Below are 57,671 nucleotides of genomic sequence, written 5' to 3' on the forward strand. Positions count from 1 at the left end.
CCGCGGCGAACTCGACGAGGCCTTGCGCATCCGCCAAGAAGAAGAGTTGCCCGTCTACGAAAAACTCGGCGACGTGCGCTCGCGCGCCGTGACCCTCGGCCAAATCGCCGACATCCTCTATCAACGCGGCGAACTCGACGAGGCCTTGCGCATCCGCCAAGAAGAACAGTTGCCCGTCTACGAAAAAATCGGCGACGTGCGCTCGCGCGCCGTGACCCTCGGCAAGATCGCCGACATCCTCTTTGCCCGCGGCGAAATCGACGAGGCCTTGCGCATCCGCCAAGAAGAAGAGTTGCCCGTCTACGATAAACTCCGCGACGCGCAAGCGGCCTTAGTCTGCAAAGCAGAGATCGCAATTAATCTATTAGGACGCAACCGCCAGGGAGACGCGGCCGAAGCCGCCGCGTTGCTGGAAGCCGCGTATGCCGACGCCGCGCGCCTGCGCCTGCCGGAGACCGGGCAGATCCGCCAAATCCAGAAGCAACTCGGGTTGGACGTGCGGTAGACGTTACAAGTTCTGCAAGAAAGCCTTTCGCGACGGCGGTGTGATTTTGTATCCGCAGGTTTGGTGATGCCCGAGCCTTGAGCTAATTATTTCCCGCAGCCGTTGTCGTCGTCATTGTCATCATTATCATTATCGTCGTTGTCATCATCGTCATTGTCGTTGTCGTCATCGTCGTTGTCATCATCGTCGTTGTCATTATCGTCGTCATTGTCGTTGTCGTTATCATTGTCGTCGTTGTCATCATTATCGTTGTCGTCATCGTCGTCGTCGTCATTATCGTCGTTGTCGTCATTATCGTCGTCGTCGTCATCGCCGGGGGCCATGGAATTCACCAGCGGCGCGGTACTCACGCACTCGACTTTGTTTTCCAGCGCGTAGCACGCCAGCACTTCGCCCTCGCCCGCCCACAAGCCGAAGGGCGTGCGGTCCATTTCGGCGTCCACCGCGTCGCTGAGCACTTCGGATTCCCACGCGGCGCCGGTCCAGTGAAACAGCGTGGCCGCGCGTTGGCCTTCTTCCAGGTCCACCACCAAGGCCGCCCACGGATTGCCGGTTTCGTCCGGCTGCACGGCCTCGACCTTCGCGCCGCTTTGGAGGCTGGTCACGGTCCACGAGTCGGCCGCCTGCGTCGCGTGATAGGCATCCACGCCGTCATCGAACACCACATGCACTTCGCCGGTATCGGTGCAGCACACGCCATGGCCGCGCGACAACTCGTAGCCGGCGGCAACAACTTCGGTGGTCCACGGTTCGCCCTCGGTGCCCAGCATCACGTTTGTGCCGTCGCGATATACGATGCGCGCGCTGCCATCGGGGCATACGGCGACGCGGGGGTGACGCCCGGTCTCGGCCACAACTGCCGCCTCGCCAAAGGGGCCGCCGGCGGGTCGCCGCGCCAAGCGAATAATGCCCGGAGCGCGTGACAGCTCGAGGCCCAGGAGCATTTCATCGCCGGCGGAGATTAAATCCGCGCTGTTTATTTGCTGGTAATCCGGCGGTTCGGCTACGTGGGCCGTTTCATACACCAACCCGTCGTCTGTCCAAGTGAACAGCTCGTAGGTCAGTTCGTCACCCTCTTGGACGTCCAAGGCGTGCGCCCCCTCGGCCGAGAGTGCGAGAACCTGCGGCGCATAGATGCCGATCGACCCGCTGCCCCAGCGATGCGCCACGGGCCATAAGTCGTCGCGTTTGCCGAACAGGTGCAAGCGCTGGTAGTCGAAGCCGTGAATCATCATCGTTTGCAGGAACGGCCGGAGCCCTTCGGGCGTCTTTTCAGCGGCGACGAGCAATCTCGAGTCGCACCGCCAGAGGGTCGGCTCGACGATGATTTTTTCGTCCGCGCGATCCTCGTGGTCGTAATTGTAAACGACGTCCGGCCAGTCGAAATAATACCAACTGCCGTAGTTGAACATGACGTTGTGGGGCGTGCCGTCGGCTGCGGTTGCCGCATACCCCCAGAACTCCGCCGCCGGGTCGAAGGAGGAATCGCCGCCGATGCTGCGCAGGTTGTGGCCACCCTGGCTCAGGCCCGACCCCCAGGCGATCACGTCGCCCGGCGCGTCGGTTTGGAAGTAGAAGTAGCGATACCGGGAAAACGTGGCTTCGCCGGCCGGCAGCGCCGCGACGCTCAATAAGTGGAGTTCTTCGTACTCGTAGTAATCCGCCTTATCGCTCGAGAAGAGGTGTTCCACATTGCCTTCCGGATCGATGGTGAGTTGCCCGTAGGCTTCATCGCTGCGCCGATAGAACAGGTGCACGTAATCGCCGGAGACCACGACGCCCCAGGATTGCGGCGAGTAATAGGTGTAAAGGAAATCGGCCAGCACGATATCGTCCACCCACTCGCCGCCGGGCGCGCGGTGCACGTGTGATATCTCGAAACGCCGATCCGGATCTTCGTATATCCGAACCCGCATGCCGTGTATCGTGCCGTCATCGCTAAAGGCCAAACCTTGCGGCCCGACGTCAAACGGCGCATCGATGTACGACCACGTATCGCCCTCGCGCCACGCGACGCGGTTGCCTTCGGCATGTTTGTTACAAAGGACGGCCAACTCGCCGGTCGGGCGGTGGGTGACGCGGCCCAGAGACGTGCAGATGTCGGCCGGCACGAGTTGTTCGCTTTGCCAGCCGGTGTCCGTTTCGCGGTAGGCCACGATGCCGCCCGGCGTGTTGTCGGCAATGCCCAGCCCAAATTCGTCCCGGAAGAGGTAAAGCATGCTGAGATACTCGTCGAGAACCACCGGCTCCTGCGTGCAAGCATCCGGCGTGCACCGGGCGAGCCACAGATCGGGGCGGTAATACACGACGACGAACTCGCTTGTGACCTCATCGTACAAGATCGATTGATATCCGGCGGCCTGTGGTTTGACCAAAATGCGGGCGTCGGTCGTGTGCCACTGGGCGGCGGCCGGAGCGGCAAGCACGAAAACAACAAGAAGTGCTAACCAAAAACGTTTCACGGACAATACCTCCAACTCGATTCGCTCCCCGCCTGCTCGTTACGCCGCGACCGAAACATCTCTACCGTTTTCTATTTCCCGCACCCGTTGTCGTCATCATCGTCGTTGTCGTTATTGTCATCGTTGTCGTCGTTGTTGTCGTCATCATCGTTATCATCATCGTCGTCGTCATTGTCGTCGTCGTTGTCGTTATCATCGTCGTCGTCATTGTCATCGTCGTTGTCATCATCGTCGTCATCGTCATCATCGTCGTCATCGTCATCGTCATCATTATCGTCGTCGTCATCGTCGTCGCCGAAAGGTTCTTCAGCAACGAAAGCCGTTGTGGCCCGGCATTCCACGCGTACGTAGGGCTCGCCGGGCACGTAACAAACGGCCGCTTCCTCGCCGCTTGTCCAAACCGGTACCGAGGGCATATGCAAGTCGCCCGCGAGTACTTCGACGCTCCACGTTGCGCCGTCGTACTGCAAAAGCACGGCCTCTTCGGTGTCGCTGTCGATCGCGCCCGCCAAGGGACGCCCCGCCGCGTCCGGCTTGGCCTGGTAGAGCGTCAGGGTTTCATCGACCAACGCCACATCCCACGCCTTCGCGTCGCTCGAAACCGCGTGCTGCAAGCCGTCGGGCGAATCGAAAAGCACATGCACCGTGCCGTCGGCCTGACACGTCACGGCCATGTTGCCGTCGGGCGTGTAGGAATCGGTAACCAGCTCGATCTCGAAGGGCTCGGCTTCTGTGGCCAGGTAGACCGCGCCGGCCGGGGTTTGATACGCCACGAGAGCCGTCCCGTCGGGGCACTCGGTGACGGCCGGCGTGTGGCCGGAATCGGTAATCTGGACGGCCGCGCCGAGGGGGCCGCCCACCGGACGGCGGCGGAAACACACCCCCTGCGGCGTGTCGTAGTAAGCCAGCGCATACGCCATCAACGCACCGTCGGGCCCGGCGTGCAGGTCCACACCGACAACCCGATGCTGTTCGTAGTCGTCGCGTTGATGGTACGGCTCTTCCACGCGATTCTGGCCGTCATAGGTGACGAGCCACCACGTTTGCGGCGGCGCCCAGTCGTGTGAATACGCGGTTGCGTACGCTTCGGCGCCATTGCCTGCGATGCCTTCGCGCCATTCGAGCGTTTCGTCGAGTAATTGCTGGCTGAACAGGGCCTCAAAATCTCTGCCGCCAAAGTGCAGCAATTCGTAGAACGTGTAGTAGTTCACATACGACCTGTTTCCCCGGTATGCGTACAGGTAGGGCACCAAGCCCTGCGCCGTCGGTCGCGCGGCGAATCCAACGAAGGAACCGTCGGCAATGAACTGCGGCGAAGCGATTGACGCACCGGCGCCGATGGGATTCGGGCTGTAGTAAACACTGGGAGCCGGGCTCTCAGAGTATTGATTAAATACGAGCGTGTGCACCGAGCCATCGTCGGCCAGGGCTGTCAGCGCCTGGTAATCGGGCGCCCACCAAGGGTCGTCATAGCCACTGGCGTAACACACTTCATAGAAGTCGCCCATGGAGGTATTGGCCTCGACCCATGTGTACCAGTATTCCGGCCACTTCCCTTTGTCGTAGACGTGATTGTAACCGACAACTGCGTACGCGAATTGACGTGAGGCGTTGGCCGAAAGATTGGTCCGATACGACCAAGAGTACGTCATCTGTTTCGGCGCGTCGCCCGCCTTGCGAACCTCTCCCGCCGGCGAAATGACGTAGGTCATCGACGCGTTTCCCATATAGCTGGTCATCAAATACACGTTGTCGTCGGGGTCGACGGCGATGTAACCCACGCCGGGGTAAGTCACGACGATTTCACCGTCGGCCACGTATTGGCTTTGCCAATCGCCTGCGGCGTCACGGTAGTGATGGGTGATTTCCCAGGTTTCGTCGTCGGCCGTCACGGTTCCGGCGTGAGGCAGCCCGGCGCTGTCGTACCCGACATAATAATCGTGGGCCGCAAAGGGCCACACTTCGGTCTGCCAGCCCTTCTCGCCGGGCCAGGCGTGCCAGTCGTCGTCGAATTCGTCGCGGCACAGTAAGCCGTAGCCGCCTAACGGATACCTCACAACAGCCTTCAGAGATGTACAAACGGGAGGCAAATCGAAGGCGCCTTCTTCCCACCCGTCATCACCCTCTCGCAGTACACCGATCGCGCCGGCGGCGTTGTCGTTGTACAAAATCGCCAAGCCCTGATCGTCGCGGACGACATAGGGCGACGACTTGTCCGCCACATCGAGTAGGACGGGCTCCTGCTCACACGCGCCGAGGTCACAACGCGCCAGGAACCAACCCGGACGACCATAGAGCGCCAGGAACTGTCCGGTGACGGTGTCGTGCATGACGGATCCGGGTCCGAGCCGGCCGGGACTTATTTGAAGGGGAACCGTTTCGACGCACCAATCGTAAGCAACGGCGCTCGAAGTGAATAAGGGAATCATGAGGGCAAGAAGACAACTAGCCGAAAAAAGGAAACGACAACGATTCATAGCGTTATTCCCCATCGGCCTACGACATTTGGAATCAAATCATGTTCTTTGTGTAATTGCAAATGGTATTCAACCTTTTTGTTATTTGGCCGCACGCCGATTGACTGCCTCCCGGTGCCGAATAAGATGAAATATCCTTTCCAAAAGGCGGTGCTCCATGAAGCAATTCGTGATTTGGGCTCTGTGTTTGGTGTTGATAACCGGATTGATCGCCTCGTGCGCCGGCGATGACGACGACAACGACGACGCCGGGGACGACGACACGCCCACCGGCGATGACGATGCCACCGCCACCGATCCGCTCGACGAAGTGAATCCCTTTATCGGCACCGGCGGCGGCTTCTGGGGTATGGGCGCGATGATGCCCGGATCGCTGGCGCCCAACGGTTTGGTGAAGCTGACGCCGGATACGGCCATGGGCGATTTCTATATCAGCTATTTCCACGCCGGCGGGTATTGGTATCCCGATAATTCGGTGCGCGGTATTTCCCACCTGCACCTGCCCGGCACGGGCATCGCCGATCTGGCCAACATCAACGTCATGCCCGTCACACAAATGAACGACGAGCGCGTGACGATGCAGGGTTACCGCTCACCCTTCAGCCACCAGTCGGAAGAAGCCCGGCCCGCGTACTACAAGGTGCACCTGGACCGTTTCGACGTTGATGTGGAACTCACCGCCACCGAAAACGTCGGCTACCATCGCTGGACCTTCCCCGAGGGAGGCGATCCACACGCGGTGGTCGATGTGAGTTACTCCGTCGCCCGATACACGACCTGGTGGAACCGCGTGTGGATCGATCACGAGCGCAATGAAGTGGTCGGCTTCGCCTACCAGGCCGGTGGTTTCAGTCGCATCTACATGGGGATGCCGATTTACTTCGTCGCCCGCTTTTCCGAGCCGATCGTCGACTACGGCACCTTCGTCAATAACGAACGCCTGCCCGGTAACGAATTCGCCGAGGGGTTGCGCGTCGGCGCATACGTCGGCTTCGCGCCCGGCACGCGGCATGTAGAGGCGAAGGTGGCCATCTCGGTCATCGGCCCGGCCCAGGCGCGGGCAAATCTCGAGGCGCAAGTGCCGCACTGGGATTTCGACGCCGTGGTCGCCCAAACCGAAAGCAAATGGCGCGACCGCCTCGCCGATATCGTCATGGAAGGCGGGACCGAAACCCAGCGGCGCATTTTCCAGACCGCGATGTACCACCTGTACGTGCTGCCCACGACCTTTACCGAAGCGGAGGGCCGCTACCTGGGTTTCGACCGCGAAGTGCATGAGGTCGACGACTTCACGTACTACAGCGACCTGTCGTTGTGGGACACCTTCCGCACGCTGCATCCGTTGATGGCGCTGGTGCGTCCGGATTTGAACCGCGATTTCGTCCTGTCGATGCAGCGCATGTACGAGCAGCGCGGCGCGTACCCCCGTTGGGCGCAGGGCGTCGGAGAAACGACGATCATGATCGGCACGCACGCCGATACGATGATCGCCGACGCTTATCTGAAGGGCACGCTGCGCGACGTGGACATTCACGAAATCTACGCGGGGCTGCGCGAGCATGCGGTCGGGCATGTGCCGATCGCCGAACGCGTGGGCATCGAGGATTGGTTGGCGCTGGGTTACGTGGCGCACGATAACTACGACCAGTCGGTATCACGCACGCAGGAGTTCTCGCTCAACGATTACTGTCTCGCGCGCCTGGCCGAGGCCATCGGCGAGGATGAAGACGCCGAGATGTTCTACGAGCGCTCCCGCAATTACCGGAATCTCTGGGACCCCGACACGCTTTTCTTCCGCCCGAAGATGTCCGACGGCACGTGGTTCGAGGCGTGGAGCGAAGATGAGTGGCGCGGCAATCTTATGGGCTACACCGAGGGCAACGCGCGGCATTGGCGCTGGATGGTCATGCATGATCCGGAAGACCTGATCGACTTGATGGGCGGGCCGGAGACTTTCGCGGCGACGCTGGACGACTTCATGGAACGCGGCATTCCGCCCACCAACGATATTCAGGTCGACCCGTACTACTGGCACGGCAACGAGCCCGACGAGCACGCCCCGTACTTCTTCGCCTTCGCCGAGCGGCCGGACCTGACCGCCAAATGGGTGCGCTGGATCATGGCGAACAAATACGCCGATTCGCCGCTGGGTTTGGACGGCAACGACGACGGCGGCTCGCTGTCGGCGTGGTACATTTTTTCCGCGCTGGGTTTCTTCCCCCTGCCCTGCACAAACCTGTACGTGATCGGCAGCCCGCTGTTTCCCGAGGGAGAAATGCGCATCGGCGAAAACACGCTGACGATACTGGCCCCCGACACGTCCGAGACGAATCAGTACGTCAAATCCGTCACGCTCAACGGCCGCACGCTCGCCGTGCCGTGGTTCGATCACGAAGAGATTGCCGCAGGCGGGACATTGGAATTCGAAATGACTTCCGACCCCTTGGCGGGCCGGTGGGAGTTCCCGGCGCGCTAACCGGCGCGGCGGCGCTCAGGAATCCGGTAGGTCGTCGCCCGCGACGCGGTGCACTTCGTCGATCACGAAACGATAGAGCCGATCAACGCCCCGCACCCACTCGGGCACGACGGTCCACTGCGGCCAGGTTTCCCGAATGCGATGCAAACCGGTATCGCGATCACCGGCATCGATTTCGCACAGCGCCAGAACGAATTGCGTCATCAAACTCCGCGCTTGTTCCTGCGGGTCGCTCAGTTTTTTCTCGATGGGATCGAGTACGGAAACGGCGGTGCGCGCCTCACGCAGCGCCGCATCGAAGCTGCCCCTGCCGCGCCGTGCCAAAGCCATGGCGGCGTGACTGCCCGCGAGAAAGAAGCGATGGCGGCGTTGGCTTTCGGCGTAGGCGAGCATTTGTTCCCGCACTTCGATTGCCGCCGCGAGGTGGACGGTTGCGTCGTCCCATTCGGCCAGAAAGAGATGTACGAGCCCGAGGTTGTGCAGCCCCACGCCGTAGTTGGCGCGCAGCCAGAGGTTGTCGGCGCTCTCGGGATTCGCCATCGCCGTCGTGTGTAACTCGATGGTGCGGCGAAACCAGCTACCCGCCTCTTGCATGCGCCCCAACAGAGTCAGCAAGCCGGCGCGGCTGTTATAGGCGCTGGCCAAACGTCGCGCGTGCGACTCCTGCTCCGGCTCGGCGGCCATGAGTTCTTCATTGATCGCCACGGCTTTCTCGGCTTCGACAAGCGCTTCCTCGAAACGTCCTGCCGACCATAAGAACCCAGCGAGCGTCTTCGCGTTTAGTGCTCGACGAGCTCGAGTACCGACCGAATCGCGATCCGAGCCGAAGCTTTGCTCCCAGGCGTCACTCGACCGACGCACCCACTCTAACGCTTCCTCGAGCCGCCCCAGGCCGCGAGCCACGAATGCCATCGATTCACAAGCGTTGGCAAAGTTGCGGTGCAGCAGCAGGTAGGTTGAATCGTCACCCCGCAACCGTTCGTACAGATCGATGTTCTCGCGGTAAAAGTCGGCGGCGGCGTCCAAATCGCCACGATCGAACGCCGTAATGCCGCTGTCGGAAAGCAGCACCGCCAAGTTGATGTGCGCCTGCTGATTGGCCTCATCCAACGCTACCAGTCGCCGCTGCAACGCGACCGCCGATTCCAGAAACGCCAGGGCCGCGGTGAATTCGCCGCGCCGCCGGTGCGCGAGCGCAATGTTTCGGTAGCCGATCGACAAATCCTGCAACAGTTCCTGGCGATTTGGATTCTGCGCCGTCAACCAAGCCAGCCCGGCGACCGCGCGTCTGCGATATTCTCCGGCGTGGCTCTCTTCACCCTGCGAGAGGAAAAAGTCAGCTTGGCGATTCAGGGCCGTAGCGTAGGACCATTGCGCGTCGACGCCGGTCGGCTGATGCACAAGGACTTCCTCCCGCAGCGCCATTCCCTTGCGAAAGCATTGTTCCGCTTCGGCCATGTCGCGCAGGTGCTGCGCTACGTTGCCGAGGTTGAAATAGTCGACAGCCAGCCAGGACCGAACCGCTTCATGGCGGGGGTTCTCGTCGAGGATCTGCTGATGCCAGTCCAGCGCCGTTTCAAGGTAGGTGCCGGCTTCTTCCCATTGGCCCTGTTGGCGAAGCAAACCACTAAGTCGGCTGGCCGCGGTGGCGGCATCGCGCCGGAAATCGCGGTTCGTGGAACTTGTCTCGCACAGGGTTTTTCGAATCGCAAGGCAATCGCGCAAGAGACGGACCGCCTCGCCGACCTGCGCTTGCTGCACGCGCACGCTCGCCAAATTGAACAAGATCGTGGAGAGAGTCCAATGTGGCCCCGTGTCGGTGGGATTTTTTTCCGCGCAATAGCGCGCCAGGCGAAGGCTTTCCTCAAAAAGATCGATGGCCTCACCAAGCGCCCCGCGGTCTTTGGCGAACACAGCCGTATCGTTGATGCATTGCGCGAGGGCCCCGGCGTAACCCAGGTCGCTCGTGTCGATATCGGCAAGACGGCGCCGAATTTCCAGTGTGCGTTCGATCGCGTCGCGCGCTTGGACACCGCGGCCCGCATTGCGATGCAACCACGCCATGCTTCGATATGTCATGGAAAGACGAAAGAGCACGCGCAGGTCCGCGTCATCCATTTCAACCAGCCGGGTTCGGGCGGCGATCGCGGCCTCGAAGCTGCGCTCCGCGGCCGTTGTTTCACCCGCCTGCCTCTCCAACACACCCAGGAAATGGTCGACCGTCGCCAACATATCGGCCAACTCGAAATCCCCGGGATTGGTATCGACGATGTCGGCGAGAATTCCCCGCGACAGCCGTGCCGTTTTCAGCGCCCGCTCGAATTCGCCCTGGGTGTTGAGCAACGACGCGAGATTCTGCCGCAAACGGGCCTCGAGCAACGCAAAGTCTCGGCCTTGACGGACATCGGCGGGCAGGCTCTCCATCAGTTCGGCGCCGCGCTCCAGACAATTCCGCGATTGCGCCAAGTCGCCGACGCGCCTGTCGTTTTGCGAGCAATCGTTCAAACTCGACGCCAACCACTCGACGACCTCGGCGTTATCCGGATCGACCAGCCACAACTGCTCGCGCATCTCCAACGCCTGCCGGCCCAAGTCGAGCGCCGCCGCCAAGTCGCCGGTTTCCCGTTTGCGGTTGGCGAGTCGATTGAGCAGGCTGGCGTGCAGACGCACAACGTCGCGTCCTTCGGCGGTCGCGCCACCAATCTGCTCGATAAAATGCAACGCCGTTTCCAGATAACGAATCGCGGCGTCGCGGCTACCGAGGCGGAGTGCGACGGCGGCGTTTTTCCCGGCGGCTTCAGCGGCGCGAAGGTTTTCGGCGTCGGTCAGCGGACGGTCGGCGACCAAGGCCTGCCAGGCAACGAGCCCAGCGCGCCGGCGCTCAGCGGTATTGCGCAGCGCCTCTGCCTTGCCGGACACCGCGTAGAATTCTTCGTCCTCGTCAAACAACTCGATGATGGTTTCCAAACACAGCGTTCTAATGGCCGGCGGCAACCCTTCAAGAAAGGCGTCGTAAATGAGTTGATGCGTGAAAAGGTAGGGCTGTTCCGGCCGACCCGCCGGCATGAGCCGCGCGGCCTCGGCGGCAATCAAGTGGTGCTTGCGTTCCGCATCTTGCAGTTGGCCTTGAATCGAGGGCAGATCGAGGTCGGAAAGGGCGGCGAAACGTTGCGCCACGCGCTCCAGAAAACGGTCGCGGAAGGTACGGCCTTCCACCGCCCCGCATTGCAGCAAGCGGTATTGGCGGTCGTTTTGTTCGCGCAATCGCTCGAGGCGCTCGGTGATGATGCCGCGGGCGTCGTGCGGGATCGCACCGGTCCGCCAGCTTTCGGTAAGCGTGTCGATTTCAACCTCGCGACGAAAGCGGCCGGTGGCGTCGACGAACTCCTGATCGACAAGAAAGCGGGCTAAGTAATCCGCGACGATGGGAATTCCCTCGGCGCGCTCGGCGATCCACTTCACGAGTTCGACGTCGGCGGTCGGCCCGAAAAGGCCTTGGACGATCTCGCCGATCGATTGGTCGTCCAGGCGCTCGACTTCGATTTTGTGGTGCGAATAACGTGAGCCTTCGCGACGGGCCAGTTGGCTCAGCAGCCGGCCGGCCGGTCGGTTCTCGGCCACGACGTCGATGTTGCGACATGTGGCCAGCACCATCACCGGGCGGTCGGCGGCAGCTTCCAAAAAATGAAGCAGCAGGTCGATGCTTTCCTGGTCGGTCCATTGCAGGTCGTCGATCGACAGCACCAGCGGCATACCGCCGCGTTCCACGTTGCTCAATTCGACCAAAAGCCCGGTGACCGTTCGCGCCAACCCGGCCATTTCCTCGGGCTGCGAGCTGCGGCCGCCGCGGCGCATGGCCGCGCCGATTTTCACCGTCGCCTTTCCCAACGCCAACAGGGCGCCCAAGCCGCTGGCGCTTACCAACACTTCCAGGCCCTCGCCCAGAATATCCATGAGAAGTTCGGCGCCTTCGCTGCGCAACCGCTGCCGCAAGCGCCGGCCGAAATCGTCGGGCACGAAATCCTTGATCGGGTGATGCCGCAGCCCCTGAACCATCTGCAGCCACGGGCTCAACTCCACGGCGTGCGCGCGGGACGAATCCTCCGGCGCCGTTGAACCGGTGGCCACCAGGTCGCAACGCGACGCGAGCCACAGATAGCGCGGCTTGCGCTCTTCTTTCTTCGCGATGGCGAAGAGTTTGCCCTCGGTCGAAACCTGCTCCAGGCGGCCGGGCGGAATATCGGGCCAATAATCGTCGGGATCCCAACTCGGGTTGGAGGCCAGTTCGCGGTAGAAGCGTTCCAGAACGGCCGTTTTGCCCACGCCCGGTTCGCCGAGCAGCACCACGATAGTCGGCCGTTGCTGCGTGACGGTTTCCTGCCATGCCGCCCATATGTTGGCTAGTTCCTCGCGCCGCTGTACGAACACGCTGAACGCCGCCGGCAAATGCTCGCGCACGAGCTCTCCGGCGCGTTGTCGTTCCCGCTCTTCAATTACCGCTGCGTCGAAGTTGGATCGACACAGCGTGCAGAAAAAGATTTCCGTTCCGGGAACCTTCACGAGTTCGGCGTCGCATTTGGGACAATTCGCCATCGGTCTTCCTCGATGAACCCCGCCGCTTCGAATTCAGTTACGACGTTTCTTCCGCCCTCGGGGCCGGCGGCAATCCTATTAGGAGTTCCAGGAAATCATACACCATCAAAGGGCGAAAAGCCCGGCCGTGCGTGGCCGGGCTGTGCGGATACGTGTTCTTCGTGTCTGGTTTAGGGAGCCACCCATTGCGTCGGGTCGGCCACGACGTCGCAGTCGATGAATTCCACCGTCGCCGGGTTCTTGAACGGCGAGTAGCAATACTCCAGAACGAAACCCAGTTCCTCGGGTCGCGGCACGACGCCGAAGGTGCCGCTGTTGCGGTTCGGTTTGTAGTCGTAGATGCCGTCGGGTACCGAAGCGTCCCACAAATCCCAATAGGGCCAGGTGCTGAAATGATCCGCGGCCGCGCCGTAGCGGTCCATGATCATGCGCGCCTCTTCGGACGTGAGCGGGAACCCCGCGGCAGCCGCCGCCAACAAAAACGCCGTCGCGTCGGCGTCCCATTCGGGCACGGTGGCGCGTCCCGGGTCCTCGTACATCATGTAATCGACGCGCGTGGCCATGCCTTCCATCAACTCATAAGCCACGTCGTTCTCTTCGACCATGAGCGCGTTGTAAATCGCCGCCGTATGGAAGTACCGGATGATCGCCCAGTTGAAGTAGTGCTGGACCGTGGCGACTTGTTCGTAAAGCCAGCCGATACCATCGCCGCAACCCACATCGAGGTCACTGCCGTAGCCCACCAGGGCCGAGGTCAACTTGCTGTTACATTCGGACTTGGGCGTGAAGATATCGTAGATCACGAAGCTGGCCAGGTCGGCCACGAAGCCCATCTCGGTAATCGGTATGTACTGGTTGCCGTAGGTATCCTTGGTGCGAATGTAGTAACCTGAATCCGTAACGTCTTTCCCGAACCCCTGCAGGTAACTCAGGGCCTCGGTGCAGGCGGCGACGAGGTCCTCGTCGTCACTTTCCTCCACGACGCGCATCATCATCGGCACGGCGCGGTAGATGTGCGGCACGTCGTCTTTGCTGCGCATGTTGCGCACCCAAATGTCGCCGAAAGTCGGGCTCACCGGGTTGTTGACGGTGTGCGAATTCCAACCGAACCACTGGTGGTGCACCAGATCGTAATCCACGGCGATGTTGCGGCCGTCCTCCGTGTAGGTGTGGTAGTGCGTGAAGATGCCGCGCGGCATGATGAAATGCTCGGGGTCGTTCTGGGTCCACTGCGTGCCCAGGAAAAAGGCCGTGAAACCCTTGGCGAACTGTTCGGCCACGTCGCAGAGCCGTTCGTCGCCGCTCATCAAGCAGCCGGCCGCGGCATTATTGAAGGTCTTGGGCGTGCGGATCATCACGTTGTCGGCCCCGCCCGTATGCTCGAAGGTCACCGTATCCCCGGCTTTCACCGCCCGGGTGTCCTGCCAGAAAATCTTGTAATCGTAATACCCGCTGGTCGCGTGCTGCCCGTGGCCCGTCCACATCAACCAATCGTAGTAATGGACCTGCGCCAAGAAGCCCATGTATTTCTGGGTGAAGTCGGTGATCTCCTGCGGCGTCGGCGGTGTGCCGACATCAGGCCGCGTGAAAGTCCACGGCAATTCGTCGGGATAATCCTTCGGCGCCTTCGCCACCGGGGCCGTCACCTTGGGCGCGGGGGCCTGGAACGCTTCCCCACGCTCGACCGGCAGCGTACGCACCAGCCGGAAACCAATGTAGGGCACGCGGAAATGCGGCGTCTGCCCGGTTCGAATCGCGGACCGGCATTTCCCGGCGCCGCTGTAACGGATCCCGCAACTGCGCGTCGCTTTGAAATGCCCGTCGGTGGGGCCGACCGGGTCGGTGGCGTCGCCGTCGTAGGCTCCGTACCAATCCCACATCCATTCCTTGACGTTGCCGCTCATGTCGAACAAGCCCCAATCGTTGGCTTGCTTCTGGGCTGCGGGGTGGGTTTTTTCCTCGGCGTTGCCGCAATACCAGCCGATGGCGGCGAGGCCCTCGTCGACCGGCGAGCACGCTTCGTTGACCACATCACCGTTATAGAACGCGGTGGTGGTGCCGGCGCGAGCGGCGTATTCCCATTCCGCTTCGGTCGGCAGACGGAAGCCCTCGCAGTCTTGCGGCGTCGTGACGCCGTTCAGGGCCGCGGTCGCCGCGCGAATGCCGCCGTGCTCGCTGCAATAGTCGATCGCGTCGCCGAGTGTACCGTCGGCGCAGTTGATATCAGTCAACGTGTAGCACGCGTCGTAACTTTCCTCGGCCGACAGGCGGTTGGCGAAGGCGAGCGTGTCGAACCAACTCACCTGCTCCACCGGCAGGCGTCTCGCCGTGCCGTAACGCGGGAAGTAGCTGGGGTTGAAATCCATAAAGTCGTTGAACTGCCCCTGGGTCACCTCGGTCGCCATCATCTCGATATCGCGAGTGAAGGTGACAGTGTGCAGAACCTCGTCGGCGCGATGGCCCGTTTCGGCGGCAGGGCTGCCCATGGTGAACGAGCCGCGTGGAATGTAGAGGAAACCGATCGTAGTCGGCGGCGGCGGCGAAGTATCGTCGTCATCGTCGTCGTCGTCACCAGCGGTGTCGTTGTCATCGTCATCGTCGTTGTCGTCGTCGTCATTGTCGTCGTCGTCGTCGTCAACCGGTGACGTATCGTTGTCGTCATCGTTGTCTTCGTCGTCGTCGTCGTCGCACGCGGCGATCGAAAATCCCACCAGCAAGACCAAGAGCAATACAAAGAGCCATTTCACGAGGGGCTTCATAAGCTTTTCCTTCCACCCTATAAGGGCACACTTCAACCCCTCCGGTTATCTGTATTCGCGGCCTTCCTGTCAAGCGAGCGGCCCGCGCGGGCATTTCACGAAACTGATTTCGGTTCTCGCCTTGGCGACTTCATGGCCGGGCGCCTTCTTGTCACGGCGTCAGCAGCACCTTGCCGAAATTCTTGCGGTCCTGGATGTACGCGTGCGCCGCGCCGGCCTGGTCAAAGGGGAAGGTTTTGTCGATCACCGGCGCCATCTCGCCCTTCGCCACCAACGCCATGATTTTCTCCATCGCCTGCGTGAGAATGTCGGTTTCATCCCACAGATGGCCCATGTTGAAGCCGCCGACGGCGCGATTGTCGTTCATCAGCGCCACGGGCGAGAAGCGCGGCAGTTCGATAAAGCCTTTTAAGACGGCCAGCAAGTTTCGGGTTTTGCCCGGCGCAAAGCTCGACACGCCGAACATCGCCAACCGCCCCAGCGGCGCCAGGCAGCGAAAGCTCTTCTTGAACGACTTACCGCCCACCGGGTCGATCACGACGTCCACGCCGCGCCCGTTCGTGTAATCCTTGACGGCGGTCTCGAAATCCAGGCTCCGGTAGTCGATGCAGTGCGCCGCCCCCATTTCCCGCAGGCGTTCGTGTTTGCCCGGGCTGGCGGTCCCAATCACGTTGGCGCCGAAAGCGCGGCTGATTTGCAGCGCCGCGAGCCCGACGCCGCCGCCCGCGTTTTGCACCAGCACGGTGTCGTTTTCCTTCACCCCCGCAAAACGCACGAGCATCAGCCACGCGGTCAGGAAATTGACGGGAATTCCCGCCGCGGTCTTGGTATCGATCTCCGGCGGCAAAGGGAATATCCGGTCGACCGACGCAACGACCACGTCGCTGTATCCGCCGAAGCGGGTGAACGACGCCACGCGATCCCCGACGGCGAAGCCTTCCACCGCGTCGCCGACCCTATCGATTTTGCCAGCGACCTCGTAGCCGACCACCGACGGCACCGGCGGTGCGTCCTGATACATGCCCATACGCGCCATGATGTCCGCGAAATTGATGCCGCTGGCCTCGACGCGAATCCGCACCTCGCCGGGTTTGGGCGTCGGGTCGATCGTTTCGCGCACTTCGAGCACTTCCGGGCCGCCGACGCGGGGTATCCAAATCTGCCTCATGGTGATTCCTTTCCTCGCCGAGGTGAGCTTGAAATATCGGCACATTATTACGTGTGTCAAATCATTTGGTCGCCCGGCGACCGCAAGCGCGAAGCGGCCGATTCAGCACCGATTTGGAGAGGGTTCAATCTCTTCAGACGGCGGGTCCGGCCAAACGCGCGGTTGTTTTCGGCAACGCAACGAGAGTATGATGGCTCGCATGAAAAAAACGATGAAAAACACCAGAAAAATCCGTCTCGTTCCTTGCACCGAAAACATGAAAAAAGCTGGTTGTTAACATGGAACTTACTAATTTAGCATCGTGGCCGATCCCCTTGCTTGGTGTCGTAGCGAGTTTCGTAGCCGGCGCCCTTTCAGGCGTGGGAGCGTTGCCGATTCTGTTCATGCGCGACATTTCTCAACGCACGCAAGACATCATGATGGGATTCGGCGCAGGCGTCATGTTGGCGGCCACATCCTTTTCGCTGATCATTCCGGCGGTGGACTCCGTGGGAGGCGGCTGGACCGGCGCGCTCATCGTGGCCGCGGGTATGATGCTTGGGGGCGGGTTTTTGTGGTTCAGCGACCGATTTTTCCCGCACGAGCACTTCATCAAGGGTCCTGAGGGTGCCGACGCGGGCAATCTGAAGCGGATATGGTTGTTCATCATTGCCATCACGCTGCACAATTTCCCGGAAGGGCTTGCCGTCGGCGTCGGCTTCGGCGGCGGTGACGTGCAAAACGGGCTGACGCTGGCTATCGGTATCGGTCTGCAAAATATGCCCGAAGGCCTCGTCGTGGCCCTCGCACTGATTTCACTGAATTACTCCAAAGCGAAAGCGCTCGGAATCGCCCTGGCAACCGGCCTTGTCGAGCCTATCGGCGGCCTGATCGGCGCGGGGATTGTGAGCTTTTCGCGACCGATCCTGCCATGGGGGCTGGCCTTCGCCGCGGGCGCCATGTTGTTTGTCATCAGCGACGAAATCATCCCGGAATCGCACCGTAAAGGTTTTGAGAAAGAGGCCACTTTCGGCGTCATGATCGGTTTTATCGTAATGATGCTGCTGGATGTTGGGTTGGGCTGATTCCTTCCAGGTGCGCGTGGAATACACGCTTTCCCCTGAGATGTAGACGCAACCCGTTCCCATGATTTGACGCGATGGTCATCGTCGCGATTCGTTTCTCCGTCGGCGCGCTGCACGGGGCGGGTATTGACGTCTTCCTGCTCCTCGCGTTTAGTGGCACACGGTGAGGGTTTTTACTCTCGCTCGCACAAGGAGCGATGCCATGTCTTTCCGATGCTTCCCACGATGGTTCCTACCCCTTTTGTTGCTCTGCGTATGTTTGTCGATTGTCGCCTGCGGTGATGATGACGATGACGACAACGACGACGCAGCGGGTGACGACGACTCCGGCGATGACGACGACAACGACACGGCCGGCGACGACGACAACGACACGGCCGGCGACGATGACGACGACACCGGCGGCGACGATGACGACGACACCCCTTCCCCCGAGGATTTGATCGCCGAAGGACGCTACTGGTTGCAGGCCGGCGAGCCGGAGCGGGCCCGGGTGTCATTCCTGGCCGCTCTGGAGTTCGATCCGGAAAACGCGGAGGCACACTACGGCGTCACGTTGTCCGGCGGGCTGCGTTACTGGGAGTTGATTTCGCTGATTTCCGGATTTCTCGTCGACCCCGAGAACGGCCATACCAATCCGGAGGGGCTCGCGGCGAAGGATATCGACATCAACCGCGAGTTGATCCGCCAGATCATCGCCTTCCTCCAGGACGGAGTTTTCGGGCCCGTGGCCGAGACGACCCGCGCAAGTTCCGATTGGCTGGCTGAGCACGGCGATCCGCCCTTCTACATTGAAGACGTGCCGGTGACCTGGGTGGTCGAAACCGTCGCCTGGCTGGGCGAAGAATTCGACGGCGCCGAACGCCTCGGGTGCACGGCCATCGCCAATATATTCGACGGCTTCGGCGGGTCGCTGCTGGCGTTGGAATTCGATTACAACATCAGCTACATCATGGAAGTCGACTTCAACGGCGACGTCATCGAGATCATCGCCGCCGTGGTTGATTTCCTCGACGAGATGCTGACCGCGCCGGGATACCCCAACAACTTCATGATCGACGAAGACATGATCGACCTCGTGCACGAATCGCGCCTTTATTTGGGCTCGGGGATGGTCGGCCTGAAAGCGACTTTGCGGTCTTTGCGCTCCGAAACCGATGACCAGGCCGACGACGTTATCGCGTACGACGACGCCAACGAAAACGGCGTCTTCGATGACGGCGAAGCGTACATGCTTCCCGGTTACGGCACGCTGAACGCCGAGGACATGGCGCTGGTCGCCGCGTTGGAAGATGCGCTGTTCGACCTGGGCCGCGCCTTCTTAGACCGCACCGACCTTGATCTCGAACCGGGCGTGGACAACCCTTTCCACGCCTCGTCCCTTAACGGTTTGCTCAGCGTGCTGGGCGTGCCGCCGCTGATTCCGGATTTCCTCACCGTCAATGTGGCGGACTTCTACGAAAACCTCGAGCCGGATTCGATTCGCAATTTCCTCGAAACCCTCGTCGGCTTGCTGCAGATGATTCTGCCCGATGCGGGCTAACCCAGGGAGCGGAACCATGAACGCCCTCTTGCGCCACAAAATCTGGATCGTCATGTTGCTCGCGCTTTTCCTCTTCGCGTGCGATACGGGCGACAACCCCGAACACAACGATCCATACACCGCGTCCGAAGCAACGTTGGACGACGATGATGACGACGCCGTCGCGCCGACACCGACGCCCTCGGCCGAGGCGTACGAACGCGCCGGCCCGCGGGGAGACGGCACGATCATTCTGCCCAACGGGCGCTTGCTCTCGCCGGTTGGCGAACGGGTCACCGTCAAGCGCTTTCCGATGTCGATCGTCGCCCACCCGACGGCCGATCGCCTTTACGTCGCCACAACTCGCACGCCCGCCTTGTTTGTTATCGACACCGCGACCTTCACCGTCCTCTCGGAAGTCGCCCTGCCGCACCACTTCGGCGGCATGGTCATTAGCGACGCCGGGACGACGCTGTGGGTGTGCGACGGGCGCGGCGAACTCGTGCGCGAGTTCACGATCGCCGGCGATAGCTTGGTCGAAACGAGGCAGTTCGACGCCTACGGCTACCCCACCGACGTGCGCCTGTCGGCCGATGAGCAAACCATGTATGTCTCGCTGGCTTACGGAAAGCGCATCAAGGTTATCGACGTGGCGTCGGGTCTGGAAATCGGCTCGATGAACACCGGCTATTATCCTTACGCGGTCGCGATCGCCGAGTCGATCAATCGCGCGGTGTCATCCAATTGGGGCACGTCGACCGTGTCGGTCTTTCGCCTCGACGACGGCGAACTGCTGGCCGATGTGGAAGTCGGCAAAAACCCTGAAGGCATGGTGCTCGCGCCCGACGGCCGCAGCGTGTTCGTCGCCTGCGCCGACTCCGATGAAATCCACCGCGTCGATCTGGTCGACCTAGTCGTCACGCAAGAGATTCCGTTGGATCCCAGCGGCGACCTCGGGTACGGCGCGATGCCCACGGAAGTGGCGCTGAGCCCGGACGGCGAAATGCTGCTCGTCGTTTCCACCGGCTACAACAGCATCGATGTGTTTGACGTCGCCGACGGCGAAATGCTCGGCCGTATCCCCACCGAATGGTACCCGACCATGGTGCTGCCGATGGACGATATGCTCTACGTGCTGTCGGGCAAGGGCATCGGCTCGGGTCCGGGAAACGTGTCGGATCCGCCGCCCGATCCACTACCGCCGGAGGGGGGCCGTTTGCTCGGGTCGGTAGAGGCGATCGACATGCCGGGCGAGGAGACGCTGGCCGAGTACACCGAGATGGTGGTGGCGAATAACTCGCGCACCAGCCTGTTTTATGAATCGGGCGTTGAGTTCGACTCGCCGATTCCCAGCCGGCGCAATGAGCCTTCCGAACAGATCAAACACGTCGTGTTCATCCTCAAAGAGAACAAGACTTTCGACCAAGTGTTATCCGATTTGCCGGGCGTCGAGGGCGACGACAGCCTGCTGCTGTTCGGCGAGAATATCACGCCGAACCTGCACGCCTTGGCCACGGAGTTTACGGTTTTCGACAATTACTATTCCGAGTCGCACGAATCCGACATGGGCCACTCTTGGGCCACGCAGGTTGTCGCGAACGATTACGTCGAGAAGAACTGGGTAGCGGGCAATTGGTTTACGGTGACCGGCGTGGAACCGGCCACGATTCCCGAATCGGGCACCGTGTTCAACAAGATGCTGGACGCGGAACTGGACTTCCGCGTGTACGGCGAGATGGTCGGCATCCTGACCGAGGAAATCGATCGCCTCGCGGCGTACGTGGATTTTAACTACGGCTTCTACAACCAAGCGGTCAGTGACCGGCGCAAAGCGCGTGAAGTCATCCGCGAATGGGACATGGGCGTGTTCCCGCCGTTCATTTACATCCTCGTGCCCAACGATCACACGTACGGCACCAGCACCGGCGAACCGACGATGGATTACATGGTCGCCGACAACGACGCGGGTGTGGGGTTGCTCGTCGATTGGATCGTCAAAAGCGAACACTGGCCGGAAACCGCTATCTTTATCACGCAGGACGATCCGCAATCCGGCGTCGACCACATTGACGCGCACCGCACGCCCTTCGTGATCGTGAGTCCCTACGCCAAGCGCGGGCACATCTCCAGCGTGCACTACTCCATGGCCAGCATGTGGCTGACCTTCGAATTGATACTCGGCCTGCCGCCGATGACCAATTACGATCGTTTCACCGCGCCGATGTTCGACGCCTTCCAAAGCGAGCCGGTTCTCGATACGACCTTCGCCGCGATTCCATCCAATGTGCCTTACGCAGAAAATCCGGCCGACCTGCCCTTCGCCGACTACTGTGCGCGGCAGAATTGGGACGTTCCCGATCAAGTCGAACGCATCGGCGAAGTCGTGTGGGCCTATATGAAACCCGGCGTGCCCTTCCCGCACTACCTCAGCGTCGCGCCTTCGGAACGCGAGGGGGAAGATGAAGAAAAGGAACGCGCCCATTACCGGCACATGGTGCAAGCGTACCGCGAGTACGCGATTCGTCACGGCTTGCTTGATCCGGCGCTCAGTCTGCTGGGAAAACAGGGGCATCAACGTTGAGGTAGGCGCAATGAAAATCAACGCCGCCGAAAAGCTGATGATCAACAACCCGGCGCGCGCGCTGATGCTGCGGTTGCTGATCGGCAAGATGGTCTCCTGGACACCCGGTCGAAACTTCGTCGACGTCGGCGAAATCGGCTGCGGACCGGGCAACGGACTCACCGCCATCGATAAAGTCCTGCGGCCCAAGCGACTGTTCGCCTTCGATTTGGACGAGCGGATGGTCGAGATTGCGCAAAAGCGCGCGCGCAGCATCCGCGCTACGCTCGACTTGCGAGTCGCCGCCGCCGAAAACATTCCGTGGCCCGATGAGTCGCTGGACGCCGTTTTCGAAATGACGATTTTTCACCACGTTCCGGACTGGCGCGCGGCCGTCGCCGAGGTCGTGCGCGTACTTAGGCCCGGCGGCGTGTTCTTCTTTGAAGAACTGACCCGCGAATACCATTTCGACGTGCCGGTGTTGTCGTTCATCCAGCAGAAATTCACCGTCCATCCGTGGGACACGATTCCGGACCGCGCGACCTTCCTGGCCGAAATTGAGAACGGCGGGCTGCAGCTTGTCCACCAGAGCAAATTCCTCTTCGATGGTTGGGTGCTGGGCGCCGCGCGAAAACCGGAATAGACAACCCGATTGACCGCCGCCGCTTCGGAGTCGAAAATCGGCCGGCTTGCTTAGGAAAGGAAATGAACATGCAACGATTCACGATCGCCCTGTTGATCTGCCTGGTTTTTGCCGGTGGCGCACTCGCCCAGGATTTCGACCCCTACCTGCACCAGAAGGCGCAGGACTACACCGACTGGCTCATACAGTGGCATTCGTCGGGCCTCGGCGGCGTTTCCGACATCGTGTTCACCGACGACAACTACACCGAAATCGAGCGCACCTGGGGCGCGGGCGACAGCGAGGATTGGACTGCGACCTACATGGTTTCGCAGGCCCTACGCTACGCTGTCACCGGCGAGCAGCAAGCCTACGATGAAGTCAAACGCATTACCCAGTACCTGCACATCTGCCAGGAAATCACCGGCGATCCGGGTTACATCTGCCGCTACGCCGCGCTGGATGAGCCGCCCTGGAACATCGAACACCCGCTGGGGCTCGATTTTCGTCACGAAGGGGAAGGTGAATACGAAGGCTATTTCTGGTTGGGGCATCAATCGCGCGACAAGTACATCACGTGGTTTTGGGCGATGGCCTGGGCGTATGACGTCATCGACGACGACGAGGATTTCCGCGCGATGATTCGCACCGACGTGCGTGAGATGATCGAAACTCTGGTCGCCAACGATTGGACGATCATCGATCCGTGGGGTGACATTTGGGCGGCCGCGAGCATTGACGGCATCCTGCGTTTTCAAATGGCGGCACAGGCGGCGTTTATCCTGAACGAGCCCGAATTTTGGACTCTGGTCGACGAAGTGTTCGAGGGGCAGCGGCTGTATTACATCGTCAACTCGATCGCATTCTTCAATAAGTATAGCGAATACTACGCCTTCATCAACGTGTATTCGAGCGCTCAGGGGCTGTTTCGCTATTGGCCCGACCGCGAGCGCATGGAATACATTTTCCGCATCTGGAACATCAACATCCGCCCGCAATCCGGCTTCGGGCACAACCCCTTTTTCGACGCCGTGCAGTACCAAGCATGCAAGCGTCTGGAAACCTGCGACCCGGAAGATCTGGCGTACATCGAACAAGACGCCTATCAATCCTTGGTGGACATGAACGAAGCGCCGAACTATCAGCGGCACGAGAATATCCGTCAGGATTTGCCGATGGACGAATTTTCGGTGTGGGCCGATGGAATCCTGGCCAATTTCCCGTGGATCGAGCAACTGACCGGCTTCGACATCGACCCGGTCATCATGCCCGCGCGGGAAATCAGCGACCGCTGCTGGGAATCGGTAATGTGGGAACGCAGCCCGCACTTGCTGGACTGCGACGACCCGGATTACCCCGAACACGTCACGCACGGCGCGGACTACCTGATCGCCTACTGGCTGGGCGTTTACTACGGCATCCTGCCCGGCCCCGGGCCCTTCGCCGATCCGCCCTTCACCGATCCCGGCGATGATGACGATACCACCGGCGACGATGACACGACCGGCGACGACGACACAATCGGTGACGATGACGACAATAACGACGACACCGTTGATGACGATGATGATGAAGTTGATGACGACGACGACGCCGTTGATGACGACGACGACAACGATGATAACAACGACGCCGCGGGTGACGACGACGACAACGACAGCGGCGGCGGCTGCGGCTGACCCGGCCCGCCGTGCAGAGCAGGGTTCGTGGTGAATCGGTTTCCAAGGGGAGCTCTCTGATGGCTCGCAAATGGCTTTTCGCCGCCTGCTGACCCGCACAAGGATCCGCCTGCCGCGACGCCTGTTCTTCGCGGCGCTCGCGGTCGCGCTTTTTATGGCGGTAGGCGAGGGGATCATCCGCCTGGGCGGTTGGGCGACACTGCCGCAGGAAACCGTTTTCACCGATGTCTACGATCCCGACTACCGCCTGCTGCCCGGCGCCCCCAATCCCTTTGCGCAAATGGAGGATTTCTTCAACGGCTCCGGCTTTCGCGGCCCGGATTTGACGATGCCCAAGCCGACGGGCGTCGTTTCGATCGTTTGCACCGGTGATTCCACGACTCACGGCGCGTTTACCGATGTGGACAAAACCTACACCGCGCTTCTGGCGGCGGGGCTGCAGCGCCGCGGCCTGCATGTCGAGGCGCTCAACGCCGGTATTCCCGGCACGACGCTCTGGCAGCAGCGGCGTTTAATCGAGCAACGCCTCTTGGATTACCAGCCGGATTTGCTGGTCATGTACGCCAGCCCCGGCTTTAGCGAAAAATTGCTCTACCTGCGCCGCGCCATGGAAGACGGCTTCGTGCTGCGCGAGGTGCAACGCGGCCTTGCCGGTTTTCACGGGTATCGTCTGCTGCGCCGCTGGCTTCGCCCTCCTCGTTTCGGCGACGTGATCCACCAATACGAAAGCGACCCCGCCAAGCGGGTAGACGTTGCCACCGCCTTTCATTTCGCGCGGCGGGACGTGGAAATCGTTCGGCAAAAAGCCGTTGCGCAAGGGGTAAAAATCCTCGTCGTGCCGCTACTTGAGCGCGAGGCTTTCGCGCAAGCCCGCGAACGCGGCCTACACGCCGACGACGCCGCATGGCCTCCCTTGTTGCACGAAGTCAACACAGCCATGAACCTGCTGGACACGGCCACCGAACTTGGCGTTCCTTCGCTCAATGCCGCCGATGCTTTTTTGGAGCGTTCGTACCGCGAAGCGCTTTTCGTCGACGAGGTCCACTTCACGCCGGGCGGGCACGCTTTGATGGCCGACTTGCTCACGGAAGAGATCTGCCGGCGGAAATGGCTGCCTGCGCCGTGCCTTCGTTGATCTCCCCGGACACTACGCGGTACTATCTTCATCAATCTCAATATTCGTGCTCGGGCGGGATCAGGCTTCGACCTGATTTTCCAAAACGGCAAGTAATTCGTCGCGGTGTTTTCTCAGATATCGCCGGACTTGCGCTTCTTTGATGCCCAAATCGCCGATAATCCCCTGCACCAGGTCGCGCGCGGCCTGGCCGGTGATTCCCCTGCGTTCACATGAAAGCATCAGAATGGCTGCGCCTCGAACCGGGTCGCCCTTACGGTAGTTTTTTCCGGTTTCGGACATCGTTTCATCCTTTCGCGGCCTCAAACAATGCCTGGACGAAATCGTCGGCGATAAACGGACGCAGGTCGTCCATTTGCTCCCCGATACCGATGTATCGTACCGGAACCTCCAGTTCGTCGCAAATTCCCACGATGCAGCCACCCTTGGCCGTACCATCGAGCTTGGTCAGGATCAGCCCGGTCAGACCCAATGCCTCGTGGAAGCTTTTCGCCTGCTGAATCGCGTTTTGACCGGTATTAGCATCCAGCACGAGCAGCACTTCGTGCGGCGCCGCCGCGTCGAGCTTGGACATGACGCGTTTTATTTTTTTCAACTCTTCCATGAGGTTGTGCTTCGTGTGCAGCCGCCCGGCGGTATCGATAATCGCTAGGTCGACCTCCCGGTTGACCGCCGCCTGCACCGTGTCGTACGCCACCGCTGCCGGATCGGCTCCCGGTTTTTGCTTGATGATTTCCGCCCCGGCCCGATCGGCCCAAACCTGCAATTGCTCGTCGGCGGCGGCGCGGAAGGTATCGGCGGCGCCAAAAATCACCCGCTTGCCTTCGTCCGCGAATTTCTTGGCGATTTTGCCGATGGTTGTCGTTTTGCCGACGCCGTTGACGCCCACCACCATGACGATGAAAGGCTTGCTGCTCTCGACATCCAAGGGCGCTTCGTGCGGCCGCAGAATCTTGGCGATTTCCTCCTGCAGGATGTCACGAATCATCACCGCATCTTCGATGTTTTCCTCGCGGACGCGTTCTTGGAGGTGAGTAAGCAACTTTTCGGCCGTTGTCGGGCCTAAATCGGCGGTGAACAAGATTTCCTCGAGTTCCTCGAAAAACTCGTCGTCGATTTTTCTACCGCGCACCAGTTGATCGATCCGGCCCACGAGACCGCCGGCCGTTTTCGTCAATCCTTTGCGCAACCTGGCGAATAAACTCAGCTTTGGCGCGGGTTTGGGTTCGGGCTCCGGTTCGGGCTCGACGACGATTTCCTCGGGGAGAACCTCCTCGAACACCTCATCGGCCACGGCCTCCAACTCAGCCTCGATTTCCTCGTCGCTTGGCTGGTCCTCGGCTACGAGTTCCGCAGGCGCTTCGACCGCTTCCAGTTTCGGCTCAGGATGCACCGCCGTGGGCTCGGGCTCCATCACGCCCGTTGTTTCTTCTGTTATTTCAGCGTCTTGAATGTCTTCGTCGGGAGCCGTTTCCACGCTCTGGGCCTCGCCGGACGCCGCGCGCAGGCGCACGAGTCGCAGCAAGCCCCAGAGAAGCAGCAGGGCCAGGACGGCCGAAAGTGGAATGCTGACCGGTCCGTTGATCAAGGGCGAAGCCTCGAGAAACCGGTCGATCGCCTCAAAAAAGGCGCCCACAGTTGGCCAAGTGGTCGGATCGTACACGCGCGCTCTCCCTCTTCGCGGTTGGGGCGCTGAATCCTAACGACGCGTCATATAAGTGTCAAGAACTGTGCCGTTTACTTCTTTTTGGCAGGCTGTTTGCCGATCCTCTTGCATGAAGGTTCATGGTCCGCATCGCAGCCCTTCGTAAACAGGGCGCGCGCCCGCACCGGGTCTTGTTTGACGCCGTCGCCGTCGCGGTAGATGAGCGCAAGGGCGTAACAGCCCGAACCGTTGCCGAGGCTGCAACCTTTTTTGAGCATCTGCCGACCTTTCGCCCGGTCTTTATCGACTCCGCGGCCTTCCAACAGCAAGTACCCTTCCGAAGTGCAGCTGCCGCCGTGGTTCTTGGCGCAGGCTTTCTGCATGATGAGGTAAGCCCTCGCCTCGTCGACCGCGATGTCGAGCCCGTCGCGCAGGCAGATGCCCATGTTGTAACATCCTTGGACGGAGCCGCCTTTGCAGCCGCGTTCATAGAATTCGATGCCCTTCTTACCGTTTCGCTCAACACCTCGGCCCATGCGGTACAAGTAGCCGAGGTTCGAACACCCTGTCGCGTCGTTTTTACTGCAGGCGCGCTGGTAATAAGTGAACGCCTGTTTGTAATCGACATCGCCGCCGTAGCCTTTTTCCAGCAAGTATCCATACCCCGTGCACCCGGATCCTTTACCTTTCTTGCACGCTTTCGCGTAGTACCAGCGAGCTTTCACGTAGTCTTGTTCGGCTTCGTATCCGTTGTCGTATACCCAACCGAGGTTGTAGCACGCCTGCTTAGAGCCCAGCAGGCAACCTCGCGAGTAAGCTTTCAAACCCGCGTCGTTGTCTTTCTCGATGTGGATCCCTTTGCGCAACCGGAAGCCGACAAAGGTGCAGGATTTCGCCGAGCCCTGCTTGCATCCCTTGAGGAAAATTTTGGTCGCCGCGACTTGGTCTTTTTCCACGCCGTGGCCATTGTCGAGGGCTTTCGCGTAGTTATAGCAACCCGAAGCGTGCCCCCTGTCGCAGCTTTTCTTGAAGAATTCGGCTGCGAGCGTGAGGTCTTTGGGGACACCCTTGCCTCTTTTGTAATGCAACCCCAGGTTGTTGCATCCAATGCCGAATTCCAATCCACAGGCTTTTTCGTAATAGCTGGACGCGGCGGCTTGATCTTCGACGAGACCGTATCCTTTGTCGTACAGGAAACCCAAGTCGTTGCAGGCGCGCCATTCTCCGGCGTCGCATCCGCGGCGAAAAGCGCACGCGGCCAGCACGTCGTCTTGCTCGACGTCGCGCCCGTTGCGAAAGTCTCGACCCAACTGGAAACACTGTTTGGCGTCACCGGCCATGCATTGGTCGTAATGGACTTTGATCTTCTCGTGATCCGACAAATCCGGCCATTGAACCAAAGCGCATTCCGCGGGCATGTCCTCGCTTGACTCCGGCACAATGACCACCTCGGTACTGGAGCACGCGGTGACCAGGAAGAGCACCACAATCAACGCCAACGCCGTCCATTTCCCGCTAGTTGTCGAACTCATCGCGAAACCTCCGATTAAGTCTCCGTGTTCTCGCCGGCCACTCCCGACGCCCGCCGCGTCGTTCGAGTTCGGGCCGAACCAGATTCGTAAAACCACTTTTTATTTATGGTGACCGTATTGGCCCAACTATGTTCCGGAAATGGGTGCAAAACGCAAGTCAGTCGGCAAACTTGCATCGCTGCGGTACATCGGATACGGTAGCGCCGAATTCCCAGGCTAATGGAGAGGGCATGCAAATGCGACGGTATTTTCTTCTTTTCTGCGTATTGGTGCTCGTCGCCGCGTTTGCGGGTTGTTCGAGTTGCGGCAAAAAGAAAGAGGCGGCTTCAGCCGGGTTCACTGCCGGCCCCGCCACCGCCGACGAGTTGGTTCAAAAATACGTCGCTTCGATCGTGAAAAAAGACCCCGAACTGTTAAAGGAAACCTTGCTGACCGAAGACGATTTCGCCACGCTGCAAAAAGGCCAAGGGCGGAAATATTGGCAAGCGTATTTCATGATGACCAAGCGCGCGTTCATGGATAAAAACAAGGACCTGCTGGGCCGGCAAGTGGAACTCGCCGGCTATACCCTCGGGCGCGAAATCGCTCGGCGGGAGGGCGTGGTCGTGTACCGCGGCACCGAAATCACGCTGAAAACGACCGACGGCAAGGAATTCAAAACCGAAATCAATTTCATCATGGAAGCCGGCGGCCGCTGGAAGATCTTCGGCCTCAAGTACCTCTCCGATGGACTCAAACGCCGCGGTGTTCTGAAGAATATGGGCATCTTCGAAGGCGACCCGAAATTCAAGGGTGTCGACGGCGCCAAAGACGTCAACATCAAAATCAAGAAAGTCACCAAGCAGCCGGAAGAAGAGCAACCGGAAACCAGCGAAGACGACGCCACGCCCGGCCCCTAGCTCCGGGAGAATGAGCGCCGCTGCCGAAGGCCTTTATGCCGACCAAACTACACCCCACCCGCGCCGTTAGAGAACTTGGCCGCAGTTTTGTATTTGCCTTTGCGGGGTTGATCTACACGTTGCACTCGCAGCGGAACATGCGTTTTCACATTTTCTTCGCCATCTTCGCCATGGCGTTTTACGTCACCTTCGACGTGCCTTTTGAAGAGCGCGGGCTTCTGCTGATCGCCATTTGCCTCGTGCCCGCGTTTGAGATCATCAACACGTCCATCGAATCGATCACCGACTACGTCGCGAGCGAACGTCACGTGTTGGTCAAACATGCCAAAGACACCGCCGCCGCCGCCGTGTTGGTCATGGCGCTCTTGTCGATGGCGATGGGCGGCTACGTTCTGCTGCCGCGCTTCATCGACTACTTCAAAGAACCATCGACGGCCGAACTGACCGCAACCGGCGTTCGATTCGTGTTGGCTTGCCTGGTGTTGGGTTCGCTGCTGACGTTCTGGCTGCTGCGTTCGCTACGCTACCTGTTCAAACCGTTGCTGGCTGTCGCGTCTTTGGTCGGCGGCATCGGCTCGATGGCCCTGTGCCTCTGCGGGCGCGACCCCTCGGCGTTCGTAGCGATGATTTTTCTGGTCGTAATCGAACTCAACGCCTTTGCGCGGCTGGCGTTCGAAATGCGCATTGAAAAAGCGTGGGAGCGGAAAAACCTTCCCTTCGATACCGCCGGCTTTCGCATCATCATCCCCTACGCCATCATCGGCACGATCATCGGCGCGTACCTGGCGTACGGAGTGCTGCGGCCCTTCTGGCGCTAGACGCGCCCGGTAACGAATTCTCGAGCGATGCGCCACCCGTTTCGATACACCCGATCGCGTAGCGTCAGGTAGTCTTGCTCGCCGTGTGCCAATTCCGAGGCGATACGTCGGCAGGTGCCGCTGCGGCCCAGCGCTCGTAAGGCGGCACGAAGCATCCACCCGCGGAAAAACTTGGGTTGCAGGTGGCTGGATTTTTCCAGGTCGGGTACGAGTTCCAATCGCACGCGCCACTCGTACGTGGCCGGATCGCCGGCGAGAATCGCGTCGGCAGCCAGCGCGCCACTGGCCAGAGCGTAGGGGACGCCTTCGCCGGTCGTTACGTCGCATAGACCGGCCGCGTCGCCCACAAGAAACCAATCCTCGCCGGCAAAGCGCCGTCGCGCTGAACTCCAATCGCGCACCGCCGGGCCGGTCCAACCGAAAGGCGTCATATCATCCCAATTGAATTCCGGAAGATGCCGCACCGCGAAATCGGTCATCATCTCTTTGGCCGCTTCGGTGTTGAACGACGCCCCCGGCATGACGAGCCCGAGGCTGGCGTGATCTCGCCGGGGGAAGAACCATGCGTAGGATTGCTGCGCGGGGAAAAAGGCCGTCACGATTTCCGGCGCAAACGTACCTGGAATAAAACGTCCCAGCGCGACCGCCGTTTCTTCCTTCGGCAGTTCCAATCCGAGATGCGCCGCCAGCGGGCATTTCATCCCCCCGGCGCCGACGAGGATGTCCGCCATGTGATCGTTGACTTGCCAACCGCCGCCGCCCATGCGCGCCAATTCCCGCACCGGTTCTTCCACCAGCGCCGCGCCGGCTTTGACCGCTTCCCGGCGCAGCACGCCGTCCAAGTCGCGCCGCGAGACAACACGCAGCGGACGCTCCAATTCCACGGCAACCTCACGATCGCCCACGACCATCCGCCACGTGCCGACTTCATTCCAATCCAAGTCGACTTCCGCGAGCATCGGCACCGCGGTAAACGCCCGTTCGGTCAATCCGCCGCCGCAGGGCTTTTCCCGCTCGACGTCGCGCTCGTAAAGAAGCGTGCGAACTCCGGCGCGCGCCAAATGCCACGCGCACGTCGCCCCTGCCGGGCCACCGCCGATGATGGCGATCGTCGGGCTCATAGCACTCCTTCTTCTTCGGGGGGGCGAACCAACGCGCGCCAACGGGTGCGACGATCGCCCTCGTGAACCTGGAAAAAGGCGAGGGAGCGGACCGCGTGGCCCGATTCGTCCTTGCCGTCCCAGGTGATGGGAATCAATCCTTTTTGTCCGAGCGGCAAGTGTAGAGTACGGACGATGCGCCCGTCCAGATCCCTGATGTATACGTTCGCCGCGCTGCCACGCCGCCACGCGAAAAAGCGGAAGTTTCCGCCGACGAATTCCGCGCCCGGGTAGCGCACCAACGCGACCGGTCCGTGGCGAAATACGCCTTTCTCGTTGCGTTCTTCGATCAAGTAGTACGTGGTGAGACCGGGGGCGATCGAAAAGGGTTCGCGGTAGTTGACTTGGCCGGCGTCCAAATCGAACTCGCCGACCGGCTCGTAGCCGACGTGCCCCGGCATACCGTCGTCTCCGTGCTGTCGCAACAGCGTCAACTTCCGTGTGCCGGTGCCGGCTTTGCCGTGAATAACGATCTCGTTTACGCCCCCGACGTCGGTGGCTGCGAATTTGTCCAGTTGCAGCGTGCGGGGATCGTCCACATAGACCGGGCTCGTCCAAGCCCGGCCGCCGTCGGTCAAGTGAACAACGAGCAAATACCAACATGGTCCGAGGTGATCCGAGTCGACGGTCTCCCCCGTCGCGTCGAGCACATCTTTCAACTCCGTCGTTCGCCACACCACGCCGTTTCGCCAAATCTCAAGATGCTTGAGTTTGCCGTCGCCGATGATATTCCAGCCTAAATGCACCGGTGCGGCGGTGATCAGGCGCGATCCCATCGGTTCGCCGTTGGCTGTGAATTCGATGATGCTGCGGTGACCCGTGGTCGCATACGTGTGGCGCTGACGCATGGCTTCGATGAGATCCGTGCGGCCGCGCGTGGCCGCCCACACCGCGGTCAGCCCCGGTGGCGCACGCCCCCAAGTGGCAATTCCCGGGCGCGTGTCGTGCGAGTCACTGCCGGCAATAAGCCCGAAGCGCCGTCCGTTGTTCAGCAGTCGCACAATGCTTCCGGATGACGCGAAATTCGGTACCCGATCGGGGTCGGCGGCGGAAAAATTCGATCCATGGCCGCTGTACACTTCGTAAAGCGGAATGCGCTCGCCGTCATCCTGATCGGCTTCGTCACCCATGTCGGTGGTCGCCGAAGTATGCGGCACGAAAAAGGCGTCGGTTGTGCGCAGGGTTTCCCATAGCGCGGGCTTGAATCCGAAATCCAGACGAAAACCGGAGCCCAGGCGCTGCCAGCTCGCCGCCCGTCCCCGCCCCAGCGCCACGCGCCATAATTCGCGGGTGCCGCCCTCGCCGATCGGCGGCGTGGCGTCGCAGGTGGGGTAGTAGACGATGCCGTGCCCGCCCAGGCTGTATTCCCACGCCAGTAGCGCGGTGAACCTTGGCGTCGCGAATTTGCGGCAATGGATCTGCATGTCGGCCCACTCCCCGGGGTCGATTTGCCACTCGTGATCGGTCAGCGCGGCGAAATCCAACGCGGCCGCGCCCCGCGCCGTCTCGTAGAAAGTATCGGCCGACTGCGCGCCGTCGCTGATCGTCGAGTGGCCGTGCGGGTCACCGAACAGCAACCTCCGGGCCGGATTCTCCTCCACCCGCAACGGGTTGGAAACCACCTTGTCGTTCGGTTCGGAGGCGAACGCGGCAACGAAGCGGTACACGCCCGGTCGGTCGAGCGTCACGTTATCGATACGCCGAAAACCGGCGTCGTTAACAGGCGGAAAATCACGCCCGGCCGCCGTCTCGCCGCCGGCAATCTCCAGTTTCGGCGGCGGACCGGTCACACGCGCGGTCGGGTTGCCGAAACGGTCGAAGTGCGTGAGCGTCACGCCAAACGGTTCGCCGACCGCCATCCAGGCGGGCGCGGTAAGCCGCATCGTCGTCGCCGGGCCGGGCCCGATGTCCACCACGCCTTTGGCCGGGGCCTTCTGCAAATCGCCGTCGCCCCGGAGATCGACCAGCACGAAGGGAGCAAAATTCTTCGAGGCCGCGTGCGGAAAACGAAACGTCTTTCCTTCGCCGAGTAAGAAGCGCAATTCGGCGCCCTTGTCCCAACCGCCGGACCGCGCGTTGGCGATCAAATGGCGGGGATAGAGCGCGGTTTCCGCCACGTTCAGCGGGGTCGGTTTGCCGTCGACGTACAGCGCGCAATATCCGTCTTCTTTCGGATTCCGTATCTGCGGCAACACATTCGGCGGTCGATTGCTGTAATAGGGGTGCGGAAACAAGATACGTACCTGCGCGCCGGCGGGCATCTGCTCGGGAGCGCGATAGATGACCTCCCACTGAGTCGGCGCCCCGGCCTCCACCGGTCCCGTGGCGGAGATGAATGCGACACCGCCCGGCTGCGGCGGCGGGCTGCATGCAAATATCGTCGCCGCGAGAATCAACCAGATCAGCGGCCAGGCTTTATTTTTCAAGGCGTGCCTCCGCCACATGATCATGAGCGAGCAAGACCATCGGCTTCCCGTAGAATGTGAATTCGTGCCGCGCCGTAAATCCGAACGCCCGCAGCAAGTGCTGGGGTTGGTCGTTGTCTTTTTCGCACGTCACCCGCACCGCCGTCGCGCCGCGCACGTGCAGGGCGTAGAGCATCGCACCCAGCAAGCGCGAGGACAACTTGGAGCGCGCCAGTTCCGGCCGCACGGCGACGTACAACAGTTCGGCCTGGATGTGCGCGTGATCGACCTTGGCGAAATAGTCGTCGGTGCGCAGAAGCTGCGGCAGCAGCGTCGGACGCCGCAGCAAGCCGAGCGCCGCCCGCCACCCCAGCGCCCAACGACGGTGCGTTTTCAGCCACGCGAACAGGCCCTCGACATCGGTGGCCGCGGCCATGAAGCCGCTAACGCCGGCGTCGTCGGTGTCGACAAGCACGATTCCCTGCGGTGAGCGATCGATGCCCGCGATCAGTTCACGCAAGAAGCCGCCGCCCAACTGGGCATAGGTGGAGTTGACCAGACGCGTCGCATACAAGGACGCGACTTGCGGCAGATCGGTTTTTCGCAGCGCTCGAATGGTCACGGGTGCGCCTCTTCGACTCTGCGCCTCACATGCTCTCCGGCGCCGTCGGTAACGCCCGGAAAACTTGCGGATCGTGCGAGGGGATGATGCGGATTTCGGGCGCCGTTTCGGTCAGTTGCTTGAGACGGTGCAGAGTATCCCACTCGGCCTCGGCATCGTGCAGCCAGCCGGGCAAATGGAGTCGTTCAATATTTTCCATCGAATATGCGGCATCGCCGGCCAACAACGTCGGCCCCTTCGGGGACCGCACGAACACGCCGATATTGCCTGGGTCGTGGCCGGGGAGAGGCACCAGCACCACGGCCCCGTCACCAAACATGTCGTAGGATCCGGTGAAGGTCAGAAACGGTGGCGTGCCGGTAAAATCGATGCGCTTCATTTTCATCTCGTCCGGGAAGTCTTTTTTCCAGTAGCCCTTGGCCAAGCCGCCGCCGCGTCCGGCATCGAACACCTCGCCGCTGGAAACGAACTCGGCGTGCAGGAAGGCCCGGTTGGTGCCCGTGTGGTCAAAGTGCGCATGGGTCAGCACGACCGTGGAGATTTTCGCCGGGTCGACATCCATCGCCTGCAGCCGGGCAGGCAGGCTCCATTCCGGCGTCAACGTCAGGCGCTGGAGTTGCCCCTCGGCCAACTTGGCGACGGTTTTGCCCAGATAGAGAGACGGCTCGGTTCCCAGCGCGGGATTCATGCCGGTATCCACCAACACGTACTCGCCGCGGTGCTCGATCAGAAAAACGGGAAGCGGGATCGGGATTTCCCGGTCGGCATCGCCGCCGGCCAATTGGTGGCCTTCATTCGATCGCGCCCAGCCGGTGATGAGATACATCAGGCGATCCACCGGCGCGCCGTCGTTCGGTGCCACATAGGAAGCCGCCGCGGGTTGGGTATCCAGAGTCGCCTGGTAATAACGGTTGCCGCAGGCGGCCAGCACCGTCAGCAAAATCAGGAGGCCGACGGCCGCCGCACCGCTTAGGGATCGACGCATTCTTGTTGTACGCATTCAAACAGCTCCACGCATTCGTCATCGTTGGAAGTGTAACAATCGATCGCGCAGGTCCAGAAGTTGTATTCAAAATCCTCGCAACTGCGAATCGCGTCTTCGGCGGTCAGTTCCAGCTCATCGAAGGAGATGGCAAGGTGACAGGTTTCGTACCAGGCGTCGATGAACGGGCCGCAGTCTTCCGGATCGTAGGGCGGCACGAGCGCACCGTCGTCGTCGCCGGAATCGTCATCGGTTGCATCGTCGTCGGTTGTGTCGTCGTCCGTCGCGTCGTCGTCGGCCCCGGCGTCGTCGTTATCGTCATCGTCGTCATCCCCGCAGGCGAATACCAGGGGAATCGCCAACATCACCGCAACCAGGCACAGCAACCATTTCTCCATTATGCACCTCGCGTCGACCGACCAAGCTTCGAAGCCTAACGATAACGCTGTGGCGGCCGGTTTGGCAATGAAGGACGAATTTTTGCGTGCCTGTCCGCCGAAGCCTTCGTGTCGGTTGCAGATTGAAACCGCCCCTCCGAGTCGTTAGGATTGTCTTAGAGCAATAACCCAGGAGGAAAAAGAAAAACTTGGAATTCATCGACAAAGCCCGCCGCGTCGCCGAGCTGGCACAAGAGAAAAACGCCGAAAACGTCGTTCTGCTGCATGTTACCGAACTTTGTTCCTATACCGATGCCATCGTGATATGCCACGGTCGTTCCACGCGGCAGGTGCAGACGATCATCCAACATATTCGAACCGAAATGAAACAGGCCGGGGAGCAGCCGTTCGCATCCGAAGGTGAACTCGAAGGTATGTGGGCGCTGATCGATTTCGGCGACGTGCTCGTACACGTCTTTTTCGAGTCGATGCGGCCCTATTACGACCTGGAAGGCATCTACCCCGACGCGCCGCAGATTGACATCACGTCAACGGCGGCGCAGGTTTAGGCACGTCCAGAACGCCCGATGACGGCGCGACCAAGCCCCTCCCGAGCTGCGGTCCGCGTCGAGGGAATATGCTTCGAACACGCAGAAATCCGTGGAGAAACATGCGATGAAGTACCCGATTTCCCCCCGACTTCAATTGATCCGCGAACTCGCCCACCGTGAAGGCGGCGCCGGTAAAGTCGTACTGCTGGTGTACGACGGCCTCGGCGGCATCCCCAATAACGCGGCCGGGCAAACCGAGCTCGAAGCTGCCGAAACTCCAAACCTCGACCGCCTCGCGGCCGCCGGCAGCCTCGCGGTGCACGATCCGATCGGACCCGGCTTCACACCCGGCTCGGGAATCGCCCACTTGTCGCTGTTCGGGCATGATCCACAGGTCTACGAAATCGGCCGCGGTGTGTTGGCCAACTTCGGCGCGCGCTGCTTCGAACCTAAAGTGATGCAAGTGGGCGAAGTAGCCGCCCGCATCAATTTCTGCACCGTTGAAGAACAAGACGGCGGCTTGATCGTCCTCGACCGCCGCGCCGGACGCATCGGCGACGGCCCCGCGGCGAAACTCATCGCCCTGCTGAACGAGCGCGTCAACATCGAAGGCGTCGATTTCCGCTTCTTTCACAGCAAGGAATATCGCGGCGTGCTGCACCTGCGCGGCGAAGGGTGGTCGGGCGAACTGATCGACACCGACCCACAGGCTACGGGCGTGGCGCCGCATCAACCGGCGCCGGTTCCCGAAGCGAAAGACGACGCGGCGGCGCAAAAGACGGCGCAGGTCGTCGCGGAAATTCTGCGTCAGGCCCGGGAGGCGCTCCAGGAACTGCACCCGGCGAATTTCATCCTGACGCGCGGCTTCGACACCTACCACAAGCTGCCCGATTTCCCGGCCATCACCGGCATGAAATCGGTGGCCGTCGCGGCGTATCCGGACTACCGCGGCGTGGCCCGCTTGCTGCACATGGCCGTGGCCGAAACGGCGGAGGACGTGGTCAACCGCGAGCGTGAGCCCGGCGACAAGTTGGAGATCAGCGTCGAGTCGGAATTCGACACGATCGAGCGCGTCTGGAACGATTACGACTTCTTCTTCGTGCACATCAAAAAGACCGACAGCTACGGCGAAGACGGCAATTTCGACGCCAAGGTCAAGGTGATCGAGCAAGTCGACGCGCTCATCCCGCGCATCGAAAAACTCGGCCCGGCAGTGATCTGCGTCACCGGCGACCACTCCACGCCCACCGCCATGAAAGCGCACAGCTTCCACCCGGTGCCCGTGCTTTTCGCCGGGGAGTTGGTCATCCCCGACGACCAGGACAGCTTCGGCGAGCGGGCTTGTGCGCGGGGCGGCCACGGCCGCGTTCACGGCACCGACCTGCTGCCGCTGATGATGGCCTACGCCGGGCGGCTCAAGAAACAGGGCGCGTGAGAAAAGCGTCGTGCTCGATACGCTGCTGACCACCCGCGTGCCCTTGTGGCGGCGGCTGCGTCGCGGCGCGGTCAGGATGGTGTTCCCCGATCTTTGTCCCTGGTGCCGCCGGCCGCTGGCGCCCGGCGATTCGTTCCTGGGTTGCGCGGCGTGTTTGGAACGGATTGACCTCATTCGCGAGCCTTACTGCCACCGCTGCGGCCTGCCCGTCGAGAAGGCCGTCATGCCGTTCACCTGCTCCCGGTGCCTGGAAGACCCGCCGCATTTCGACCGCCTCCGGGGCGTGGTGGTGTACGAAGGTGTGGTGGCGACCGCGATCCAGAAACTCAAATACGAGCGAAATCTGTCGGCCGTCCACGCCCTGGCCCGCGTGCTCTACCACGTAGCCGACCTGGGCCTGCGTTGGCACCGGTACGACGCTGTGGTGCCCGTGCCGCTTTTTCCCAAGCGGTATCGGCAGCGGTGGTTCAATCAATCGATCATCCTGACCACGGCGCTGCCCAACGCCGAACACCTGGTCCTGCGGCCCGGTTGGCTGCGGCGCGTGCGCGACACGCCCCGCCAAGCCACGTTGACCCAAACGCAGCGGCGGCAAAACCTAAAGGGCGCGTTCGCCGCCAAAGCCGACATGAGCGGCTTGAAGATACTGCTCGTCGACGACGTCTCCACGACCGGCGCGACCATCGACGAATGCGCCAAAGCCTGCAAATCGGCGGGCGCGGCGATTGTCGATGCCGCTTGCGTCGCGCGGGCGACGGTGTGATACGATAATCGTTCCGAGGCGGATCACCTGCATGCGAGGCAACTGATGATCGATCCCGAATACCTGCAATCGTTACCGAAGTGGGCCGCGCGCCTGGCTCGCGAGTACGCGACGCACACGATCAGCCAGTTCATTTTGCACGGCAACGTGCGCGACCTGGCGCCCTTGCGGCTCGCGGGCAAAACCGAGTTTTTGAATCTTCGCACCTTTCTCGATCGCAGCTTGTTTGCGGGGCGCGATTTCGTGCTTCATTACGATCGCGCCGCGGGCCTGACGTTCGTCGACAACGAGACGGCCAACGACTTCGCGCGCTTCATGCAGGCCTATCAATCGGTGCACGGCAAAAGCGGCAACGTCATCCAGGTTCCGAAGGAGCCGGCGAAGCTTTTTCCGCTCATCGATCGTTATCTCCGCACACGCGTTGCCGAACGCAAAAGCCTGGCGCTCATTATCGAGTTCGCCGAATTGATCGCCCCGCATCAAGAAGGCGGGTACATTTCCGAAAGCGACCGCGCCACGATCATCTATCTGCGCAATTGGGCCGAGGACCCGTCGTTCCTGCAGGCCGACGTCACCTTCTGCCTGATTACCGAACACGTTTCGAAACTGCACCAAGACATCGTGCGCAATCCCTATTCGGCGCCAGTGGCCATCGGCCTGCCCGACTTTCAGGAACGGCGGGAACTCATCGAACATCAGACCGTCACGCGCAACTGGGACAAGTTCTCGGATATCAGCCTCGACGGCGCAGCCGAGCTGACCGGCGGGCTCTCGCACGTGCATATCCAGCAGATCATCGCCGAGGCCACGCGTCACACCGGGCGGTTGACGGTGGAGAATCTCCTGCGGCGTAAAAAGCAATTGGTCGAGGCGGAGTGTTACGGGCTGATCGAATTCGTCAAATCCGATTTCACGCTGGACATGGTCGCCGGCGCGACCGAAGCCGTCGCCGAACTGCGCACCGCCTCCCGCCTGCTGCGCGAGGGGCATCTCGACGTACTGCCGATGGGCTACCTGATCTGCGGTCCGGTCGGCACCGGCAAGACCTTCCTCGTGACCTGCTTCACCGGCGAAGTGGGCATTCCCTGCGTGCGCTTGCTCAACATTCGCAGCCAGTGGCAGGGCGTCACCGAAGCGAACCTGCAAAAGTTGTTGGGCATCTTCCGCGAAATGGGGCCGATGGGCGTGATCATCGACGAAGCCGACACCTGGATCGGCGACCGCGACGCCGAGGGTGACAGCGGCACTTCGAGCCGCATCTTCGGGACGATCGCGGCGTTCATGTCCGACACCACCCTACGCGGCCGCGTCCTGTGGTTTTTAATGACCGCGCGGCCGGACCTGTTGCCCGTCGATATCAAACGGCAGGGCCGCGCCGAAGAGCACATACCGCTCTTCCACCCGGAAACCCCCGAAGACCGGGAAGCCTTGTTCAAGGTCTTCCTCAAAAAGAACCACATCAAAACGCGGGTGCGCGGCATCGAACGTGAATACCAGGCCGCCGGTGCGCCGCACTTGTCCGGCGCCGACATCGAAGCCGTGTGCATTCGCGCCAAACGCCTAGCGGCCGCCCGCGGCGAGGAGAGCGTGTTGGCCAAGGACATCGAAACCGCGTTCCGTCAGTTCATCCCGCCGGTGTACGCGGAAGAAATCGAGTACCAAACCATCGCCGCCGTGATGGAATGCACCAATCGCGACCTGTTGCCCGAAGCCTATCGCACGAAGCCGCGTGAGGAACTGACCCGCCGCCTGCGCGAACTCAAGCGCTTCGTAAACTAAATGATGCCACCGCTGGTTTCGGTTCTGATGCCCGCGCGCGACGAGGCGCTACGCGTTGCTGACGCCCTTTCCGACCTGATGGCGCAAACGCTGACCGATGTGGAAATCCTGGTTCTCGACGACGGTTCGACCGACGACACGTCCGCCGTCGCCCGCCGTACCGCAGGAAACGACCAGCGTGTGCGCGTCATCACCCTGCCCGCTCGCGGCATCGTCGCGACGCTGAACGAAGGGCTGGCGGCTGCGCACGGCGCCTTCATTGCCCGCATGGACGCCGACGATCGCTGCGCCCCCAATCGACTGGAAGCCCAAATCGACCTGCTACATTCCCGGCCGGATCTCGCCCTCGCTTCGTGCCTGATTGCGCCGCCCGTGGGGGAAAGCTACGCAGGCGGTTATCAAGCCTACGCGAAGTGGGTCAATTCGCTGGTCACGCCCGAAGCCGTCGTGCGCGAACGTTTTATCGAATGCCCGGTCGTGCATCCCACCATGGTGACACGGCGCGATGTGTTGCGCGAACACGGCGGTTGGCGAGACGGCGATTTCCCCGAGGATTACGATTTGATCCTGCGCCTGCTGGCCGACGGCGCCGCGATGGCCAAAGTGGAATCGCCGCTCTATTTCTGGCGCGACCACGCCAACCGCGCCAGCCGCGTCGATCCTCGCTACGCGCCCGCCGCGTTCTACGCCCTGAAAGCCGAATTCCTCTCGCAGGGCCCGTTGTGCGACGCGCCGGAGATTGTGGTTTGCGGCGCCGGTCGCCTAAGTCGCAAGCATGTGCGACCGTTGCAGCGGCTCGGTCACCACGTGCGGGCGTGGCTTGATATCGACCCCAAGAAAATCGGCATCTGTCATGCGGGGGCGCCAGTTTTGCACGTCGAGCGCCTGCGCGAAGTGCGGGCGTGGCCGCTGTTGGTTTACGTCGGCACCCGCGGCGCGCGGGAGTTGATCCGCCCGCGCCTGCAGGAGGCCGGGTTTGAGGAAGGTCGGGACGCCTGGTTCTGTGCTTGACCAGCTTCGGCCCGCTTCTCTACGATGCTCACGGGGCGAACTAAGGGAGGGTTGATGGGCCGACACCGCTGGACGATAGCCGGGTTGCTGCTTGCGGTTGCGGCGTTCACTTTCGTCCTCGGCACGCTGCATGTCCATCGTTTCAACTACGACCCGCGCGACGAAGCGGTCAACAACCAAATCCTGCATAACACCGCGCACGGCCGCATCGGCTTCAACACGATCAAGGGCGACGCCTATTTTCATCGCCACTTCCGGCCGATTTTTCTCCCGCTGGCGATTCCCTACATGTTCGTGTCCGGGCCGCCGACTTACTACTTCACCAGCGCGTTTGTGTTGGCGCTCGGGGCGATTTTCGCGTTCTTGCTCGGGCGACATCTGTTCGATGATGAACGCTACGCCTTCTTGGCGGGCCTGGCGTGGCTGCTGTTCGCACCGGTGCACGAGTTAGCGCTGAATAATTTCGACCCGGAAACCATCGCCGCGACATTCTGGCTCGGCGCGTTTTATTTCTTCCAGAAGCGCGATTTGCGCTGGTTTTGGGTCCTGGCGATGCTCGGCGTTTGCTGCAAGGAAACTCATGCGCCGATCCTCGCCGCCTTCGGCGTGCTGGCGCTGATCGAACGCCGCGACTGGCGTTGGATCGCCCCGCCTATTCTCGTCGGCGCCGTTTGGTTCGTGGTGACGGTTACGTGGCTGATACCGGCCTACACGCCCGAGTTCAAGATGGTCTACAACCGCTTCGCGGGCGTGCAATCGCCCGATTTTTGGGGCGATATCACCCGCAGCGTGTTTGCCGATCCAAGCGGCTGGCTGGCTGAGATATTCCGCCCGGAAGACGGTTATTTGTTCGGCAAGCTTCTGCTCGCGACGCTCGGCCTGGCGCTGCTCGGGCCGCTTGCCCTGCTGCCGGCGGGCACGATCATCCTGCAAATCCTGTTGCACAAGGACGCGTTGCCGGTCCGGCAAACGCACATGCTCGCGGGTTTCGTGCCATTTCTGTTCGCGGCCATGTTGATCGGCATCAAGCGCGTCGCCGATTGGCTGCCGCAACGCCGCTTCGTCACCGCCGCCCTGTTGACGGCCGTCATGGCGTGGAACGTGGCCGCGGCGTTCCTGCCCGGCCCTTTCGGACCAAGCCGCACCTACGGCCGGGAAGACGGTTTGTATCCGACGACTTTGTTCTCGAGGGATTTCTATCGCCGCGATTCCGCAAAAGGTTGGCTCGTTATCGACGCCGTGCCCGACGACGCGGCGGTGATCGCCAACTCACGGCTGCTGCTGCCGCTCTCGAGCCGCGCCGTGCTGCGCGAATTCGATTCCCATGACGACCTGGAAAGCGCCCTGGCCGAAGTCGACTGGATCGCCTTGACCTTTAGCGAGCCGCGCTGCCTCACCTGCACGTTCGCGAAACTTAAGCCGCAATCGTTGCGTCATCTCGCCGAGCGCCTGCGGGCCGGGCATTTTGTGGTCGTCGTACTAACGGATCAGGAAATGCTGCTGCGGCGGCTCGGGCCGGAAGACGATGCGACCCCCGGCCAGATACATCAAGATGCCGCGCATCTATTGGAAGCTGAGGCGAGTAGGATCGAACGCGAGTCCGGCGATTAACGCGCGCCGCGGCCGAGCAGCACGACGGGGATGGTTTTCAGCATAATGATGATGTCGAGTTTAAGCGACCAGTTGTCGATGTACTTCAGGTCGAGCACCATCCACTGACTGAAATCGATTTCATTGCGCCCGGCGATCTGCCAAAAGCACGTGAGGCCGGGCTTCATCGAGAGCCGCCGCCGCTGCCAGCGCTCGTAATTCTCGACCTCCTCGGGCACGGGCGGTCGCGGGCCGACCAGGCTCATATCGCCGATCAGCACGTTGAACAGTTGCGGCAGTTCATCCAGGCTCGTGCGCCGCAGCCAACGACCCAGGTGCGTGACGCGCGGATCGTCTTTCATCTTGAACACCGGACCGCTCATCTCGTTTTGGTCGGCCAGGTCTTTTTTGAGGTCTTCGGCGTTTTCCACCATGGTGCGGAATTTGTACATCTTGAAGAGGCGTCCGTTCAGGCCGCTACGCACTTGGTGAAAGAGCACGGCGCCCGAGCCGCTCACCTTGATCGCCACGCTGATCGCCAGCATGAGCGGCGACAAAATCACGAGCGCCACAAAGGCGACCACGCGGTCCATCACGCCTTTGGCGAGCAGTTGCCCGACCTGGCTGGGAGTGGTCGAGAAGGTCAGCACGGGCGTTTCGCCCAAGGAGCGGATCGAAGTTCGCGCGATGCTCGGCCGGAACCAATCGGCCAGCACCGAGAACCGCACGCCGACTTCCTCGCAGGCGAACACCAAATCGTTGATGTCCACTTCGCTGTCGATCGACATGGCGTAGAAGACTTCGTCGACGCTCGTGGTGTTGAGCACGGCGCGCAATTCGCTCACCCGACCCAAGATGGGAACGCCCGCCGCATCGGGCTCGCCGCGGTCGCGATCAGTCAGCACGCCGACGAGCTCGTATCCCAAATCCGGGCTGACCAACAGCTTCTCGACGAAGGCCGCGGCTCGTTCGCCGGACCCCAACACGATCGTCTTGATATGGTCGTAGCCGTGTTCCCGCATCTTGCCGATCACCGCCTTGACCAGCGCCTTGAAATTGAGCAGCAGTAGGAACTTGGCGATCGCGTACGTGCCGATGAGCAAGCGCGAGATGTCCTGCACCCGCAGCACGAACAAAACCATAATCAGCAGCACGAACCCGACCACCACGGCCTTGCTCACATTCAGCAGAATGTCGAAGTAGCTGATGATGCGGTTGTGCGTGTAAAACCCGAACAAATAGAGCAGCACCAGGGTCGTGACCAGATCGATAAACAACCACCAGCCGTAATGACCCAATTCGTAGAGTTGGCGCACCTGATACGCCCCGGGCAGAAACTGCTTGACCGAATTAACCAAGGCGTAAGCGAGAAAAAAGGCGATCAACACGACCACCATGTCGGTGAATACGGAAAAACCGCTCAGCCCTGATATCCGTTCCCGGTTCATGGTACGCCTTACTTGTTAACTCTTACGGGTGCGGCCGTAGTGTAGCCACGGTCCCGGCGGGTGGCAACGGCCAGCAGAATATCTCCCAAATCAAGACTCACGCGGCGATTCTGCAGGCCCCAACGCCCGGCCGCCGCCGTCATCACCCGGCCGAGGCCGCGTTGATAGTAGCGACCGAGCCGGTCGGCAAGCAAACCGATCGTGGCGACCTTGCCCACGTTCTGCAAATGGGCGTCGGCAAAGCCGGTTTCCTCCAGACAGCGGCGCAACGTGCGCGGTTCGAAAAAATGGAAGTGATCGGCGATGAACTGCCGCCAGCGTCGCCCCAGCAGACGGCGCGACCAGGCGTCGAAATCCGGCACTTCGACAAGCAGCGCGCCCCCCGGCCGCAGCAGGTCGCCCGCGCGGGTCAACGCCGCCAGCGGGTCCTCAAAATGCTCGAGGCTGTGCACGAAAGTGACCACGTCATACGGCGGGTGCAGGTCCACCTCTTCGAACGGACCGACGACGACTTCCAGCCCTCGCTCGCGGGCCGCCGCGGCGCCGCGTTCGTCGATCTCCACGCCTTCGACAGCAAAGCCCAGCCGCTGCGCCGCCAGCATGAACGGGCCGTCGTAACACCCCACGTCGAGCAAGCGCCCACTGGTGACACCCGTATGCCGGGCCAGCACCTCCATGCGGTGCCGCGCGTTCTCAAAGTACGCTTCCGGATTGTCGGTGAAGGCGGACGGCGCCTCGGCATCCGGCGTGCCGCGCGGCGCGGAATAGACGAAGCCGCAGGCGGTGCAGCGGTGTACGTCGCCGCTACGCGTGCGGCGATACAGTCGCACTCGATGCACGGCGCGACATAGCGGGCAGCGTTCCTTCATCATCCCGCCCCGGCGAGGCGGTACTGCTCTTCGACGCGCTCGGCGATGGCGTCCCAGCCGTACCGATCCAGAACGTGACGACGCGCGCGCTCGGCCATCTCGCGTCGATCGACCGCAGCAAGCAAGTCCGTCAACTGCGCCGCTAGCGCGGCCGTGTCACCCGGCGCGAAATACCAGCACAGCTCGCCCGGCTCGCCACCGACTTCGCGGCACGCTTCGATATCGCTGGCCAGCGCCGGCAGACCGTAGCTCCACGCTTCGAGCAAGGCCACGGGCATGCCTTCGTGGTCGGAGGGCAGCACGAAAGCCGCGGCGTTGCTGAACAGTTCGGCGAGGGTGTCGCCGTCTTGGTAGCCCACCAGAAGCGTCCGCGCATCCTTGGCCTTCTCGAGATCTTCGACGTAGCGATCCGTGTGGCTGGTCCCCCCGGCGATCACCAGCCGGAGGTCGCCCGGCACGTTGCGGTAGGCTTTCACGAGGTGATGCACGCCTTTTTCCGGGCTGACGCGCCCCGCAAATAGCACGTAGTCGCCACCCTGCAGGTTCCATTTTTCGCGGATCAACCGCGGGGGCAATGCCATGGCCGCCCCGACGCCGTTGGGAATGTGCACGACCTTATCTAAACGGTGCCGCGCGGCGATGGCGGCGCTGACGCAGATTACGCGGTGCCCGGCCGCCACGGCGACGGCTTCGCTTTGCCGCAACGCCCACTTGGCGAAACGGCCCCACTTGTCCCGCCGGAAATCGAGGCTGTGCAAGGTGACCACCACGCGCCGCCCGAGCAGGCGCGCAATCGGCGCGAAAGCCGCCGGGCCCATGCCGTGGAAGTGCACGATGTCGAAGTTGGAAAGCCCCGCGTGCCAAGCGCCCAGAAAGGTGTGCACCGTGGCGTCCAGGTGCTTGCTGTGAATCGTGGGCAGTAGTCGCGTTTGGACGCCGTCGCAAACAATCGGCTCCGGCGTATAGAACGGCCGCACGTAAGCGACAACCTCGTGTCCCCGCTTGACCAACTCCGCCCCCAGGCGTTCCACATGCCGTTCGACGCCGCCGAAGGTGCCCGGCAAGCCCTTGAGGCCGAGCATCGCCACGCGCATCAGTACAACCTCACCAGCGCGCGCAGTCGGTCCCAGCCGACGCGGGCGGCGACGGCGGTCAAATCGCGGCGCATCATCGGCGCGACGGTGCAGGTCATCCAGCAGTTTTCGCGGCAGGATCGCACGCGCTCCAGCACGTCGTCGTTGCGGGCCAGCAGGCGGTCGTAGCCTTCCTCCAGGTGTCCCATCGGCCAATCCTTGACGTGGCAGGGGTAAACCATGCCGTAGGGATCCAGGAAGAAAAACGCCGTGCCGCCTTCGCACATGATGGGGCGCGGGCGGCCCTCGATCATGTCGCGCAGCCCGGCGGTGAACGCGGCGCGAAACCAATCTTTCGGACGCAGCGAGGCCAGTTGCCGCCGCCGCAATTGCTCGTAGGCCGCCGCCGCCTTGTCTCGATCGGGCGCGACGTCGTTCTGCTCGCCGAAAAAGATCGGCGAACTGTGCACCACCGTGCTGGTGAACTGCAGCCCCTCGCCGGCAGCGCGATCGTACAGCGGCAGCATCTGGTCTTCGTTGCCGTTGACCATCGTGAAACCGATGCCCAGGTCCCGCACGCCGCCCTTGCGAAGCGCCGCCAGGCTCGCCCACGCCTTGTCGTAAGCTCCCTCGACGCCGCGCACGCGGTCGTGTGTCTCGCGGTCGCCGTCGATGCTGATGCGCACGCCCAGATGCGGTGACAGTTCACGGAGCCGGGGCGCGAGCCGCGTGATGCGGTCGACCAGCAAGCCGTTGCTGCTGATGATGATGCGGGCGCGTGGCGCGCGTTCGAGCATGACCGCGACGATCGTGTCCAGGTCGTTGCGTAAGAAGGGCTCGCCGCCCGTGAGGTTGATTTCGCGCAGGCTCGTCGGCAGGTGGTAGTAGAGGCTTGGCTCCACTTCGTCGATGTGATCTTTGCGCCAAATATCGCACATGCTGCAACGGGCGTTGCAGCGATACGTGACGGCGACGATGGCCTGGCGGGGACCGGTTTTCATGGGCGGTATCGTACAACAAAAGTGACGTACCGCAAGAAAGAGACTACTTTGACCCGAAGTGGCCCGCGCAATAGGTTTCGTTGATTAGAAACTCAAGGCATACATACGAAAGCCGCCCAGAGATAACGAAGCTGTGTTGACCCGGCGCGCCGGGGGTCTAGAATATTCGCGTCCCCGTTTCCGAAAGGAGCCTGCCATGTCCCGCATCGTCGATCCCAAACCCGGAATCCCCGCCCCCACCGGCAACGAACTGCATTGCAAAGGCTGGCTGCAGGAAGCCGCGCTGCGCATGCTGATGAACAACCTGGACGCCGCGGTCGCCGAAGACCCCGATCATCTGATTGTCTACGGTGGCAGCGGCAAAGCGGCGCGCAACATACCGGCGTACCACGCGATCGTGCGCGCGCTGCAAGACCTGGAAGACGACGAAACGCTCCTGGTGCAAAGCGGCAAGGCCGTCGGCATCCTGCGCACGCATCCGGACGCGCCGCGGGTGCTGATCGCCAACAGCAACCTGGTCGGCAAATGGGCCACCTGGGAGCACTTCCACGAACTCGAGGAGCGCGGGCTGATCATGTACGGCCAGATGACCGCCGGCTCGTGGATTTACATCGGCACGCAGGGCATCGTGCAAGGCACCTACGAAACCTTCATGGCGGCGGCCAAGCAGCATTTCGGCGGCAGCCTCGCCGGGCGCTTGCTGGTCAGCGCCGGATTGGGCGGCATGGGCGGAGCGCAGCCGCTGGCCGCGTCGATGGCGGGCGCTACTTCCCTATTCGCGGAGGTTGATCCGGCCCACATCCAAAAGCGTCTCGACACGCGCTATCTCGACACCTGGGCACCCAACCTCGACGCGGCGCTGGACCAAGTCGCCGCCGCCAAGCAGGAACATCGCGCGATATCGGTCGGCGTGGAGATGAACGCGGCGGATCTGCTGGAAGAACTCATCGCGCGTAATATCGACGTGGATATCCTTACCGATCAAACCAGCTCGCACGATATGCGCAACGCCTATGTGCCCGGCGGCATGAGCCTCGCCGACGCGCTGGCCCTGCGCGATGCCGACCCGGCCGCCTACGAACGCGCCGCCCGCCAAACGTGCGCCCGCCACGTGCGCGCCATGCTCACGCTGATGGACCGCGGCGCGATCACCTTCGATTACGGCAACAACATCCGCACCGTCGCCTTCGACGAGGGCGTCGAGAACGCCTACGCCTTCCCGGGCTTCGTACCGGCGTATGTCCGTCCGCTTTTTTGTGAGGGCAAGGGGCCGTTTCGCTGGGCCGCGCTTTCGGGCGACCCGGCGGATATCTACGCGACCGACGAAGCGCTCATGGAACTGTTTCCCGACGACGCCATGCTGGCCAACTGGCTGCAACTGGCTCGGGAGCGCGTGCCGTTCCAGGGCCTGCCGTGCCGCATTTGTTGGCTGGGCTACGGCGATCGGGCGAAGGCCGGGCTGAAATTCAACGAGATGGTGCGCACGGGCCGGGTCAAAGCGCCGATCGTCATCGGGCGCGACCACCTGGATTGCGGCAGCGTCGCCAGCCCCTTCCGGGAGACCGAGGGCATGAAAGACGGGTCCGACGCCGTGGCTGACTGGCCGCTACTCAACGCCATGGCCAACGCAAGCAACGGCGCGACGTGGGTCAGTTTTCATCACGGTGGCGGCGTAGGCATCGGCTACAGCCTGCACGCGGGGATGGTGATTGTCTGCGACGGCAGCGAAGCGGCCGACCGCCGCCTGGCCCGCGTGCTCGAGGGCGATCCCGGCACAGGTGTTATGCGTCATGTCGACGCCGGCTACGAATTGGCCGAGCGTGTCGCGCGCGATAAAGGCGTCAAAATCCCCCGCTGAGCGGCGCTAGAGAAACGGATTGACGATCTTGACGCTTGCCATTTTCCGGCCGTGCTGCAAGTCCTCCGTCCACAAAACCTTCGCGCCCAGCGCCCGCGCCGCTTTACGGCGTGAACGTGAAGCGCCAAAGGCCGTGCGACTCGAGCGCGTAAACCTGCACGCGGCCGTCATCGTCGATGACGAGTTGCGGATTGTGCTTTCCCTGCGTCAACGTGGCGAGGCGGAAACGGCGCGGCGTGTCCGTGGCGTTGGTCGCGTACCAGAGTTCGCGGTTCACCGTGTAGACCAGATGCAACGCGCCGTCGCCGGAAAAAGTGGCAAACGGGGCTTCACAGTTCCTCGATTCAACTTCCGTCAGCCACCATGCCTCGTTGCGACGCTCAGCTTCATACAGCGCCTCATTCGTCTTCATCAGCAGGTGCGGAGTCCCTTCGCCGTCCACCGCTAACTCCAGCGAGTCAGCGTGGTCGAGTCCTTCCGGCCGCACCGTTTCGTCGACGAAACCGTTGGCCGCGCCCACGTAATGGAACACCCGCGAGCATTCGATGTAGGCAATGTGCCAAGAACCCGACCCATCAACCCGAAAACGGAGGCCATCGTAAACATCACCGAATCCTTCGGCCAGCGTCACGAGGCTTTGGTCAAGCCAACCGGACCCGTCCTGGGCCATCGTGATGACTTCGTGCGTGTCGTAATTGTATAGACCGAGCACGGGCTGGTCATCGGGGCCGACTGCCAGGGCGCGATAGACGCCGTCTGCGACCATGGGCGGTTGCTGCACGGAATCGTGCCATCCGTCGCCGTCGCGAACCCGATAAGTTTGCCACACGTGCAAGTACGCGGTCCCGTCGGAACCGACGGCGAGCATCGGCATATGGTCCCACTCGCTGCCCGCCAGAAGTTCGGGAACCCAACCCGATGTGTCGGTCGTGTAGGCCAGATCAAAACCACCACCGCCTTGCTGCGAGCAAACGACGTGCGTGGTTCCGTCTTCACTCAATACGACGTTTGGATTTCCCGCCTCACCAAAACCGTCGACAAAAACGGCGGCGTCAATCACAGCGTTTTCCCAACTCGCGTCCGTTTTTCTCGCAAAACGCAAATCACTCAACGTGACGTAGACGATCGTCGGCGCGCCCGGCGCGATCGCCGTGTGCTGCACGTCGCCGATTTCCGGGCTGACCGACCACAGGTCCCACGTACCGTCGTATCTCCCGTAAACGAGACAATCGGTCCGAGCATCTCGGCCGCCAAACAGCAGGTCGCCTGACTCGTCTACCGCGAGCGAAACACCCCGTGAATCGATTCCCTCCAGTTTCGCGCTGTTCCATTCGCCGCCGCGGTCGGTCACGTGGTCGGCTATGTAATCACCGCCGACAAAATGCGCCGCGCCGTCCGGCGTCCAGGCAAGGGCGGCTTCGAAGCCATAATCGAAAATGCCGAGGTCCGTGCTGGACGAAACCCAATTCACCCCGTTGTGTGTGAGCGAATAGAGACGATACGTGCTGTATTCGCCGAGAGGCTCGCCTTCGGCCAGCGCGAGAACCTGCTCCCGGCCCTCGTCATTTATCCGCATCGCCACGTGCGCAACGTCCCCGGCGACGTCGTCGATCTCTTCGCTTTGCCATTGCTCGCCGTCGAAACGAAGCACCGTGAGTCCGTCGTCCGAATGAATCCCCGAGCGCGCAATGTGCGGATAGCCCTGCGCATCCACGGTGAACGCGGCGGGCGGCGGATACCCCGCGCCGCTCGCCGTTTCCCGAATCTGCCACGCCTCACCCTGCCACGACGCCACGATGATGCGGGTCGCATCGGGCGAGAAGAACATGACGTGCGGCTGATCCGACCCATCCAGCGCGAGGTGCGGAAACCAACCGCGCTCGGGCACGACGAGTTCGGAGACAGTCTTGTCGGGGTCAATGCGAAATACGACGATCTGACTGGAGCGCTGCGCCACGACAAAAACCGATCCATCGGCGGCGGTCGCGGCCTCTACGCCTTCCCAACCGGTTGCGCCCCCGGCGATCAGTTCGGCGGTCAGGTCATCGGGCGTATCGCTTTTCATGTATTCGATGCCGGTTTGAACGACGTCTGCGGCCGGGTAGTCGTCATCGTCAGCCTGCCCAGAGTCATTGTCACAAGCGAAGAAAACGAAAACGGTACAAAGGAGAATAAAGGCAAAAAACAGGCGAGCCTTACAGTCCATAACATGAACCTCTGATGTTTTTGCCCCCGCGCGAAGCATAGTACCCCGCCGTCGCTTCTGCAAATTGGAATCAGTAAGCGAACACGCTGCCGCCGATGAACTCGCGCAGCAGGCTGGTGCCGGGCACTTCCTCGGGCAGGATGGGAATGAACATTCGCAGGAAGTTGAGCAGGCGGTGGGCTTCCAGATACGCGTCGGACTCCCGCGGCACTTCCTGCAGGAAGCGTTGAGCGTAGACGCTAAGCACGGCCTGTTCGTAAATCAACGCGGAATTGAACAGCACGTCGGCGTCTTCCTGGAAGGGAAAGATCCACCGCGCTTCGCCCGCGCGCACACTGTCCCACAAGTGGATCGTGTCCCGCGCCTTGTAGCCGCGAAAGAGGCGGTCGCGCACGATACGGCGCATCAGCCGCGTGTCGGCGGTGAATATCCGGTTGTGCTCGTCGATGTTCAGTTGCGTCAGGGCCGAGACGAACATCTTGAATTTCGCTTCCGGCGCGATGTGCTCCGACAGCCGCGGGTTGAGGGCGTGAATTCCCTCGACGACCAACACTTGATCGGACCCAACCTGCAACGGCAGGACTTTGTCGGCCCGGCGACCGTGCCGCTGAAAATTATAGATCGGCGTGTCGACTCTCTCGCCTTGGATCAGGCGCTGCAAGTGGTCGTCAAGCAACGCCAGGTCGAGAGCTTCAAGGTGCTCGAAATCCGGCCTGCCGTTCGGCTGACGCGGGTTCTGGTCGGGCGGCAGGTAATAGTTATCGAGACTCAGCGTGATGGGCTCGATGCCGTTGACGCGCAGTTGAATATCCAGGCGCTTGGACGTCGTGGTTTTTCCCGATGAGCTGGGCCCCGAGATCAGAATCAGGCGTACACCCGGCCGCCGCGACTTGATCATATCGGCGAGGCGGACGATTTTCTTCTCGTGCAATCCCTCGGCCAGGCGGATCAGGTGCCCGCCTCGACCCTTGATCAGCGCGCGGTTGAGTTGCGACACGTTGCGCACGCCGATCAGTTCGTTCCACTCCGCCGCTTCGCGAAAAGCCCCAAACAGTTTCGGCTGCGGTCGCATGCGCTTGACCGGCCGACCCCGGCGGTCCGGGAACCGTAGGACCATGCCGCCCTCGTAGGGGACGAGCGAAAAATGGTGGAGCACGCCGGTGCGGGTCGCCAGCGGGCCGTAGGGCAGCGAGAAGCGCCCGTCGATCTTGGCCATGAGCACTTCGTTATTCTGCTCCATGCGCAAGATGTCGGCCTTGCTGTGCAGCCCGAGCCCTTCGTAGTGGCGAATCGCCTCATCAACGGGGATGAACATGAACTTGATCGGGATATCCAAATCGCGCAGGCGGACCATTTCCGCTTCGATTTCTTTCACGAGTTCCGGCGTTAGTTCCTGGCCACGGAGTTCGAAGTAGTAACCGTTGGCAATCGATTGCCCCACCTCGACGTGGGTGCCGGGACATAGCCGTTCGCAGGCGCGGGAAAGCACGAGTACGGCCGTGCGGCGGTAAATATCGGCACCGATTTTGCTGGTCGCATCTACGGTGTCCACAACGCTGTCGCCGCGCAGCCGGTGACCGAGGCCCGATTGGCGGTTGTCGATCACCGCACCCAACGCCGGGTGCTCTCCCGGATGGGGCTGTTGGGCCAGCAACTCGGTGACACTCGTACCGATGGGCGCCACGACCCGTTGACCGTTCAGCAAAACGTTAATTTCGCGCATGGTATATTCCCGGCGTTAATTGGCGGTTAGACTTCGTCGCAATATAATAACAGAAAACGCGTATTTTCATTTGCGAACTTCCTATTATAATTCCCTCTAGATAGCAAAGGGGAACCCTATGACCTGTCGTACCTTATTGGCAGCCCTCCTGGTCTTGTTCGTGGCCTTCGCCGCGGGATGCGAAACTACCGACTCTCCGCAAGGGGACGACGGCCCGGCCCTGGTGCGCGCGAAAGCCGATCCCGGCGTATCTCCCGAGGCCTACTTCCGGCCCGGCCCGATCGACGACGAACGCTACGTGCTGCCCAACGGCCGCATGGTCTGGCCGGCGGGCGTGGGCGAGATCGTCAACCGTCTGCCCAACGACCTGGCCATCAGCCCGGATGGTACGCGCCTGGCGGTGCCGACCGGTCGCAACGATGTCGTGCATATCATCGACACCGAAACGATGACCAAGATCCAGACACTGCCCACCGGTCAAACCTTCAGCGGCGCCGTGTGGAACGCGGCCGGCGATCGTTTCTGGATCGGCGGCGGCGCGTCGCAGGTCGTCTATGAGTTTGAGTACGTCGAGGGCGTCGCGGCCGAAGTGCGCCGCATCCAGGTGTACAACTACCCCTCGGGCCTGGCGCTCTCGCCCGACGAGCGCTGGCTGTACGTCGCGTGCATGCACGGCAATCGCCTCGCGGTTGTCGATTTGCTGCAAGGCGTCGAAGTCGATTCCATCCCCACGCATCTGTATGCGCTGGATGTGAAAATCACCTCGGACGGCCAACTGGGTTTCGTCTCCAGCGTGGGGCGCGGCCTGGTGACCGCCATCGACCTGCAGACGCGGGAAGTGCTCACCGATATCGAGGTCGGCAAAAACCCCGAAGGCATGGATATTTCGCCTGACGACCAAACTCTCTACGTGGCCAACTCCGACTCCGACACGGTCAGCGTCGTGGATATCGACACCTTTACCGAGATCGACACGTGGCCGCTGTACACCGGCGACCTGGTCAAACTCGGCGCCAGCCCCGTCGGCGTGGCGGCGACCGCCGACCGCGTCTACGTGGTTTGCTCGGGCACGAACGAGATCGCCGTGTTCGACGCCGGCAACGGCGACTTGCTCGGACGCATCCCCACCGGCTGGTACCCGACCAACGCCCGCGTCGATGAAGAAAACGGCATACTCTATTACGCCAGCGGCAAAGGCTACGGCAGCTACGGCCTGAGCCTGTGGGGCAACTGGCGCGCCACGGTGCACGCGCTGGACGAACCGACGCCCGCCGAACTGGCTGAGCTTTCCGACCACCACGAAGAAGCGCTCAACTGGGCGCGCAATTTCTTCGACACCGCGCAGGCCGAGTCGCCCATTCCCTTCGAGTACGGCCAACCCAGCGAGCAGATCAAGCACGTCATTTTCGTCTTGAAGGAAAACAAAACCTACGACCAGGTTCTCGGCGACCTCGAAGGCACCGAGCGCGACCCCTCGCTGCTGCAGTTCGGGTGGGATATCACGCCCAACCAGCACACGATGGCCGAGCGTTTCACCAACTGCGACAACCTGTTCGTGGAAGGTGACGTGAGCGTGCTCGGGCACCTGTGGAGCGTGTTCGGGATGCTCAACCACCACGCCGAGCAGCGTTTTCAGCCCGGCGACGACTACCCCCTGCCCGACGTCGACCCGGCCACCCGCCCGGCCAACGGCACGATTTTCGAACGCTTGCTGGAGGCGGGGATCGACTTCCGTTCCTACGGACAGATCATCGGCTTCATCGAAGACTTCGACCGCTTCGCGCCCTACATCGACCTGAAGTACGGCTTCTGGAACATGGGCGTGGACGACGTGGTCAAGGCCGACGAAATCATCCGCGAATGGGAAGGCGGCATCTTCCCGCCGCTGATCTACATCAGCCTGCCCAACGACCACGCGTACGGCAGCGGCTCCGGCGCGCCCACGCCGCAATACCTCTTGGGCGACAACGACGCCGGGCTGGGCAAGCTCGTGGACTGGCTCTCGCACAGTGAATACTGGAGCGAATCGGCCGTGTTCGTCACCGAAGACGACCCGCAGTCCGGCCAGGATCACATCGACCCGCACCGCTCGATCGGCCTGGTGATCAGCCCGTGGGCGAAGTCGGAGCACATCTCCAGCGTGCTCTACACCAACAGCAGCATCTGGCACACCATCGAACTGATCCTCGGCATGGAGCCCGGCAGCATGTACAACCAGTACGCCGCGCCGATGTACGACTGCTTCACCATGGAGCCCAACCTCGAACCCTACAACGCCATCCCCAACCCCGTGCCGTTCGGTATCAATCCCAAGGGCCTGCCCTTCCAGGATTACTGCGACGGCATCAACTTCGCCGTGCCCGATCAGGCCGATCGCATGGGTGAGGTGCTGTGGGCGCTGACGCATCCCGACGTACCCTTCCCGCACGCGCAGTCGCTGTCGGGTTTGGGTCAGGAAGACGAACGCAAAGAAGCCCTCGAATACATGGAAGCGGTTGAAATGGTTCGAGAATATGCCCGCAAGCACGGCCTGCCCTTCGACGCTTTGACCCGCCGCGGCGCGCCGTGACCCCTATGCGGCGGGTGCTGGTCCTCGGCCCCTGCGGGGCTGGGAAATCGACCTTTGCCCGCCGCCTGGGCGATGCCACCGGATTGCCGGTGGTTTACCTGGATCAAGAATTCTGGAAGCCCGGCTGGGTGATGACGCCCCGCGCGGTGTGGGAGCAGCGGGTGCGCGAGCTCGCCGCGGGCGACCGTTGGGTGATGGACGGCAACTACGATTCGACGCTTCACCTGCGCACGCCGCGGGCCGACACGATTGTCTACCTCGACTTCCCGCGCCGGCTGTTCATGGCACGAATCTTCCGGCGCATCGCCGCCGATCACGGCCGCACTCGCGTGGACATGGCCCCCGGCTGCCCCGAGCGCCTCAACCTGGAATTTTTCCGCTTTGCCTGGAACTTCAACCGCGACGTCCGCCCGGCCGTGCTGGACACCATCGCCCGCCTCGCGCCCCGGTCCGAGTTGCTGGTTTTCACCCACCCCGCCGCCGCCGAAACCTGGCTCACCAAAATTCGTTAGGATCGTTTTTTCAAGTGACATGACCATTGACAAAACCGCTGTAATATTGTGCTATTTGACGCCGCTTGAGAATTTTCAAAAAGAATCGTCACCATGAAGCGGGTCCTCTTATTTCTCAGACCAGAAGCGCGTGTTTACTATTTACGCTTTTGTCGATGGGGGAGCGGTGCCGATGCGAAGAACTAGCCTTGTTATCGCGATAATTTGCTTTTTGTGCGTTGCGTCCGGTGTTTTTTCCTCGGCGCACGCAGAGTTCATCGAACTCGATTACTCGTTTGACAACCTGACCGAGAGCACAGAGTCAGGGATCAGCGAGTTCGCCTTTGACGACGCAATTCAGTATTTGCGCCCCGGCTCCTATGCGATTCCCATGCGTACGGCCAGGGTTCTGTTGCCGCCGGATACGCAAGTAGAAGCCATCGAAGTGATCCCCGGCGCCTTGGCGGAGCTGGACGGTTTCTATGAACTGAGAGTCACGCCGTTGCCTTCGCCGCAGTGGGGTGGCGACGCGTCGGATTCACCTGTGGCGGACGGCGTTTCGGTTCGGAACGATTTGCCGAGCGACTTACACGAATTTCACTCGGTGCAGTTTTTCCGAGGCGCGGGAATCGCCCTCATCAATTTATTCCCCTTTCAGTACGACGAGGCGGGAAAAACCGTATCCTTTTATCGAAACTTCACGCTCCGGGTGACGATCGGGCCCGAAACCCAAGAGCGAGACAGGCTGCCCTACCGCGGCATCCCCGAAGATGTAGAGCAAATCAAAATTTTCGTCGATAACCCCGGAGAGTTGGAGTATTTCGAGCCGGAGGTATCCGCGCCCAAGACAACCAATCCCTATGTCATCATCACCAATGATCTCATGGAAGATAAAATGCTCGAGTATGCCGATCACATCAACGGCTTCATGGGCAACCCGAATTATGCCTCAGTAACCAACATCCAGGACATCTACAATAGCTACCAGGGAGTGGACTACCCGGACGAAATCCGCCGGTTTGTTCGCAATCGTTACGAAAACCACTTCGCCCTGTTCGTCTTGTTGGCCGGCGACGCGGATTTGGCCGACGTCGTCATTCCACGCCGCGGCATTTATGGCTACGTCAACTCCTCCAGCGGCCCTGTCGTGGATTTCCAAATCCCTTGTGATTACTACTACTCCTGTCTGGACGGCTCGTGGAATTACGACGGCGACGCCACCTGGGGCGAGCATACCGACGGCAGCAACGGCGGCGATGTGGACATGTTCGGCGACGTGGAGATCGGTCGCCTCCCCATTGAAACCATCGGCCAGGCGCGCCGGTCGACCGAAAAGCTCATCGCACACCACAATTGGATACACACGCAGCGCTTCCTTTGGCTCGGCGAGCAACTGGATGATGACCCTCTCACTTGGGGCGGCGATAACAAAGACACGGTGTGGAATCTGATCAGCGGCTGGGGCAACCTTTCGCTCTTGCCGTTGTATAACCGCGACAGGACGTTTTCGAATAGCGCGACCCTGAACGCGATGAACGGCGACTCGTACAGGAACATCAACCACAGCGGTCATTCAAGTTGGCGTTATTGGTGCGGCATCAGGCCGGATGACATTCATTACACAGGCAGCGTCGTGACCAACGACGACCCGTATTTCATCTTCAGCGACGGATGCAATTTCGTGGCGTTCGACAACTCCGACGGGAGCGGCAATTACAACGCCGACAGCGTCGGGGAAGAACTCGTCATGAACACCGAAGCAGGGGCGTATTCGATCGTCAGCAATTCCCGGTACGGGTGGTACTGGGCCGGCTCGACTAACGGGCCCGGCGCCTGCTACGA

General features: G+C 61.6%; 39 protein-coding genes (1 of these 39 running past the window's edge). 20 read left to right on the forward strand and 19 right to left on the reverse strand.

Going from position 1 to position 57,671, the window contains the following annotated elements; all coding sequences use genetic code 11:
• A partial coding sequence (locus P9L99_11845) for a tetratricopeptide repeat protein (protein ID MDP8224043.1) occupies nt 1-505 on the forward strand: 505 nt, incomplete at its 5' end.
• Between the two features lie 86 nt (nt 506-591).
• Here the strand turns inward: P9L99_11845 and P9L99_11850 are convergent.
• The gene (locus P9L99_11850; GenBank protein ID MDP8224044.1) at nt 592-2,967 is read right to left on the reverse strand and encodes a hypothetical protein; all 2,376 of its coding nucleotides are present in this window, start codon (nt 2,965-2,967) and stop codon (nt 592-594) included.
• A gap of 71 nt (nt 2,968-3,038) precedes the next feature.
• Nucleotides 3,039-5,297, reverse strand: a complete 2,259-nt coding sequence (locus tag P9L99_11855; GenBank protein ID MDP8224045.1) for a hypothetical protein — start codon at nt 5,295-5,297, stop codon at nt 3,039-3,041.
• 304 nt (nt 5,298-5,601) lie between these two features.
• On the opposite strand from P9L99_11855, the gene P9L99_11860 reads away from it, so the two are divergent.
• A complete protein-coding gene (locus P9L99_11860) occupies nt 5,602-7,920 on the forward strand; it encodes a GH92 family glycosyl hydrolase (protein ID MDP8224046.1) in 2,319 nt (772 codons plus the stop codon).
• Between the two features lie 15 nt (nt 7,921-7,935).
• On the opposite strand, the gene P9L99_11865 is transcribed toward P9L99_11860, so the two are convergent.
• The 3 genes from P9L99_11865 to P9L99_11875 form a co-directional block, all read right to left on the reverse strand.
• Nucleotides 7,936-12,513 carry a tetratricopeptide repeat protein gene (locus tag P9L99_11865; protein MDP8224047.1) on the reverse strand — a complete coding sequence of 1,526 codons (4,578 nt, stop codon included), beginning with the start codon at nt 12,511-12,513 and terminating at the stop codon, nt 7,936-7,938.
• Nucleotides 12,514-12,683: 170 nt separating this feature from the next.
• Nucleotides 12,684-15,272, reverse strand: coding sequence for a formylglycine-generating enzyme family protein (locus P9L99_11870; GenBank protein MDP8224048.1), 2,589 nt, complete (start codon nt 15,270-15,272; stop codon nt 12,684-12,686).
• Between the two features lie 151 nt (nt 15,273-15,423).
• Nucleotides 15,424-16,440 carry a medium chain dehydrogenase/reductase family protein gene (locus P9L99_11875; GenBank protein ID MDP8224049.1) on the reverse strand — a complete coding sequence of 339 codons (1,017 nt, stop codon included), beginning with the start codon at nt 16,438-16,440 and terminating at the stop codon, nt 15,424-15,426.
• A gap of 278 nt (nt 16,441-16,718) precedes the next feature.
• Between P9L99_11875 and P9L99_11880 the strand changes: the two genes are divergently transcribed.
• From P9L99_11880 to P9L99_11905, 6 genes are all read left to right on the forward strand, one after another.
• On the forward strand, nt 16,719-17,504 hold the full coding sequence (locus tag P9L99_11880; GenBank protein ID MDP8224050.1) for a ZIP family metal transporter: 786 nt from the start codon (nt 16,719-16,721) through the stop codon (nt 17,502-17,504).
• A gap of 202 nt (nt 17,505-17,706) precedes the next feature.
• On the forward strand, nt 17,707-19,047 hold the full coding sequence (locus tag P9L99_11885) for a hypothetical protein (GenBank protein MDP8224051.1): 1,341 nt from the start codon (nt 17,707-17,709) through the stop codon (nt 19,045-19,047).
• 16 nt (nt 19,048-19,063) lie between these two features.
• Complete coding sequence (locus P9L99_11890) at nt 19,064-21,607, forward strand: bifunctional YncE family protein/alkaline phosphatase family protein (protein MDP8224052.1); 2,544 nt, start codon at nt 19,064-19,066, stop codon at nt 21,605-21,607.
• Between the two features lie 10 nt (nt 21,608-21,617).
• Nucleotides 21,618-22,229, forward strand: a complete 612-nt coding sequence (locus P9L99_11895; GenBank protein ID MDP8224053.1) for a class I SAM-dependent methyltransferase — start codon at nt 21,618-21,620, stop codon at nt 22,227-22,229.
• Between the two features lie 68 nt (nt 22,230-22,297).
• Entirely contained in the window at nt 22,298-23,887 is a 1,590-nt protein-coding gene (locus tag P9L99_11900) for a hypothetical protein (protein ID MDP8224054.1), read from the forward strand.
• Between the two features lie 70 nt (nt 23,888-23,957).
• Entirely contained in the window at nt 23,958-25,022 is a 1,065-nt protein-coding gene (locus P9L99_11905; GenBank protein ID MDP8224055.1) for an SGNH/GDSL hydrolase family protein, read from the forward strand.
• 60 nt (nt 25,023-25,082) lie between these two features.
• Here P9L99_11905 and P9L99_11910 read toward each other — a convergent pair whose 3' ends face one another.
• From P9L99_11910 to P9L99_11920, 3 genes are all read right to left on the reverse strand, one after another.
• Nucleotides 25,083-25,304 (reverse strand): hypothetical protein, encoded by a 222-nt coding sequence (locus tag P9L99_11910; protein ID MDP8224056.1) that lies wholly within the window; start codon nt 25,302-25,304, stop codon nt 25,083-25,085.
• A gap of 4 nt (nt 25,305-25,308) precedes the next feature.
• Nucleotides 25,309-26,685, reverse strand: coding sequence for a signal recognition particle-docking protein FtsY (ftsY, locus tag P9L99_11915; GenBank protein MDP8224057.1), 1,377 nt, complete (start codon nt 26,683-26,685; stop codon nt 25,309-25,311).
• A gap of 74 nt (nt 26,686-26,759) precedes the next feature.
• Complete coding sequence (locus tag P9L99_11920) at nt 26,760-28,199, reverse strand: SEL1-like repeat protein (GenBank protein ID MDP8224058.1); 1,440 nt, start codon at nt 28,197-28,199, stop codon at nt 26,760-26,762.
• 230 nt (nt 28,200-28,429) lie between these two features.
• Here P9L99_11920 and P9L99_11925 point away from each other — a divergent pair, with 230 nt between their 5' ends.
• On the forward strand, nt 28,430-29,098 hold the full coding sequence (locus tag P9L99_11925; GenBank protein ID MDP8224059.1) for a hypothetical protein: 669 nt from the start codon (nt 28,430-28,432) through the stop codon (nt 29,096-29,098).
• 35 nt (nt 29,099-29,133) lie between these two features.
• Nucleotides 29,134-29,916 carry a diacylglycerol kinase family protein gene (locus tag P9L99_11930; GenBank protein MDP8224060.1) on the forward strand — a complete coding sequence of 261 codons (783 nt, stop codon included), beginning with the start codon at nt 29,134-29,136 and terminating at the stop codon, nt 29,914-29,916.
• Here the strand turns inward: P9L99_11930 and P9L99_11935 are convergent.
• The 5 genes from P9L99_11935 to P9L99_11955 are packed head-to-tail and all read right to left on the reverse strand — an operon-like array spanning nt 29,913 to nt 35,483.
• On the reverse strand, nt 29,913-31,037 hold the full coding sequence (locus P9L99_11935; protein ID MDP8224061.1) for an NAD(P)/FAD-dependent oxidoreductase: 1,125 nt from the start codon (nt 31,035-31,037) through the stop codon (nt 29,913-29,915). The genes P9L99_11930 and P9L99_11935 overlap by 4 nt on opposite strands.
• Entirely contained in the window at nt 31,034-33,502 is a 2,469-nt protein-coding gene (locus tag P9L99_11940; GenBank protein MDP8224062.1) for a DUF3604 domain-containing protein, read from the reverse strand. The genes P9L99_11935 and P9L99_11940 overlap by 4 nt, the downstream gene beginning before the upstream one ends.
• The gene (locus P9L99_11945; GenBank protein MDP8224063.1) at nt 33,492-34,103 is read right to left on the reverse strand and encodes a GNAT family N-acetyltransferase; all 612 of its coding nucleotides are present in this window, start codon (nt 34,101-34,103) and stop codon (nt 33,492-33,494) included. Before P9L99_11945 ends, P9L99_11940 begins: the two co-directional genes overlap by 11 nt.
• Before the next feature lie 25 nt (nt 34,104-34,128).
• Nucleotides 34,129-35,103 carry an N-acyl homoserine lactonase family protein gene (locus P9L99_11950; GenBank protein MDP8224064.1) on the reverse strand — a complete coding sequence of 325 codons (975 nt, stop codon included), beginning with the start codon at nt 35,101-35,103 and terminating at the stop codon, nt 34,129-34,131.
• Nucleotides 35,073-35,483 (reverse strand): hypothetical protein, encoded by a 411-nt coding sequence (locus P9L99_11955; GenBank protein MDP8224065.1) that lies wholly within the window; start codon nt 35,481-35,483, stop codon nt 35,073-35,075. The genes P9L99_11950 and P9L99_11955 overlap by 31 nt, the downstream gene beginning before the upstream one ends.
• 188 nt (nt 35,484-35,671) lie before the next feature.
• On the opposite strand from P9L99_11955, the gene rsfS reads away from it, so the two are divergent.
• The 6 genes from rsfS (at nt 35,672) to P9L99_11985 (ending at nt 42,612) form a co-directional block, all read left to right on the forward strand.
• Nucleotides 35,672-36,031 (forward strand): ribosome silencing factor, encoded by a 360-nt coding sequence (rsfS, locus tag P9L99_11960; GenBank protein MDP8224066.1) that lies wholly within the window; start codon nt 35,672-35,674, stop codon nt 36,029-36,031.
• 106 nt (nt 36,032-36,137) lie between these two features.
• Nucleotides 36,138-37,448: a hypothetical protein gene (locus P9L99_11965; GenBank protein ID MDP8224067.1), complete on the forward strand. Its 1,311-nt coding sequence runs from the start codon at nt 36,138-36,140 to the stop codon at nt 37,446-37,448.
• Between the two features lie 10 nt (nt 37,449-37,458).
• Nucleotides 37,459-38,211, forward strand: a complete 753-nt coding sequence (locus tag P9L99_11970) for a ComF family protein (protein MDP8224068.1) — start codon at nt 37,459-37,461, stop codon at nt 38,209-38,211.
• A gap of 45 nt (nt 38,212-38,256) precedes the next feature.
• Nucleotides 38,257-39,990 carry an AAA family ATPase gene (locus tag P9L99_11975; GenBank protein MDP8224069.1) on the forward strand — a complete coding sequence of 578 codons (1,734 nt, stop codon included), beginning with the start codon at nt 38,257-38,259 and terminating at the stop codon, nt 39,988-39,990.
• Nucleotides 39,991-41,001, forward strand: coding sequence for a glycosyltransferase family 2 protein (locus tag P9L99_11980; GenBank protein ID MDP8224070.1), 1,011 nt, complete (start codon nt 39,991-39,993; stop codon nt 40,999-41,001).
• Between the two features lie 54 nt (nt 41,002-41,055).
• The gene (locus P9L99_11985) at nt 41,056-42,612 is read left to right on the forward strand and encodes a DUF2079 domain-containing protein (GenBank protein MDP8224071.1); all 1,557 of its coding nucleotides are present in this window, start codon (nt 41,056-41,058) and stop codon (nt 42,610-42,612) included.
• Here the strand turns inward: P9L99_11985 and P9L99_11990 are convergent.
• Genes P9L99_11990 through P9L99_12005 form a run of 4 tightly spaced genes read right to left on the reverse strand, consistent with a single transcriptional unit; the run spans nt 42,609 to nt 46,982 of the window.
• Nucleotides 42,609-44,039: a sugar transferase gene (locus P9L99_11990; GenBank protein MDP8224072.1), complete on the reverse strand. Its 1,431-nt coding sequence runs from the start codon at nt 44,037-44,039 to the stop codon at nt 42,609-42,611. The two genes, P9L99_11985 and P9L99_11990, sit on opposite strands and share 4 nt — an antisense overlap.
• An 8-nt stretch (nt 44,040-44,047) precedes the next feature.
• Nucleotides 44,048-44,908 (reverse strand): class I SAM-dependent methyltransferase, encoded by an 861-nt coding sequence (locus P9L99_11995; GenBank protein MDP8224073.1) that lies wholly within the window; start codon nt 44,906-44,908, stop codon nt 44,048-44,050.
• The gene (locus tag P9L99_12000) at nt 44,908-46,002 is read right to left on the reverse strand and encodes a glycosyltransferase family 4 protein (GenBank protein MDP8224074.1); all 1,095 of its coding nucleotides are present in this window, start codon (nt 46,000-46,002) and stop codon (nt 44,908-44,910) included. The genes P9L99_11995 and P9L99_12000 overlap by 1 nt, the downstream gene beginning before the upstream one ends.
• Nucleotides 46,002-46,982, reverse strand: coding sequence for a radical SAM protein (locus P9L99_12005; GenBank protein ID MDP8224075.1), 981 nt, complete (start codon nt 46,980-46,982; stop codon nt 46,002-46,004). The genes P9L99_12000 and P9L99_12005 overlap by 1 nt, the downstream gene beginning before the upstream one ends.
• A gap of 196 nt (nt 46,983-47,178) precedes the next feature.
• Here P9L99_12005 and hutU point away from each other — a divergent pair, with 196 nt between their 5' ends.
• A complete protein-coding gene (gene hutU / locus P9L99_12010; GenBank protein ID MDP8224076.1) occupies nt 47,179-48,840 on the forward strand; it encodes a urocanate hydratase in 1,662 nt (553 codons plus the stop codon).
• A gap of 103 nt (nt 48,841-48,943) precedes the next feature.
• Here hutU and P9L99_12015 read toward each other — a convergent pair whose 3' ends face one another.
• Both P9L99_12015 and P9L99_12020 read right to left on the reverse strand, forming a co-directional pair.
• Nucleotides 48,944-51,046: a hypothetical protein gene (locus P9L99_12015; protein ID MDP8224077.1), complete on the reverse strand. Its 2,103-nt coding sequence runs from the start codon at nt 51,044-51,046 to the stop codon at nt 48,944-48,946.
• A 70-nt stretch (nt 51,047-51,116) separates the two neighbouring features.
• Entirely contained in the window at nt 51,117-52,769 is a 1,653-nt protein-coding gene (locus tag P9L99_12020) for a hypothetical protein (protein ID MDP8224078.1), read from the reverse strand.
• A gap of 118 nt (nt 52,770-52,887) precedes the next feature.
• Here P9L99_12020 and P9L99_12025 point away from each other — a divergent pair, with 118 nt between their 5' ends.
• The 3 genes from P9L99_12025 to P9L99_12035 all read left to right on the forward strand — a co-directional run.
• The gene (locus tag P9L99_12025) at nt 52,888-55,338 is read left to right on the forward strand and encodes a bifunctional YncE family protein/alkaline phosphatase family protein (protein ID MDP8224079.1); all 2,451 of its coding nucleotides are present in this window, start codon (nt 52,888-52,890) and stop codon (nt 55,336-55,338) included.
• A complete protein-coding gene (locus tag P9L99_12030) occupies nt 55,335-55,850 on the forward strand; it encodes a hypothetical protein (protein ID MDP8224080.1) in 516 nt (171 codons plus the stop codon). The genes P9L99_12025 and P9L99_12030 overlap by 4 nt, the downstream gene beginning before the upstream one ends.
• Nucleotides 55,851-56,022: 172 nt before the next feature.
• On the forward strand, nt 56,023-57,671 hold the 5' portion of the coding sequence (locus P9L99_12035) for a C25 family cysteine peptidase (GenBank protein ID MDP8224081.1). The gene runs 1,348 nt beyond the window's last position; only the first 1,649 of its 2,997 coding nucleotides appear in the window; it begins with the start codon at nt 56,023-56,025; its stop codon lies beyond the right edge, outside the window.

The organism is Candidatus Lernaella stagnicola (assembly GCA_030765525.1).
GTDB lineage: Bacteria > Lernaellota > Lernaellaia > Lernaellales > Lernaellaceae > Lernaella > Lernaella stagnicola.

Coding starts and splice junctions, on each gene's coding strand:
- P9L99_11870 (MDP8224048.1), bottom strand. CDS start 15,272: ATGAAGCCCCTCGTGAAATGGCTCTTTGTATTGCTCTTGGTCTTGCTG.
- P9L99_11865 (MDP8224047.1), bottom strand. CDS start 12,513: ATGGCGAATTGTCCCAAATGCGACGCCGAACTCGTGAAGGTTCCCGGA.
- P9L99_12000 (MDP8224074.1), bottom strand. CDS start 46,002: ATGCGCGTGGCGATGCTCGGCCTCAAGGGCTTGCCGGGCACCTTCGGC.
- P9L99_11910 (MDP8224056.1), bottom strand. CDS start 25,304: ATGTCCGAAACCGGAAAAAACTACCGTAAGGGCGACCCGGTTCGAGGC.
- P9L99_11860 (MDP8224046.1), top strand. CDS start 5,602: ATGAAGCAATTCGTGATTTGGGCTCTGTGTTTGGTGTTGATAACCGGA.
- P9L99_11900 (MDP8224054.1), top strand. CDS start 22,298: ATGCAACGATTCACGATCGCCCTGTTGATCTGCCTGGTTTTTGCCGGT.
- P9L99_11885 (MDP8224051.1), top strand. CDS start 17,707: ATGTCTTTCCGATGCTTCCCACGATGGTTCCTACCCCTTTTGTTGCTC.
- P9L99_12005 (MDP8224075.1), bottom strand. CDS start 46,982: ATGAAAACCGGTCCCCGCCAGGCCATCGTCGCCGTCACGTATCGCTGC.
- P9L99_11965 (MDP8224067.1), top strand. CDS start 36,138: ATGAAGTACCCGATTTCCCCCCGACTTCAATTGATCCGCGAACTCGCC.
- P9L99_11875 (MDP8224049.1), bottom strand. CDS start 16,440: ATGAGGCAGATTTGGATACCCCGCGTCGGCGGCCCGGAAGTGCTCGAA.
- P9L99_11880 (MDP8224050.1), top strand. CDS start 16,719: ATGGAACTTACTAATTTAGCATCGTGGCCGATCCCCTTGCTTGGTGTC.
- P9L99_11980 (MDP8224070.1), top strand. CDS start 39,991: ATGATGCCACCGCTGGTTTCGGTTCTGATGCCCGCGCGCGACGAGGCG.
- P9L99_12015 (MDP8224077.1), bottom strand. CDS start 51,046: ATGGACTGTAAGGCTCGCCTGTTTTTTGCCTTTATTCTCCTTTGTACC.
- P9L99_11950 (MDP8224064.1), bottom strand. CDS start 35,103: ATGCGTACAACAAGAATGCGTCGATCCCTAAGCGGTGCGGCGGCCGTC.
- P9L99_11895 (MDP8224053.1), top strand. CDS start 21,618: ATGAAAATCAACGCCGCCGAAAAGCTGATGATCAACAACCCGGCGCGC.
- P9L99_11925 (MDP8224059.1), top strand. CDS start 28,430: ATGCAAATGCGACGGTATTTTCTTCTTTTCTGCGTATTGGTGCTCGTC.
- P9L99_11930 (MDP8224060.1), top strand. CDS start 29,134: ATGCCGACCAAACTACACCCCACCCGCGCCGTTAGAGAACTTGGCCGC.
- P9L99_11855 (MDP8224045.1), bottom strand. CDS start 5,297: ATGCACGACACCGTCACCGGACAGTTCCTGGCGCTCTATGGTCGTCCG.
- hutU (MDP8224076.1), top strand. CDS start 47,179: ATGTCCCGCATCGTCGATCCCAAACCCGGAATCCCCGCCCCCACCGGC.
- P9L99_11955 (MDP8224065.1), bottom strand. CDS start 35,483: ATGGAGAAATGGTTGCTGTGCCTGGTTGCGGTGATGTTGGCGATTCCC.
- P9L99_11920 (MDP8224058.1), bottom strand. CDS start 28,199: ATGAGTTCGACAACTAGCGGGAAATGGACGGCGTTGGCGTTGATTGTG.
- P9L99_11985 (MDP8224071.1), top strand. CDS start 41,056: ATGGGCCGACACCGCTGGACGATAGCCGGGTTGCTGCTTGCGGTTGCG.
- P9L99_12025 (MDP8224079.1), top strand. CDS start 52,888: ATGACCTGTCGTACCTTATTGGCAGCCCTCCTGGTCTTGTTCGTGGCC.
- P9L99_11905 (MDP8224055.1), top strand. CDS start 23,958: ATGGCTTTTCGCCGCCTGCTGACCCGCACAAGGATCCGCCTGCCGCGA.
- P9L99_11890 (MDP8224052.1), top strand. CDS start 19,064: ATGAACGCCCTCTTGCGCCACAAAATCTGGATCGTCATGTTGCTCGCG.
- P9L99_11935 (MDP8224061.1), bottom strand. CDS start 31,037: ATGAGCCCGACGATCGCCATCATCGGCGGTGGCCCGGCAGGGGCGACG.
- P9L99_12020 (MDP8224078.1), bottom strand. CDS start 52,769: ATGCGCGAAATTAACGTTTTGCTGAACGGTCAACGGGTCGTGGCGCCC.
- P9L99_11975 (MDP8224069.1), top strand. CDS start 38,257: ATGATCGATCCCGAATACCTGCAATCGTTACCGAAGTGGGCCGCGCGC.
- P9L99_11995 (MDP8224073.1), bottom strand. CDS start 44,908: ATGAAGGAACGCTGCCCGCTATGTCGCGCCGTGCATCGAGTGCGACTG.
- P9L99_11990 (MDP8224072.1), bottom strand. CDS start 44,039: ATGAACCGGGAACGGATATCAGGGCTGAGCGGTTTTTCCGTATTCACC.